This is a genomic window from Pedobacter sp. Leaf41 (genome assembly GCF_001422545.1).
Lineage (GTDB): Bacteria > Bacteroidota > Bacteroidia > Sphingobacteriales > Sphingobacteriaceae > Pedobacter.
In genome coordinates, this window is the sequence record NZ_LMLE01000003.1 from 1 (window position 1) to 49,941 (window position 49,941).

Genomic DNA, 49,941 nt, shown 5'->3' on the forward strand with positions numbered 1-49,941 from the left:
GGTCCATTACAAGGGTACAGCGGGGGTACACACGAAATTTCGATTTCCTATTCCTTCATCAGGCCAAATATCAGAATGGCGACACCAAGGGTTTTCTAATAAATTAACAGCGAGCAACATATAATGAATAAAATTTTACCAGCCCTTTCTTTTACTGTTTACTGCCTTTTGGCGGTAGGTTTTTCAGCAAGGGCACAGTACGTATTAAAAGATGCAGACAAGCAGTTCGAACTTTTCAATTATGCCAAAGCAGTAGATTTATACGAACAGGCTTATAAGAAGAAAGAAACATTACATGCGGCCGAGCGTCTGGCCAATGCTTATGCTTACATGAACGATTACAAGCAGGCGGAAAGCTGGTTCGCTATTGCCTCAAAATTGGATGGCAAAAAACCTGAAAACATTTTAGGTTATGCAAAGGCTTTGCAAAATAACTCCAAGTATAGCGAAGCCAAGATTCAGTATCAAAACTATATCGACCAGAAAAAAGATGTTACCGAGCGCCAAAAAGAGGTTTGGCTTTCCTCTTGTGATTCGGCCCTGCAATGGATGAGACATCCGAAGCAGGTGGAACTGATCAATCAAAAATCATTGAACAGCAGCCAGTCCGACTGGGGCGCTACCACTTACCAGGGCGGGGTAGTTTTCACCTCAGATAGAACCGAAACTGGTCTGGAATCAAAAGAAAATACACCGTTTTTGAAATTCGATGGAGCTAAAACTCCCGATAAAAATATTTATGGATGGACCGGGAATGGATATTTAAAACTCTACATCAAATGTAGTCCAACTGATAGTTTGAAATTGTTTCCCATTAAAACAGGTACCCGATACCATGTTGGATCGGCAACCTTTACCGCCGATGGGAACACAGTATATTTCACCATGACGCCCGTTACGGATGATCTGGAAAAAATAAAAAACAGGCCAAGCACGGTTAATGTAGAAATATACAGCAGTACAAAAGGCGATGATGGAAGCTGGGGCGAACCGGTCACTTTTCCGTACAACGATGTAAACCGGTATTCTGTTGGCGATCCGTTTATCTCTGCGGATGGAACAACCCTGTATTTTGCATCGAACATGCCGGGCGGAAAGGGCGGAACAGATATTTACGTTTCTTTAAAAACCGATGCAGGAAAGTGGGGAAAGCCGGTCGATCTGGAAGAAATCAATACCGCCGGAAACGAACGAAGTCCGGTCTTGGATGTCAGCAACAATCTGTTTTTCTCGAGTGATGGCTATGTTGGCATGGGCGGGCTTGATGTTTTCAAGGCGCTGAGAGATGGTTCAGGTATTGGCAGGATCGAGAATATGGGTTATCCCTTTAATTCATCGCAAGATGATTTTGGCTTTAGCCTGAATGAAAAGGGCGGCATCGCTTATCTGTCTTCAAACAGAAACAATGGTTTGGGCAGCGACGATATTTACAGCATCGATCAGAAAATGATTATCGCTTTCAAACTGGAGGGTACCGTATTCGATAAGAAGACCAGTCAACCTTTACCCAATGCGCTGGTTACGCTTGCCAGGGTAGGTGGTGGATCCATCAAAACTGAAGCAGATGCCGATGGGAATTATAAATTCAATCTTTCAGCAGAAAGCGAATACAATGTAAGCGCAGAAAAAACCAATTACCGGTTGGATACCGAAAATCTGGCCACAATCGGTTTGACAACTTCGGAGGTGATCAGACAAGATCTGCATCTCGAAGCGGTCGAAATAAACAAGGCAATACGATTGGAAAACATCTACTACGATTTTGATAAATGGAACATTCGTGCCGATGCCGCAAGCGAGCTGGATAAGCTGGTCAGGATTATGGCCGATAACCCTACGATATGGATTGAGCTTGGCTCTCATACCGATAGTCGCGGTAAAGACAGCTACAACCTGGCATTATCTCAAAGACGTGCTGAATCCGCGGTTCAATATATGATTTCTAAGGGCATTGATAGAAACCGAATTACAGCTAAAGGTTACGGCGAAACGCAGTTATTGAATAAATGTGCTAACGATATTGAATGCAACGACGCCGAGCACCAGTTGAACAGAAGAACCGAGTTTAAAATTGTAAAGCAATAATTTAAAGAGAATGTAGAATATTATGAAAACGTGTTTGCTCAAAATGCAGTTGTGAATAAATGCTTTTTAGCAGTTCAGTAAATTTTTAAAAAAAGTATTAATTAATCTTTACTCTAAAAGATGCCCTGGTAGCGATGTCAGGGCATCTTTTTTTTGGGTTAATTTTTTTGAATTGAGACATGGAAACTCTTTAAAACTAAAAATGTTAGTATTTTGTTGATAAAATTTTTCATATACTCAGCGTTAAAGCTAAATAAATTAGTATTTTTGTTCTTGAGTTTGAGGTAATTTGCAGAATTTGATAATGTTGGAATCATGACGGACAAGAACAAACATATCATCCATATGGATCAAGATGCATTTTTCGTATCAGTTGAACTGCGGAAGAATCCTAAACTAATTGGCAAACCAGTAATTGTTGGTGGCAGTGCAGATCGGGGCGTAGTGACTTCCTGCAGCTACGAAGCCCGCAAATTTGGCGTGCATGCAGCAATGCCGGGTCGAATGGCAAAACAGCTTTGTCCACAAGCTATTTTTGTGAGGGGAAATATGGATGACTATTCCAGGGCTTCGCATGAAATTACTGAAATTATAGCCGATCGTGTTCCTTTATTTGAGAAGGCAAGTATTGATGAACATTATATCGATATGACGGGTATGGACAAGTTTTTCGGCTGTATGAAATTTGCTTCCGAACTTCGGCAAACGATTATCAAAGAGATGGGATTGCCAATTTCTTTCGGCTTGTCGGTAAATAAAACCGTCTCTAAAATAGGCACTAATGAATGTAAGCCAAATGGCGAGTTGGAAATTCCCTTTCCACAGGTTCGATCGTTTTTAAACCCTTTGCCGGTACACAAAATTCCAGGTATTGGTGATGCAACTTATAAAAAACTGAGCGAAATGGGGGTTCGGAAAATCCAAACTTTAGCAGAAGTTCCTCAAGATTTAATGTTTAAAATCTTAGGTCAGCAGGGCTCGGCGATTTGGCAGAAAGCCAATGGTATCGACTTTTCACCAGTAGTTCCTTACCGCGAACGGAAATCGATCGGTACACAAACTACTTTTGAAAGCGACAGTATGGACATCGCAAAAATGAAGGCGATTTTAAGCGGCATGGTCACTAACCTCACTTACGAGCTTCGGAGTCAGCAGAAGTTAACCGCCTGTATTACCGTTACCATTCGTTATTCTAATTTTGAAACCGTAACGCAACAGGCCCGAATTCCTTATACCGCACTCGATTCTTTCTTGATTTCCAAAGCACATGAGTTATTCAAGAAGCTGTATAGCAAAAGAATGTTGTTACGCTTAATCGGCGTGAGGTTGTCTCATCTGGTAAGCGGTTTTGAACAGATTGGTTTATATCATACCTCAGAAGAAGAATATGATTTATACCAGGCAATGGATAAAGTGAGGAATAATTACGGTATCGAATCGGTTGTAAAAGCCTGTATTGTTAAAGGCCCGGAACGGGATGAAAATGGTAAAGTCATCAAATATAATCCCCGAAAGAAAAAGTTGCCTGGAGCTGAAAATGAAAACGGAGAAGAAAGAAAGCGATCGAGAATTAGAACTTTTATTAACGCTGATTTAGGAACAGCTACTAAGTTAGACGGATAGTTTTTTCATTACAACTGGTTAAATGTTTAATAATCTACCCTTAACCAGAAACCCGGAAACTGTCAACCAGCAACTATCCTAACAACTAGCAACTGGCAACTGTCAACCAACAGCTTGTAACTGGTAACCGGCAACTTGTAACTCACAACTGGCAACTGATTACTGTAAACTGAAATGTTTCTTAACGTACATTCATCCTATAGCTTAAAATACGGAACGATGGATATCCAAACAATCGTTGCCAAAGCCCGTGCTTTAAATATTGGTCAGCTTGTTTTAACAGATATCAACAATTCTACCGGAGGTGTCGAATTCATTAGGGAATGTTATCAACAAGGAATTGCTAAAGAAGCAGATGATGTTCAAAAAGGAAATATTCCCTATCCACTCAAACCCATTACTGGTATAGAATTTAGAAAAGACCAGCAGCTATTATATATCGGTATTGCAAGAAATAGAGAAGGGATGCGGGCACTCAACGAGTTTTTGAGCTTCCATAATATCGAAAATATTCCACTTCCGGATGCTGCACCGAATCTTAACGATGTTTTCTTTATCTATCCTTTTACTAAAATTTTTGATCGGACATTAAAATCGAATGAGTTTATTGGCATAAAAAGCGATCAGTTAAACCACCTTTACAAACACCCTTTGCTCGGGCAAAAGAAAAAGTTGGTAGTCTGGCATCCGGTTACTGTTGGGAGCCGGGTAGAACATCGCCTACATGAATATCTACGAGCGATTGAATTGAACACCTTATTAACGCTGGTGCCAGAAAATGCAAAATGCGGATGTAAGGAAGTTTTGATTCCCGAAGAAGAGTTAAAACTCAAGTTTGAAGCATTTCCGTTCATTGTTGAGAATACACATAAATTATTAAATGCATGCGATTTAAGTAGTTACTTTGAGCCCGGACCTCAGCCTGTATCTAAAAACCGTTTTTCCTATTGTAAGGAAGGTGAAGATTCGGACAAGGTTTTGCTCAGGCGAATTGCATACAAAGGTTTAGAAAATCGTTACGGCAAAAATAATCCAGTTGCCAGGGAACGAATGGAAAAAGAGCTGCGCATCATTGAACTGAAACACTACTGCGCCTACTTTCTAATTACGTTCGATATTGTTCGATACGCCATGGGAAAATGTAATTTTTACCACGTAGGTAGAGGGTCGGGTGCAAACAGCATCGTTGCTTATTGTTTGCGGATTACCGACGTAGATCCCATTGATCTTGATTTATACTTCGAAAGGTTTTTACATGAGAAACGTACCAGCCCCCCGGATTTTGATATAGACTTTGCCTGGGATGAGCGGGAAACCATTCAGAAATATATATTTAATAAATATCCGAAGTGGCATGTTGCTTTTTTAGGTACGATGAGTACTTTTAAAGACCGGGCCATTATTCGGGAAATCGGTAAAGTGCTGGGTTTGCCCAAAGAAGAAATTGATGGTTTCATCGACCCAACGAAGGAACGTGAAAATCAGCAAAATGGCACCTATCAAAAATTAGCTGCCGTTCACCATCACATGCAAAATATGCCAAATCAACGTTCCATTCATGCTGGCGGCATTCTCATCTCCGAAGAACCTATTACCTATTACACGGCTTTAGATTTACCTCCAAAAGGTTTCGTAACGGTACAATGGGATATGTACGAGGCGGAGGCAATAGGTTATGAAAAGTTTGATGTATTGAGCCAACGTGGCATCGGTCACATCCGTGAGGCGGTCCAACTGATCAAGAAGAATCGCGGTCGTGATATTGATATCCATGATTTTAAAACTTTTAAAAATGATCCAAATCTCAATGCTATTTTGCGTGAAGGCCAACCCATTGGTTGTTTTTATATCGAGTCGCCAGCCATGCGGCAATTACTGAAGAAATTGAAGTGCGAAGATTATTTAACCCTAATAGCGGCGAGTTCGATCATTCGTCCAGGCGTGGCGAGTTCTGGCATGATGAAATCTTTCATTGAGCGTTATCATGCGCCCGATAAAGTGGTTTATCTCTGCGAAGAGATGAAGGAACAGCTTAAAGAAACGTACGGGGTTATGGTTTACCAGGAAGATGTGATTAAAGTTTGCCATTATTTTGCCGGCCTTGATTTAGCTGATGCAGATGTGCTTCGTAAAGCGATGAGCGGTAAATACCGATCGAAACTCGCTTTTGATGAATTGGTAAATAAGTTTTTTGTTTCTGCCCGCAAACAGGGACACAGTGAAGAATTAATTACCGAAGTTTGGCGACAGATATCCTCCTTTGCCGGCTACAGTTTTTCTAAGGCACATTCTGCCTCTTTTGCTGTAGAAAGTTACCAAAGTTTATATCTGAAAACTTATTATCCAAAAGAGTTTATGGTGGCGGTTTTGAATAATTATGGCGGTTTTTACAACAGGTGGGTATATGTTCACGAGCTTCAAAAAACTGGGGCAAATGTACATTTGCCTTGTGTAAACCAAAGCGATGAAGTGGTGAATATAAAAGGAAATGATGCTTTTTTAGGCTTCACGGGAGTTCAGGGTTTGGAGCATAAGTTCATTGAAAGTATTCCTCAGGAACGCAGGTTAAATGGACCTTTCAAAGATTTAGAGAATTTCGTAAAACGAACTCAAATTACATTAGAGCAAGCAATATTATTGATTCGCTTGGGCGCCCTCAGGTTTACCGGAAAAGATAAGAAAACGTTACTCTGGGATATTTACAACTATTTAGGACACAAGAACAAAATTGTAAATGCGGCCGAATTATTTAGCCTCGAACGCAAAGAATATACGCTACCGGAACTGGCCAACTCGCCAATTGAAGACGCCTACGTAGAATGGGAACTATTGGGCTTTCCGCTAAACTACCAAATGTTCGATTTTTTGAAAACAAGTTACCGCGGAGAAATAATGGCTGCCGATATGAATAAGAACGTAGGAAAAACAGTCAGAATGGTAGGGAATTACGTTTGCGAAAAAACAGTTCGAACCGTAAAAAACACTAAAATGTGGTTTGGAACCTTTTTAGATAGTAATGGCGATTTTTTTGATACCACCCATTTTCCTAACTCAACTCCAATGTATCCTTTCAAAGGAAAGGGCTGTTATCTGATATTGGGTAAAATTGTCGAAGACTTTGGTTTTCAGAGTGTGGAAGTTTTAAAGTTTGCCAAGTTGGATATTAGGATGAATCCGGTAGCGGTTGATTAGGATGAGCCGATTAATTTCACTAATCGGCTCATGATTTGAATGGTTTTTGAGCCGAATAATATATTTATTACTTTTAACCCATGATCCACATCAAAGCCGAAATAGAAAAGTTTGAACAAATGGCCGATAAAACGGGTTGGAGCTATGTTTTTATTCCAGCGATAGTAGCCAATCAAATTAAAGCCGATTGTAAAGTTTCTTTTAGGGTAAGAGGAAAAATAGATGATGTGGAAATCGCAGGCGTTGCCACAGTTCCAATGGGTGAAGGCGATTTCATTATTGCACTTCGAGCCGAACTTCGTAAAAAATTAAAAAAAGAAGCTGGAGCAGAAGTAGAATTGTGGCTGGAAGAAGATAAACACTTTAAAATAGAAATTCCCGAAGATTTAGAGCTGTGCCTGGCCGATGGCGATGATTTATTAGAGCGATTTCTAAAACTTTCAAAATCACATCAAAACTATTTTATTAAATACATCAACGAAGCTAAAACCGCACAGACGAGAACGAAGCGCCTCACGATGACGGTTATGGCGATGGAGAAAGGGCAAGAATTTGGAGCAATGATCAGGGCAAGCCAAAGAAGAAGTCTTGAGTCCTAAGTACATAGTCTCGAACCATAAGTCGGTCGATACCTTCAGCTTTTAACTTTGAACAGTTAACTTTTCTCCCGATTGTAATTTCTAAACCAGCTGTTCACCTTCATTTGGATCACTCCTAAAAAAGCTTCTCGGAAAATACGGGTACTCATTTTTGATGTTCCCTCTGTTCTATCCGTAAAAATAATTGGAACTTCAACTACCTTAAATCCAAATTTAATGGCTGTAAATTTCATCTCAATTTGGAAAGCATAACCTACAAAGCGTATTTTTTCCAATGGGATAGTTTGTAACACAATTCTACGATAACATTTAAAGCCTGCTGTTGCATCCTGAATGTTAATTCGGGTAATAAAACGAACGTACATTGATGCAAAATACGACATGAGAACTCTTCCCATTGGCCAATTTACAACATTAACCCCTCTAACATACCGAGATCCAATAGCAAGATCAGCACCATTTACACAAGCTTCGCGAAGCCTGAATAAATCATCAGGGTTATGAGAAAAATCAGCATCCATTTCAAAAATGTACTCATATTTACGTTGCAAAGCCCAATTAAAACCATAAATATATGCTGTACCCAAGCCTTGTTTGCCAGCCCGTTCCTCTATGAATAGTTTCCCGCTATATTCAACTTGCAGCGATTTCACAATGTTTGCAGTGCCATCCGGAGATCCATCATCAACAATAAGCACATGAAAAGGTTGCGTTAACGAAAAAACCTTTCTAATGATCTTTTCAATGTTTTCCTTTTCATTATAGGTAGGGATGATTACTAAACTATCAGACACGTGTTGGTATAATTTTAAAATTACGATTGAGTAATTGTTGTATGGGGGCGAAATTAGTTATTAAAAACCAAAAGCCCGAAATTTTCTTCCAGGCTTTTGTCTGTGTTGTATTGATGTATTTATCTTACTTCTCCCATTAGCTTTTTAACCAGTTGTGAAAAAGCGATTAAGGCTACACCCGCAATAAGCGAATAAAGTGCTAATGCCTTATATCCATCTGTGTAAGCTACCAGTTTTGTCATTAACGAAGCATTATCAATGCTCGACATTTCTGCACCCAATTTGCCAGCAGCAAGCTGGCCAAATGCACTTGAGAGAAACCAAAGTCCCATCATCATACCAAACATCTTCTTTGGCGAAAGTTTCGTAATAATCGACATGCCAATTGGACCCAAGCATAACTCGCCCAAAGTAAGTAGGAGATAGGCCAGGGTGAAAATATTTAGGGAACTTATTCCTTGATCATTTGAAAAAAATCTCGTTGCGTAAAAAACATAAAAGCTCAGCGCCAACAAAAGAAAACCTATTCCAAATTTAACAACCGTATTGGGTTCAATTTTGCGTTTGTACATCCCAATCCATAATAAACCCACCAAAGGACTGAAAACAATTACGAAGAATGAGTTTACACTGTTGTTCACCACATTGGGGTCAATGTTAAAAAAAAGCAAACTATGATCTAAATTGTCTTTAGCAAAAAGAGATAGGGAACCTCCGCTTTGCTCGGATATTGCCATAAAAATGAAGTAGCAAAATATGAAAACAAACGCAGCAATGAGTTTATATTGTGCCTTAATGTCTTTAACCATTGCGGTTTCGTAGATGAAATAGATCAAAGCTACAATGCCGATAGTGTACATAAAATAATCAGTATAGGCAGTGTTTTTAACCATGATGAAGATCAAAGGAATACATAGCAAAGATCCTACGTAAACGGCTATTTCGTAAGCAGTTCTTTTAGATTTTTCTAAATTCAATAATGGAGAATTTCCAATAGGGCCTAAGAACTTTTTGGTAAAAATAAAGGTTCCCAATCCGAAAGCCATTACAACAGCTGCCGAAAGAAAACACAAATGCCAGGAAACATATTTACCCAAGTAAATGCACATAGCGCCCCCTAAAAGGCCTCCAACGTTTATACCAGCATAAAAAAGACCATAACCTGCATCTCTTCGGTTGTCTTTTTCATGGTAAAGCTCGCCAACCATCGATGAAATATTTGGCTTGAAAAAACCAGTTCCAATGATTGAAAGTGTAATGCCGACATAAAATAAATCCTGAGGAGAAAAAGCTAAAATTAGATTTCCGATAATCATTAACGATCCGCCCCAAAAGAGCGACTTCCTAAAACCTAAAATTTTATCGGCAAAGATGCCACCAATAAAGGTAAAAGCATAAACGAAAGCCTGAATTGCACCGTATTGGAGATTCGATTTTTGATCAGTTAATCCCAATTGATCAACCATGAAAAACGCAAGGACACCTCGCATGCCATAAAAACAGAAGCGTTCCCACATCTCTACTAGTGATAAATACCAAAGTTGCTTCGGATATTTACCATCAAAATTCTGAATCGCTTCTAATGTTTCAATAGAAGGCGTTTTTTCTGTAGCGATTTGCATGCTATTTAACCCCGTGCATTAATTTTTTGATGATAGGCGTTAACAGCATAATGAAAATACCTAATCCTACTGGGATCAGCGTGAAAATCAAAAAGAAAGTCGACATAGAATACTGCGCAGTAATTTTATCAATCATTCCACCCATGGTCCCTGCAATTTTGTTTCCAATCGCTATGGCTAAATACCATATTCCGAACATGATCCCGATCATTCTTCCCGGAACTAATTTGGAAACATAAGATAATCCAACAGGAGAAATAAAGAGCTCACCCATGGTATGGAAAAAGTAAGCTAGAATTAACCAGATCATACTTACCGAAGCAATTTTCGCACCCGGTGGAATTGAACTCGAACCATAAGCCAAAGCGGCGAAGCCGATACCCAATAAAATCATTCCGATACCGTTTTTTACAGTGGCCGTAGGGTTTAATTTGCTCTCCCAAAGTTTTGAAACAATAGGTGCACAGGAAATAATAAATAAGGAGTTTAATACCCCAAACCAGGTTGCAGGAACTTCAGCTTTAACATCGCTATACTGGTTTTTCAGCATGTAAATTACCAATCCCCAAATGATAGCAAAACCGGCTGCAAGAATAATATTCCCCAAAGCAAAGTTTGCAAATGTTTTTCTGAATAAACTAAAAAGAACATAGGTAATGATGACCAAAGGGACTACCGTAATCAATGTGTTGGCAACATTGAAGATAATTTTAGCATTTCCTTCTAATAACCTTGCAGTGTAGTCTTTTGCGAAAATTGTCATCGAACCTCCTGCTTGCTCAAACGAAGCCCAAAAGAAGATAGTGATAAAAGCAAGTACGATTACAACAATCATTTTATCTCTCAGCTTAGGTGAGTATTGTGCAATCCTTTTAATCAAGATAAAAATAAACAAGGCCAGTGCGATGATAATAGCGAAGTTATCTCCCGTTAAACTGCCTATTTTGAAATTAAATACCGTTGAACCAGTAATTTTTGATACCGGATCATTTATAATCCAAATTAGCCCAATGATTGATATTAACCCAATAAGTACGATATCGAATATGGAGAAAGGATTCTTTTTTGCCTCTGCAGGGTCTTCATCTTCATCAATAACTACATTGTTTTTTTCAGGTTTAAGCCCAATTGAGCCAAATATATTTTTAGTAAAATAAAATTGAAGCATACCTACAAACATGAAAATACCGGCCAAACCGAAACCATAGCTCCAACCCCAATTTGGATTCTCGCCAATGTAGCCGCATAATAACATACCTAAAAATGCTCCAGAGTTAACACCCATGTAAAAAATCGTATATGCACCATCTTTTTTCTCTGGGTGTTTTTTGTACATGTGTGATAAAATCGATGTCATGTTTGGTTTAAAAAAACCGTTTCCAACCACCAAAAGGCATAATCCAAGGTACATGAAAATTGGATTGAACTCGAACGCCATCGATAGGTGGCCCAGGGTCATTAAAAGCGCCCCCAAGATAACTGCCCAACGATAACCGATAAATCTATCGGCAATAAAGCCGCCCAAAATAGGAGTTAAATAAGCCAAAGAAGTATAAGAGCCATAAATTGCAAGCGCATGTTCTCTTGGCCAGCCCCATCCTGGGTTATCGCCAAATATAGAAGAAGTAAGAAATAGAACAAGTAAAGCACGCATACCGTAGTACGAAAATCTTTCCCACATTTCCGTGAAGAAAAGCACGAATAACCCTGCCGGATGACCCAATACTTTGCTGCTAAAGAAATCGTCTTTGGTTTCAATGGATGTTTGCATAAAACATTTGTTGGTTTTAGTTTATGAATTCAGAATTTGTGTGTTGTTTAAGCCTGTTTGCAAGGCGCAATATAGGTAGCGATTGGCAAACTCACAAATTTTTACCGTATAGGAATAGTAATGATGTTGTTAAGCAGCGTTAAATTTTAAAACTTTCGTTCTGGTTTAACATTTTTCTTTGGATCGGCGTATAGCTCATCCATCGCATTTGGATCATTATTTAATTCTAAACCTTCCATCAGTTTTAGTTTTCCACCAATTATTTTAAAGCCATCGAACGTTCCGTCTGATCCATAAAATTCATATTTACCGGTCATCTGAGAATCGAAAGGCGCTAAATGATCAAATAGAATCATACCTGCTTTCCGATCTGTTTTCAAAAGCATCGCATTTGATTTTGTGTATTCAAAAATGAATCTATTTTTATCTTTTATGTTTTTTCCATCGAAAACTGGTGCGCCAAATGTTAACTTATCCTTACTAAAGGAAAGAATTTCGATTACCTTCTTTGTGGTCGTTTGATTGTTGCCTTTCCATCCCAACAAGATGTAATAGGGCAGGCGGCTACCACTGGTAACAGGTATAATCTCGTAATAACGGGCCCCAAACCATTTTTGGTTGTCAGTTATAATATTTGGATCATTTAAGTTTTCGGTTTGATCGATCAAGGGGAAAAGTTTCAGCGAACCCTTGTTGCTATTCATTTGGATGGCTCCATAGTATCGGTAGGTGCCATTTTCCAATAAAAGATACCAACTGATTACTCTAAAAGCCTGATCTGGAGATTTAATGATGGAAACATTTTTTAATGAATCGAAAGAAAAACTAAATGAATAGGGTGTCTTCAATGCATCAACTAACGTTTTAACAAATTTTCCATTCAATTCTAGCTTCTTTACATCAAAAGTTTCTGCGGTGGTAGCCTTCGATATGTTAACTAGTGTATCCTGGAAATTTTCAAGTGCCTTTTTATTTTGCTGGGCATCAGAATGAAATCCAGCAAACAGAAAAATTAATAAAAGATATATTTTTTTGATTTTCATTTACATTAAGAATGCCGGGCATAAAGCCCGGCAAATTTTAAATTCTTTCGATAACGATGGCGCTTGCTCCACCACCGCCATTGCATATTCCGGAGACGCCAATTTTACCGTTATTCTGTTCCAATACAGAAAGTAACGTAACCACAATACGAGCACCAGAAGCACCAAGTGGATGCCCCAAAGATACTGCGCCACCATTAACATTTACTTTATCGTTTGACAGTCCTAACAGTTGATTATTAGCGATTGATACCACAGAAAACGCTTCATTGATTTCGAAATAATCGACATCTTTAATGTCAATATTGGCTTTTTGTAAGGCCAGAGGAATCGCTTTTGATGGCGAAGTAGTAAACCATTCTGGCGCTTGTTGTGCATCTGCATAAGCTAAAATTTTCGCCAATGGTTTAATCCCCATTTCTTTCGCTTTAACTGCACTCATTAACACCAATGCTGCTGCACCATCATTTAAGGTTGATGCATTAGCTGCAGTAACCGTTCCATCTTTCTTAAATACCGGTTTTAAACCGGGAATTTTTTCGAATTTTACGGCGGTTGGTTCATCATCAGTATTAATAACAGTTGTTTCACCCTTTCTGTCTTTCACTTCAATTGACGTAATTTCAACTGCAAATTTCCCTTCGGTTTGTGCGCTCTGAGCTCGTTTGTAAGATTCTATTGCGAAATTATCCTGTGCTTCACGACTGATGTTGCATTCTGAAGCGCAAAGTTCAGCAGCAGAACCCATGTGATAATCGTTGTAAACGTCCCACAATCCATCTTTAACCAAACCATCAGTAAGCTGCCCGTGGCCTAAGCGATAACCATTCCTTGCTTTATCCAAATAATATGGAACATTGCTCATGCTTTCCATACCGCCGGCAACCATAATCTCATGATCACCGTTGGCAATGCTTTGTGCGGCCAACATAATCGCCTTCGTTCCCGATGCGCAAACTTTATTAATGGTAGTGGCAGGTACATCTGGTAAACCCGCTAATTTTGCAGCCTGCGTCGCTGGGGCCTGTCCTAAATTTGCAGATAACACGTTGCCCATGTAAACTTCCTCTATATCTTCCGGTTTTAAACCAGCTTTCTCAACGGCAGCTTTGATTGCAAATCCACCTAATTGTGTAGCAGAAAATTGATTTAATGAACCGCCAAAGCTTCCAATGGGTGTTCTAGTAGCTGATACAATTACAACTTCTCTCATGAATAAATATTTTTATGAACTTTTGGTTAGTCCGCTAAGTTATACATTTTTTAATATTGCAATAACGGATACGCGGCCATTTTAGCATGAAGGAAATGTCAGCTTAGTCGCATTAAAATTAATAACGGTTGACACCAACTCAAATGATGATGGTTTGAGGTGCAAATTTGTTTACTGCTAGTCTTCCTTTGTTTTTCCCTTTTTTCGCAATTTAAGCGCCTGATTGAGCAAATATTCAATCTGTCCGTTTGTACTTCTAAACTCATCAGCTGCCCAGGTTTCTACTTCCTTTAACAGGGCAGGACTAATTCTCAAAACAAAAGCTTTTTTATCTTTCTCTGCCATCCTTAACTTATTGCTCGTATTTGATATCTTGTTTTCAAATTAATGAGGAATAATTCCATTTCTTCAATTTTATTAGAACTGAATAACAGCTTCTTCCCATTTTTAAATTCTATCTGTAGCCCCTTCGATTTATCATTTAAAAGGTAAGCTTTATCGTTTCGTTTAAACCAGAGTCTGTTTTTCACTCCATAACCGCCATAATCGCCGAAGGCATCGTACTTTGTGATGTAAACATTTTCTACACTAATCCACTCAATAGGTGTTAATTTGGTTTTGAAGGGAAAGTATTTATAAAAAATTCCCTCTTGATTTATTCTCAAGGTCAAAACGTTTTTTTGAATAATATAAACCACTAAAAAAGGAAGTAAAATAGCCCAGATGGGAGCGAAGTATGCATTTTTTAAATCCTGGAAGTTCATTCCGCCCTTATCGAACAGCACAATAGAACCTACCATTATGGCATCCACGCCAATTAAAATATAAAGCCACCACAGGTTTAATTGTTGTTTTTCTTCAAATTCCATGGCACTAATTGTATAGCGTGCCAGTGTTTACTACGGGCTGTACATGGCGATCTCCACATAAAACAACTAATAAATTACTCACCATTGCAGCTTTTCGCTCTTCATCTAAATCAACAATTCCTTTCTGTGATAATTTTGCCAAAGCCATTTCTACCATGCCCACGGCACCTTCAACAATTAGCTTCCGGGCAGCAATTACGGCAGTTGCTTGCTGACGTTGCAACATTGCACTGGCAATTTCTGGTGCATAAGCCAAATGTGATATCCTGGCCTCCAAAACTTCAATGCCAGCTCTCGATAGCCTATCATTTAGTTCGTTTTCGAGCAACTCACTAACTTTATCAGCACCGTCTTTTAAAGTGATGCTATCTTCTTCGCCCTCCGAATGATCATAAGGAAAAATATTGGCCAGGTGCCTTACAGCAGCTTCGCTTTGAATATTAACGTACTGCATGTAGTTTTCTACCGAAAAAACAGCTTTTGCAGTTTCATTTACCTTCCATACCACAACAGCAGCTATTTCTATGGGGTTTCCCAGCTTATCGTTTACCTTAAGCTGCTGACCGTTTAAGTTATTGGCTTTTAATGATAACCTTCTTTTAGCGGTTAATGGGTTAACCCAAAAAAATCCATCGGCCTTAACTGTGCCAATATATTTACCAAATAAGGTTAATACCATAGATTGATTCGGGTTGATAATTAAGAAACCTGGAAAGATTAAGAAAATATCCAGCGCCAGTAGTAAACCTCCCCATAGAAAGCTTTCAGTAACGAAACAAAAAATAGCAGCACCAATAAGCGCTAAAAATAATACAAAGGTTAAATAACCTGATGGAGGACTGATAATTTTTTCTTGATACATAATTGATATTAATTTGATATCATAAAGTAAATTATAAAAGATGGTAATTGCAAACAAATTCAGTAAAATGTATATTAGATAAAAATGTTAATTTTGAAAGCACAATAATCCTATCGTTTTGGCCAAAATCAAGAAAAATTCACACAAAATCCTTTACCGTAAATATTCATCTAACTTGAAGTATGTGATGATGATTTTTACAGTTTTCATTATTACGCTTTTTCTTCCTAAACAGCCACGTTTTAGATATGAATTCGAAAAGAATACAGTATGGAAAAACAAAGACCTGATTTCGCCATTTAGCTTCGCTATATTAAAAACCAACCCGCAGGTTAGTAATGATAAAAAAAATGCCTTAAAAAATATTCTACCTGTTTACCAATTTGATAAAGCGATTTCGGATAACGCTTTGGAAGAGTTTTCGAACGACTTTGATATTAAATGGAAATCAACGCAACTTGATGAAAAAGATCGTATTCAATTTAAAACCGAAGCCTATAACCTTTTAAAAAGCATCTATCAAAAAGGAGTTATCGGCTTAAATGTGAAACATCAAGCTGGCGCAAAAAATTATGATTTTTCTTTGATGGAAAATAATGTGTCTAAAACCCGAAACACACAAGATGTTTTTACTGCAGAAAGCGCACTGTTGTTTTTCAAGGCAAATTTTAAAGCCACAAATCAAGTAATGGTCGATCTGGTAGCAAACCTTGCAATGGATCATATAGCACCCAATATTGTTTTTGATGAAAGGTTAACTCAGGTTATTCAAGATAATACGATTAGCAATATATCTACTACTAAGGGGATGGTGCAAAAGGGCGAATTAATCGTATCTAAAAATGATGTGATTGATGAAGAAATTTATCAGAAACTCGAATCTTACAAAACTACTTACGATGCGCAAACAAAAACCATAGGTAGTAGCGTGCTCGTGTATTTTGGCCAGGTGGTTTTGGTAAGTTTCATTCTAGCCATTTTGATGTCCTTTCTTTTTCTTTTCAGGAAAGATATTTTTGCTGATAATCGCCAGTTATCCTTAATACTAATTGTAACTACGGGAATGCTCTTGGCACTTACCTGGGCTATCAAAATGGAGATTCCAAGTTTATATTATATTCCATTTTGTGTCGTCCCCATCATAATAAGGATTCTTTTTGATACACGTTTGGCACTTTACCTGCATATGCTGGTGATTCTGATTGCTGGTTTCTTTGTAGCCAACAGCTTTGAATTTGTTTTTTATCAGGTAACCGCTGGTATGGTTGCCATTTTCAGTATTAAAAACTTCGTAAAACGAGAGCGGTTTTTAGTTTCTGCCATGTTTATACTTTTCTCATACTTTGTTGCATTTGTTGGTATTGCATTATTAAGAGAAGGTAGTTTTAGGGAAATTGAATGGATCAATTTTATTCCGTTTGTTTTTAGTGTTTTACTTTCCCTTTTGGCTTACCCCTTAATTTACCTTTTCGAGCGTATTTTTGGTATTACTTCTGATGTTGCCCTAATAGAACTTACGAACACAAATAACAAATTACTTCGCGAGCTTGCTTTCAAAGCACCCGGAACGTTCCAACACTCATTACAAGTTGCAAATCTTGCTGAAGCGGCAATCTTCAAAATTGGAGGAAACTCTGTTTTGGTAAGGGCAGGAGCACTTTATCACGATATTGGTAAAGTTGATAATCCACAATATTTTATAGAAAACCAAAATACAGCTATAAGTCCACACGATAAGCTGCCTTACGAGCAAAGTGCGCAGATTATTATTCAACACGTTCATAAAGGAATTGAAATTTTAAGGAAAAATCAAATTCCCGAAGCTATTATAGATTTTATTAGAACACATCATGGAAATACCCGGGTGGATTATTTTTATCAGTCTTTCTTAAAAAATACACCAGAAAAATTCGTTGATGAGAATATTTTTAGATACCCTGGACCAATCCCTTTTAGCAAAGAACAAGGCGTTCTAATGTTAGCAGATTCGGTAGAAGCAGCGTCTCGAAGTCTAAAAAATCCCGATGCTCAGAACATAAATGACATTGTTGAAAGGATAATTAACTATAAATTGGAGCAAAATCAGTTAGATAATTGCGATTTAACATTAAAAGATATTGAAACTATCAAATTGATTTTCAAGACGATGCTAATGAGCATCTATCATGTGCGAATAGATTATCAACAAGTTTTGTAATTTTTTTTTGTAGAATAGGTTGTTTTACTATATTTGCAGACCTCAAAACAACGTCGGTAGGACAGAAATTAGAGGAAGTTGGAGAGGTGCCTGAGTGGCCGAAAGGAACAGTTTGCTAAACTGTCGTACTGGTAACGGTACCGCGGGTTCGAATCCCGCCCTCTCCGCAAAAAGAAAAAATAATTTGGCAAAAAAATTGATTTATCATTTAAAAATCGTTTCTTTGCCAACCCTTCGAAAAAGGGTATAACAAAAGAAGATACCAAGTTCGGGATGTAGCGTAGCCCGGTATCGCGCCTGCTTTGGGAGCAGGAGGTCGTAGGTTCGAATCCTGCCATCCCGACAAAAAGTTCAAACCTACTTTCAAAAAAGGGTTTAAAAAAAGGTGATACCTAAGTTCGGGATGTAGCGTAGCCCGGTATCGCGCCTGCTTTGGGAGCAGGAGGTCGTAGGTTCGAATCCTGCCATCCCGACAACTACAGATACAGTTTGTATCAAAAACCCTCTAAATGGTGAATTTAGGGGGTTTTGTTTTTTTATTGGTATCAGTTTGGGTAAAAAAATATCAATGTTTTTTTTACCAAATCCAATACCAGACTTTTCTCAGTATTATTGTCCTCTCAACAAAATCGAAATTTTTTTAGACATATTTTTTTTGAACAAAAGTACCAGGTCCACGTATCCGTTTTTTATCTGCTTTTGGTATTGGATTTGGTAAAAAAAATAGGAGGAAATTCGATGAAATCAAAGCACAGTTTTAGTGTTGATTTCTACGTTAGAAGTGACAGGAAGGCCTTTGGGACCGCTCCGTTGTATGTTAGAATTACTGTCGGTGGAAAGATGGTTTATTTCGCTACTAAAAAGTCCGTAGATCCATCACAATGGGACCAAAAAGCCCAGCGGTTAAAGGGGACTTCTATGGAAAACAATTCAATTCGAGACAGGATGCGACAATTGATAAATGAAATTGGAGCAGCTTATGATGAATTGAGATTTCAAAAGGAGCTAATTACTGCTGAGAAAATTAAAGCCAAGGTTGAAGGCGAGGATCAGGGTAAGACTTTGAAAGCCTTAATTAAATATCATTTTGATCAACCAGGAAAATTATTGGCTGCAGGAACTTTAAAAAACTACTACTCAACTGAGCGGTTTCTTACTGAATTTCTAAAGGAAAAAAAGTTATCGGACATCCAGTTAGCAAAAATCGACTTTAAGTTTCTTACAGATTTTGGGGTATACCTGCGAACAAAGACTCCGGATAAAGGACAAAGGGTTTGTACTAACAACACAGTAATGAAACATATGGAACGGTTTCAAAAATTAATGGGACTTGCAATGAAATTTGGATGGATTTTGCGAGGTCCATTTATTCACTTTAATCGAAAAATCGTAACAAAAGACAGGGAGGTTTTGGATGATCATGAATTAGCACTAATTCAAAGCGTTGATCTACCAGATGAGGTATAGGCTGCTGTAAGAGATATGTTTGTCTTTAGCTGCTATACCGGGCTTGCATACGGTGAGATCAATGCGCTTTCTCCATGCCATATCACAACAGATAACGAAGGTGGTGTTTGGCTGGTTATGAAGAGGAAAAAAACTCTTACTACAAATGAGCGAAGTTTTCATGTGATGGTCTTGCCTATTGCTTTGGCATTAATTCAAAAATATAGATTTTCGCCAGATGCAATTCATAGAGAAACATTTTTTCCATGTCCGTCAAATCAATACACGAACAGAGCTTTAAAAATCGTTGCAGAAAAGGCTGGTTTAAATAAAAAGCTGACTTTTCATGTAGCCAGACATACATTTGCTACAACTGTTACATTAGAAAAAGGAATTTCCATTGAAAGTGTATCTCATATGTTAGGGCATTCTAGTATCCGTACAACGCAGATTTATTCTAAAGTAAAGCAGAAAAAAGTTGCGGCAGAGATGAAATTTCTTTTCATGAGTCAGCAACTCATGATCAAGTAGAGTGGTGAATGACCTTATACATTTTTTTTGATGGCAAGCTAACAGTATTAGTTTAAACTAAACAAGTTGAAAAAGCAGAAGCATTTAGCTTTTTAGTTTAAATGCTTCTCATTATCCTACTTTATTTTACTTTTTTTGATAATCTCCAAACAGGCGGATCATTATATCAGGGCTATTGGTAATTATCCCGTCGACACCCATTTTGGCCAATGAAATCATATCTTCTTCCTTATCCACGGTCCATGGCAATATCAGCATTTTTTTCTGATGGGCTTTTTGAACCATTTGCTCATCCACGCCACTGAAATAAGGGCTGTAAATATCGGGAACGAAGCCCAGATTAGCGAGCTCTTCTTCCATCCCACCTTTTTTAGCGTTCATCTGTTTAAAATAGTCAGCAACTTCTTTTTCAGTAAGTCCATACTTTCTAAGCTGTTCTTCGGTTAGATTCATTTTTCCCTGGACCAATAGTGATAGCTTGACTTTGGGCGATGTCTGATGAAGGATCTTTAATGTCCTCACATCGAAAGACTGAATGGTCAAACGGTTTTGGATATTCTTTTGATTGACCACAGCCATCAGCTTTTCCACGAAAACGTCTGGAAAAGGATGATATTTTCCGTCTCCCATAGGGGATGATTTGGTTTCGATGTTATAAAACACAGGCTTAAGCTTGTTTTTTTTGACATAGTTTTCAACGCTGTCGATCAAGTCGCTAAGCAGGGGCTTGTGTGTTTTTAGTTTTTGCTGATTGGGAAACATCGGATGGGGCCTCAGTCCCGAGCTGTAGGATTTTACGGTATCATAGGGCATCTGGTAAATACTCAGATTTTTTTCTTCGCTTTTGATCACCTCAGTACCATCGGGTTTGCTCATAAAAGCTGCAGACATATAAGGATCATGTGATACCACCACCTTTCCGTCCTGGGAGGTGACTACATCAAGCTCCAAGGTTTTGCAGCCTAGTTTTACCGCATTGAGCATGGCAGGAATCGTGTTCTCTGGTAGCAGCGCCATACCTCCGCGATGTGCCTGTACGTCAAGCTTCTGTTGTGAAAAGGCGGCACCTGATAACAGCAGGCCAATGATTACTAAGTTTTGTTTCATGAATTTTAGAAGTTTTGATTTGCAAAATTAATTTCTAAAATACCCAATGGTGTTAGCGAATTATTAAATCTTGATGTAGGCCGCGATTTGCTGTCAAAGCCGCTGATTTCTGCAAATCGATATTGCCATTTGCTGTTAGTGAAGGGATCATCAAGAAAATATAGACAAATTCCTGGAGAGGGCTGACCTATAAATCTGCTTTCGGCAGCGGGATTCTATATTTTAAAGGTAACATCCATTGATTGTCCTTATTGCGGAAATTTTGGATGGGATTGATGCTTCGATAATTTTTACCTTCTGGAATGAGTTTTTAAGTGAGATTATTTCTGTTTTCCCAAGGTTATAGCTTCAACAATCCGTATTTGTAGGCAAACGAAATCAACGAAGCTGTGTTTTTGCTTCGGGTCTTTGATATTAGGTTTTTTCGGATATTGTCAATTCTACTGGTCTTAACTTTTAATTTCAATCCAATCTCAGCGCAAGTCAATCCTTCTGCGATATATTCTATTGTTTTGATTTCCTCAGAATCCATTCCCATAAAACTCGGAACTGCTTTATTATTTAAATCCATATGGCAACATACGATAATAATAAAATTATGGTTCTCATACCGACTAACTAAAACTACAAAACATTGATTTTATGGTAATGTAATCCTTTTTAAGTTAGAAGCTCAACTTAGAAATAGAACGTGGCACCAAATTCTAATTAATAATGGAATAGCTTTAACTATCCTCTCTATGCATCCTGCGCCAATCTTTAGTCGGTGGGTACTTTTGATGATAGGGTTGATGATTTATCAGCAAGGCTGATCAAACTCAGTAAGATTAATCTGCATTTTAAGTCTGTCACAAGTGAATCGCTTAAATGAAAAAAACTCCCATCAACGATTATATTAAATTGAATCCAGCACTAAAGCTTGAACATCAATTCGCTTTGATTAGAAACTTATAAGAAAACTTATGCATATTCGAAGATTTTCTGTGCAAGAGAACCCCAGGGTACGTTGATGGAAGAACTAGAGAAAAACTTCCAAGAAGTGGTACTAGCGTGTTTTACAAGTTTTATTGGTCAGGATTTAAGAGTCGCTCATTATTATTCATCCTATTGCCGCTAACCAATAGGAGAAAGATTGGAATCAAGCATTAAAAAGCAATACCCTACTGTCAATAAATGGATACTGATGTTTTTAAGAGCTGATTTTTTTATGCAAAAACTATTTTGGTTCATTTTCAGCTGGTTACTTTTGCAGGTTTGCAGATTTAAAAAAGGAATTTATTTTTGCGCCATGACTGTAACTGTACTGGCCATATTGGAGACTGATTTCAAGCCGGAGAAGAACCTGGCGAAGGTAATGAATGAACGTTTGGTTAGGGTGGCAAGGGATCTGCAGGAGGTTCATTTTAAACCACTCTCGGGTAGGGGATTTTCTTCAGATGATTTGGTAGTATATATCAGTTATAATCCTAAGTATAAAATTCGCTTCCGTATCGTGAATGATGTGCCCGCTGATATTGAGTATTTTGTGGCTGAATGCTGCGGAAGGTTGGGCTTTATTCTTTGGAAGGCTAATGCGGTAGCGGGGAGCAGAGAGGCGGTTTAGCAAATCTTCATTTTTATCGACAGGTTTAGTTGATTAAGTTTTTTTGTTGCTGTCCTCAGTTTTGGACTGGCTATCCCTATATTTTTGGACTAAAAGGATGCCACAGTTTTCCCTGAAAGAAGATTGATATCTGGCAGGTTCTACAATCCTTAATCAAGGTAATTTTCATCTACCAATTTCCTTTTCTGCTGATCAATACAGAATTGAAGAGGATTAATTGATTGTTTTGATAAGTTTAGAACTGAGAGATATATTTTTATTTACTTAGCCTGCAGACGCCATTTGGAAGTTTCGAAGTTTCGCTCGAAACATCAATTGGTGGCTGGGTCATCAGTCACTATGGTATACCATTTATGCGATGGGTGGAGATTATTTTTGTATGCTGGCGATAGTAATGTTTATGAAGTGCATGGCTGGGTAGGAATTAAGGAGTTGCTCTACCCAATTCATTAGTTGATCAGTTAAAGGGTAGGCTAGTTTTGTGGAGCAGATAAAATTTGTTGGTATGAGTTCTGCGGATATCATATTTGTTAATGCTACGGATAATATACCTTAAAAGTAACACTACATCTAAATAAGCTGAAATAATTCTTTCTGGTCGATTGATTCTGATGTTCATATTTCAATCGCGGAGTTAGAAAATGAGTTCAGTAACCTTGAAGTTTTCAACTCTCCATGATAAAAAAACATTTTATAATGTAAACTTTATATATTTGATTTTACACTTTAAAACTTTCGATGATACAAGTAATTAACAGGGCTTTTGATATATTGGAATTTATTGCCCGAGAGCCGGATAAACCCAAGGTTCTTGGAGAAATTTCACAAGCCTTGAATCTTAATCCCGGAACCTGTTCGAACATTATCAAAACGATGATGAACAGGAAGTACATTGAAAAGGCCGAATTCAAAAAGGGATATATTCTCGGATCTGCTGCATATAATCTTACTGGAAATGAGGGATACCGTAAGGGACTCATAGATGTTTCCAGATCCGATATGGAGCTTTTGACATCAGAGATAAATGAGAATTCGGAGTTATCGGTATTGCAGAATGACCTCCGGTTGGTACTTCTCAGGGTGAAAAGTGATCATGATGTTCAGGCTCGGACAGCCTCAGAAAAAAGAGCATATGATACTGCGGCAGGGAGGATTATGCTAGCCTATCTGGGCGATTCTGAACTGGAAGCATTTGTACAAAAATTTGGACTGCCAAAGGCGGATGAATGGAGTGAAGCAAAATCACTTTCTTCTTTTTTTGTAGAGCTCTCAAAAATAAGGGAGATTGGATATGCTATTCAAATCAGCGTAAACCAAATTGTCGGATTGGCGGTGCCATTGTTTAAGGATGAGAAAATTATAGCCTGCTTGGGTATGTATATGCCAACTTACAGATATGATATGTTGGGGCACGAACGGATTTTGCAATCCATTATTAAAACTGGTAAATCAATAAATGAAAAGCTAAATCTAATTTAGGCTACATCATTTCAGCTTGATCACCCATCCTAAACCGATGGGTTTTTTTTTGCCGATTGGATTAGATTAATTCACTTTTGGGTTTCAAAAAAATAGAAAAAAATTTGCTTATTTAAAAAATATCTATAATTTTATGTAATAATGTAAAATCATATTTTATATTATAAAATTTAACCGATATAAACCGTTACTGTAAGTCTGGATTCTGGTTGTTTCGACACTTTACTCCTTCTTATCATAGCATTGAAAAATGGCCATCTATGTTGGTCCTTAAATTATAACCAAATCATAATCCTGAACGCGTATGAGAAAATTTCTATTATTGTTAATATTTCCGCTATTGATCATTCATTATGCTGATGCTCAAACAAGACAAATTAAGGGAAAAATAACAGACGAAAAAACCGGAGAATCGTTACCTGGTGTTAACGTCAAAGCTGGCGACAACGCCAGGACGGTTAGTGACCAAAATGGTAATTTCTCCCTTAATATTCCAAATTCAAATGCTGGTCCACTATCAGTGTCGTATGTAGGCTATATACCGCAAACCATCCAGATCGGATCCCGTACCGAGATCAATGTCCGGTTAATCAGTTTATCTCAGGGGCTCGATGATGTTGTAGTTGTTGGTTACGGGGCAGTAAAAAAACAAGATTTGACAGGCTCAGTGGCTCAGGTAAATATCACGGATATGCAAAAGGCACCGGTAAAATCTTTTGATGATGCTTTAGCGGGTCGTGTGGCTGGGGTAGAAGTATCGTCCAATGAAGGACAGCCGGGTATATCCAATAACATCGTCATTAGGGGGAACAACTCTGTTACACAAGATAATACGCCATTGTATGTAATTGACGGATTTCCAATTGATAATCCCAACAACAACGTTATCAATCCTGAAGAGATTGAAACCATCACAGTATTAAAAGATGCTTCGTCCACTGCTATTTACGGATCAAGGGGAGCAAATGGCGTAATCGTGATTACCACTAAACGAGGTGCGATCGGCGAACCTGTTGTAAAATATAATGGTTACGTAGCTGTACAGCGGGTGTCTGAAAGGGAGGAAATGATGGGCCCATATGAATTTGTCCGCCTGCAGAACGACCTTGATCCAATTACCACGGCCGCGGTATATTTCAGTAACGGCCGAAATTTAGAATCTTATCGGAATGTTCAGGGTGTCGATTTTCAAAATGAGCTCTATAGGGATGCATTAATGCATAGCAATAATATATCAATCAGCGGTGGAACTGCCAAAACCCGTTATAGTGTTTCAGCTTCAGCGCTGGGTCAGGGAGGGGTCATCATCAATTCAGGATTTTCCCGTTACCAGGGTCGCGTTACGCTGGATCAGGAACTAAATTCAAAAGTCAAGATTGGAATCAATGCCAACTACAGCAGTATCAACATTACTGGAACCACACCATCATCTTCTACCTCACAAATCAATGCCAGTACCAATTTAATGTACAGTGTCTGGGGCTACAGACCAGTTAGTGGAAGCAATGCCGATCTTTTAAATGAACTGTTCGATCCAGAGATAGACGAAACTGTAAATTACCGTTTCAATCCAATATCATCGGTAAATAACGAATACCGCAAAAACGTAAACAACAGTATTATTGCCAACGCCTACGTTGACTACGCAATTACCTCAAAGTTGAAACTGAGGGTGACTGGAGGTTTGAATAACAACCAGAATAGAAGCGAAAGTTTCAACAATACGCTCACACGTTCCGGAAGTCCGTTTGGTCCATTAGGCGCATCAGGCGTGAACGGAGGCATTGCTTATCGTCAGGTGAATAACTGGGTAAATGAAAACACGTTGACATACAACAATAGTTTTAATAAAAACCATAGCCTGAACGTACTTTTGGGCGCTACCTTACAGGGAATCAATGCTACGGGTTATGGCTATACCGCTGTAGCAGTTCCAAATGAGAGTTTAGGAATTAATGGATTGGATGAAGGAACACCAAGAACAATTACTTCAACCGCTACAGGATCAACACTGGCTTCAGGTTTGGCACGTGTAAACTATAATTACAAATCCAGATATCTGTTCACCGCCACGGTCAGGGCAGACGGATCATCAAAATTTAGGGATGACAATAAATGGAGCGTATTTACTTCGGGAGCGTTTGCCTGGAGAATGAGCGATGAGCCATTTATGAAAAATATTAAATTTATTAACGATGCAAAATTAAGGATCAGTTATGGTGAGACAGGAAACAACCGAATAGGTGATTTTTCAACCTACTCCACCTTCATCATCGAGCCGATGGCAGCTTATGCATTCAACAACAGTATCGTAAAAGGAATTATTCCCATGGCCATTGGCAATCCAGGTTTAAAATGGGAAACTACTGCAACCACAAATATTGGTTATGATCTATCTTTATTTCAAGATAGGATTCAGTTTACTTTTGATGCTTACAGGAAAACAACTTTTGATTTGTTACTGAATGCAAGCTTACCAACCACAACAGGGTATGCCAATGCTTTTAAAAATATTGGCAAAGTGCGCAACCAAGGTTTGGAGTTTACATTGAACACGGTAAACATTAAAACGAAAGATTTCACCTGGTCATCCAATTTCAACATTAGTTTCAATGAGAACAAATTGCTCGGACTGGCCGATAATCAGGAGTCTCTGCAAACGCCGATCGTTTGGGAAAGAAGATATACCGGCGTTCCATTGTATGTGGCTAAACTGAACAATCCTATTGCGGCCATGTATGGTTTTGTTTTCGACGGGATTTATCAGTTCAGTGATTTTGATCAGTTACCGGATGGAAGATATTCTTTAAGGGCAGATGTGGTTAATAATGGAAGCGCCCGGACAGCGGTTCAGCCAGGAGATATCAAATACAAGGATCTGAACGGTGATGGTGTGGTGAATACATTGGATCAAACACAGATCGGTAGGGCTTATCCCATTCATGTTGGTGGTTTCTCAAATAATTTCAACTATAAAAACTTCGATTTAAACGTGTTTTTACAATGGTCTTCTGGAAACGATATCGTAAATGCAAACAGATTGGTTTTTGAAGGGAATGCAACAGGAGCAGTGGGATTGAATCAGTATGCAAGCTATGCCGACCGTTGGACGCCAGACAATCCAAGCAATACACTCAATCGGGTAGGCGGACAAGGACCTGCTTATTATTCTTCAAGAGTGATTGAAGATGGTTCTTATTTGAGGTTGAAAACAGTTTCGCTGGGATATAGTTTAGGATCAGCGGTTTTAAAGAACATTAAAATCAGATCACTAAGAGCCTATTTATCGGCACAGAACATCTTTACCATTACCGGCTACAGCGGCCCTGATCCAGAAGTATCTGTCAAAAATTCTACCCTAACGCCTGGATTTGATTATTCAGCATATCCCAGAGCCAGAACTTTAACTTTTGGTATCAATGCAACTTTTTAGTTTAAAATATAAAGTCAGAACGATGAAAACAAAACTGTCACTGCTTTTACTTGTATTGCTCTTCAGTATAAGTTCTTGCAAAAAATATTTAGAGGTGCTTCCAAAGGATTTCGTATCCCCTGAAAATTACTTCAACAACGAAACAGAACTCAATACCGCTTTGGTTGGGGTTTATGATATTATGGGCAGCGCGGCCCTATACGGAGAGATTTTATGGTCGCAATTTGAAGTGGCTACCGATGAGAGTTTTTACAGGCAATCCACCACAACCTTGGGTGTGCAGGTTTACAACTACGATTCCAACAATAGTTCTGTTGCGGGAATCTGGAAAGCACTTTATGCCGGTATTGAGCGGGCGAACATTCTATTGGCAAATATAGATAAACCTTCTATGCCGGAAGCAAACAGAAGCGTGGTAAGAGGGGAAGCACTTTTTTTAAGGGCATATTATTATTATCTGCTGACTTCCAATTTTGGTGATGTACCATTGATCCTGGAACCCACAAAATCCGTTAACAATCCTGAAATAGCACGTACGCCCCTGAAAGAAGTCTATGCCCAAATATTATCTGACATGACTACCGCTGAAGGGCTGGTAAAACCCATTACCGCCTACAATTTTGCAGGTAGAGTAAGTAAAAGCGCAGTTCAAGGTATACTGGCCCGCGTTTGTTTAAAAATGGCAGGAAACCCGTTAAATGATAAAACCAAATATGCCGATGCCGCGAAGTGGGCTAAAATGGTAATCAACTCTGGACTTCATAGCCTAAATCCTTCCTATGAACAGATTTTTATCAACCATATGCAAGATAAATATGATATTAAGGAAGGCATTTGGGAAGTTGAATTTACAGGTAACTTATTGCAATCGGGCGTGAATGAAACAGGCAGGCTGGGCGTTTTGGGCGGATTGGCTGGAACAAACGATGAAATTGGAAATAGTTATGGCCAGTGGAACGGAACCCGTGTATTGTATGATATCTATAAACCACAGGATTTACGCCGGGACTGGAACATCGGATCTTATTATTATAGTGGAGCAACCAAAAACAAAGTTTTTCAAACCGTTGCAGAAGCAAAAAGTGTTGGAAAATGGCGCAGGGAATATGAGTTATTGACACCGAAAAACAGAAATTACAACGGTGCCAATTTCCCACTGTTGCGTTATTCGGATGTATTGCTGATGTACGCGGAGGCACAAAATGAAATCTCGGGACCGGATGCAGAGAGTATAAACTATGTGAATCTGGTAAGGCAACGTGGCGCAGGTAAAGTTTTAAATGGAACCAATGTGTTCACTGTGAATGTAGTGAACGGTGGTTCGGGCTATACCACAGTTCCAAATGTTACGATTAACGGAGGTGGTTTTACCACACAGGCAACAGCTACTGCAGCAATAGCCAACGGTAGAGTAAGTGCCATAACCGTGGTTACACCAGGATCTTTTTACGCTTCAGTACCAACAGTTACCATAGCTGGAACTACCGGCACGGGTGCCACAGCGACCGTAACACTATCAACTGCTACAGATGCGGATTTGATTCCTGCCGAAACAGCAAATCAAGCTGCATTCAAATCAACTATTATTGATGAAAGGTCGCGTGAGTTGTGCTATGAAGGCCTTCGGAGGGGCGACCTGATCAGATGGGGTATATTTGTAGAGCGTATGAAAAATTCGGCTTCAGTTGCAACTTTGCGTTATATTGCCGCATTCAAATACGCATCACGCCCGGGAGATAATATTTCTGAAAAGCACAATCTCTTGCCAATTCCATTGTCAGAAATCTCATTGAACAGATTGCTAACCCAAAACCCAGGTTGGTTATAAGCCGAGGTGAACCTTTAAACGACGAAAAAATGAAACAAAACATATATATTGGTCTTATCGCTTTGATTGCCCTTGTTAGCTGCAAGAAGTTAACGGTTGAGACGCCTGAATTCGATGTGGTTACAGACAAAACAACTTACAAAGTGGGTGAGGAAGTGAATTTCAGATTTACCGGAAATCCTGATTTGATTTCGGTTTACCGAGGCATTGCCGGCGAAAATTATGATTTCAGGAGTAGAACCACAGCAGAGGGATTGCCTCAGCTTAATTTCACTACGCTCTTACAAAATGCAGGTGAAACCAATACATTAAGGCTTATGGCATCAACCAACTTTACAGGTAAATATGATGCTGCAGGCGTTGCAGCTGCATCATGGACAGATATTACCTCAAGAGCTACATTATCTACGGGAACGGATAATACGGCCTCCGGAACAATCGATCTCTCTGATTTTAAATCTGCCAATCAACCATTGTATCTGGCCTTTAAATACCAGGGTTATTTTCATCCTACACTTAAACAGCCATCTTGGTTCTTACGTACTTTCAACGTAAACAATGTTTTGCCAGAGGGAAGAACTTCCGTTATTGCAGCTATTGGTCAGGTAGGATGGGTTGGTGTAGACATTAAAAACCCAACAGTAGTTTGGGGCGTACCGACCACAGGTCAGATAACCATTAACGGTACGGGAACAGATGCTATCAATGAAGACAACGAGGATTGGGTAATCAGCAGGCCTTTTAATTTAGCCGCTGTTTCCACAGACATCGGCCTTGGTTTAAAAACCGCAACCACTTATTTAAGTAATTACACTTATGCGTACACGGTTCCTGGAACTTATACTGTTACTTTTATCGCCGCTAATGCAAGTCGCGATGAGAGTAGCCAGATCATCAAACAGATTAAGTTAACCATTGAACCCTAATTGAAAAACATGTTAAAGAAAATCGGCATTCCAGTATTATTGATTGCAGTGATATTAATTTCAGCTTGTGCTTCCCTTAAGAAAAATACCTCGGAGCTTGATCATAAATCTATTGAGACGACCATGCAAAAGGTATTCAATTGGCAAATTGCCAATCCGGTTGTAGGCAATGCAAAAAATCACGACGATTGGGCAAGAGGCGTATTTTATGCAGGAATTATTCGTGCCTACGAAACCACAAAAGATAAAAATTATTTCAACGAGGCTGTTCGCTGGTCGGAAAGTTTGAATTATAAATTAGCAGAACGGTATCGCCATGCCGATGATCATACCCGTGGGCAAACCTACCTGGGGATTTATGCCGTCACTAAAAATCCAAAAGCAATTTTGGATACCAAAAGTGTTTATGATTCCCTAATCAGCAACCCCAAGCCAGGCAGAGAAGAATGGTGGTGGTGCGATGCCCTTTTTATGTCTCCACCAGTTTTAGTACGATTGGCCGAAGCCACCGGAAACCAGAAATACAACGAGTTTATGAGCAAAATGTGGTGGGATACCACCGACTTCCTTTTTGATCAGGATGAAAACCTGTTCTACAGGGATAAAAGCTTTTTTCAGCGCCGATCACCTAATGGAAAGAAAATATTCTGGTCCAGAGGCAATGGATGGGTATTAGGAGGCTTGGTTCAGGTATTGGAGCATTTGCCAAAAGAGGATCCCAACTATAAAAGATTCGAGGATTTGTATTTGAAGATGGCAAAAAAAATAGCAGGTATTCAACAGGAAGATGGCCTTTGGCGACCAAACCTTGCTGATCCTGCAGAATATACCAATAAGGAAACCAGTGGATCAGCATTTTATGTTTTCGCCCTCACCTGGGGAATCAATCATGGATATTTGAGTAAAAAGGAATACTTACCCATCATTTTGAAGGGATGGAGGGGACTGAACGCTCAGGTAACGCCTGAGGGAAAACTTACCTGGGTACAGAAAATTGGATCGAAACCTGAAGCAGTAAAAAGTGAGGACAATCAGGAGTACGGTTCCGGGGCGTTTTTGATGGCTGGTGCCGAGCTTTTAAAACTTAAATAATGAAAAAATTTAAACTTGGTTGGTTATTGGTAGTATTGACTTTGGGCTTTCAAGTAGCTCAGAGTCAGCTGCCATATCATCAGGTAATCAATAGGTACAAAGCTTTTTTAATTGACTTAGATACAACTTCGACTCAGAGCGTAAAAAACTGGTTAGCCACTGTAGATGAGAGTGGAAAATGGGGGGATGTGGATTATAGAGATCAAAATTCATCCTCATGGAAAACCACTGAACACCTCGATCGGTTGGTAAAAATATCTGTAGCCTATCAAAAAAGAGGAAGTCCGTTCTATCAGAATGATTCAGCAAGAAAGGTCATTTCCAAGGCCCTGGATCATTGGATGACCGCAGTTTACAGAAATCCAAACTGGTGGTATAACGAAATTGGTGTGCCGCAGTTTTGGCGGGATATTATCACATTGGACGGGGATTTCCTGAAAGGCCAGCAGCGTACCAAAGCATTAAATGTTTTGCGACAGTTTAAACTAAAGCCGAATTTTACCGGTGCCAATTTAACCTGGAGCGCCGATCTTAGTCTGCATTATGGTTTGTTTACCCAGAATGACTCATTGATAATCCAGGCGAGCAAATTACTGGCCAAGGAAATCAAGGTCAGCAATGGCGAGGGCATAAGGCCTGACTTTAGTTATCACCAACATGGTAGCAGGTTGCAAACCCACCACTATGGCGCTGCTTTTCTAAAAGAGAATATTAGGTTGGCCTATGAACTGAATGGAACTCCCTGGGCATTCCCAGTGGAAAAAATAGTCGTGCTGAAGGATTTTTTACTAGAAGGGTGGCAATGGATGGAGCGTGGCATTTACCTTACCCCAGGCAGTATTGATCGGGCAGTAAGCCGTAAAGGTTTTTTAAAGCAGGATATTTCCAGGTTGATCCCTTATTTATCTCAACTCGATAGGGGATACAGAAGCTTGGATTTGGATGCAATGCTTAAATTTCAAAAAGGCGGTATGCAACATTTAAAAGGCTTTAAATATTTCCCTTTTTCGTATTTTGCTGCCTATCAGCAACCTGAATTTAGTTTTTTCCTCAAAACCATTTCCAATAAAACGGAAGTAACCGAACGAATCAACGGTGAGAACCAAAAGGGTACTTTCCTGAATTTAGGAAATACTTATTTTATTAAAAACGGAAAGGAATATACTGATTTGATGCCGTTTTGGGACTGGAATAAATTGCCGGGTGTAACAAATTTTGAATCTGCTACAAGTATTTCCCGATCACATTTTGCGGGAGGGGTGCAGGCGGATGGCAGTGGTGTTGTGGTGATGGACGTTGAGACGATAGGATCAGATTCGAAGCTTTCTGCAAGCAAATTTTGGTCGATGCATAAGGGTAGGGTGTTCTGTTTAATTGCAGACATCGCTTTAAGAGGATCTGCTGATAGCATCTTTACCACATTAGAGCAAAGCCGAATACAGGGATTAATGTTCTTAAATTCTGTCGATAATATTCTTATCACTAACGCTGTAATGGAGCCGGTAAAATGGATACACCACCATGGTCTAACTTACATTCCATTAACTCAAGGGTTAATGGATCTGAGCGTTGGGCGGGTAAAAGGAAGCTGGTCAGACCTATCGAAATCAGGATCAAAGGATATAGGAGAAGAAAAAGTTTTTAAATTAGTGCTCCATCATCAAAACAATACATCTGCAGCCTATATGGTTGATGGCATAACGCCCTTAGATCAGGTTCAAAAAAAACTAGCCAGACCAGACTGGAAGATACTGCAAAATACCAGTACTTGTCAGGCCATCAGTTTCAGTGATGGCATTACGATGGCTTCATTCCATCAGAAAAATACTTTAAAGCTTCCAAAAAGCATCATCAGTGTAGACAGAGCCTGTCTAATTTTAATCGATTCGGATAAGATATATGCAAGTGACCCACTTAAAATTGGCGGAAAACTGGAAATCCAGATAAGTGGAAAAAAATTAAGGTTTGATCTTCCTGCAGATGGAACAACCGTAAATCAAAATTTATGAAAAAAAGAATTGCTATAACATCATTGCTGTGTTTGGTCATGGTATTTATGGCTTGGTCACAGGAAACGATTCTATTATATAACGCTACTATCCCCGGGTCAAAAACGGATGCCAGTTATGTGGAAAAGGAGCACAGAGGCGATGACGGAAAACGCTATATTTCGTTTGTTAGCAAACCAAGCCTGACTGTTTTTGTGCCAGACAAAGGAACTGCGAACGGTGCTGCCGTAATCATCTTGCCGGGTGGGGGTTACCAGGTATTGGCTATTGAACATGAAGGAGAGGAATTAGCCAAAAGGTTTAATGAATTTGGGATAACGGCGTTTGTGGTGAAATATCGCTTGCCTAATGATGCCATTATGAGCGATAAAAGTATGGCGCCATTGCAGGATGCGCAACAGGCAATGATTTTGGTGAGAAGCCAGTCTGCCAAATGGAACTTGGATAAGAATAGGGTAGGGGTGGTAGGCGCATCTGCCGGAGGACATTTAGCTGCGTCCCTGGCTACTCATTTCGATCAGTCTTATGTGCCCAATCCGCTAAAGGTTAACCTTAGACCTGACTTTATGGTGCTGCTCTATCCGCGAATTTCGTTTGAAGTTGGTGTAGAGTCAAGTTCAGCTAAAAACCTGCTGGGTCCTGAATTTAAAAAAGATAAAATGGCTTTTTTTTCTGTCGACAAGCAGGTTACTGCTAACACCCCAATAACATTCCTCCTTCATGCCTCTGATGATCCGGTGGTCAAAGCTGAGCATAGTATTTTATTTTATCAGGCTTTGATTAATAGAAAGGTGCCTGCGGAAATGCACCTTTATCAGGCAGGCGGCCATGGATTTGGCTTAAATAATAAAACAAATAACGACGACTGGTTTTTAAGGCTTATCAGCTGGTTGAACTCAAACCAAATCATTTCAAAGAAAAATTAATCCAATAAAAAATCCTTATACCGATACATGGGCAACATCATTCTCACTTCAGACGATTTTGGGTTAAGCAAAATATACAACAGAGAAATTCTACGGGCTTTACAGTCTGATCTGCTCACATCAGTATCCATTATGGTTGATGGACATCTATTTAGGCAACAGCAACAGGTGCTTATGTTAAAATTACTTGCGAAAGAGAAAAATATCAGTCTAGGTTTACATCTGGAGATTGGCATCAATCAGATAGATATCAGGGAGTTGTGCCTCAATCAATGGAATAGATTTATAAATATACTCGGTCTCGAACCAGATTATATCGATATTCATAAAGATCATCTTTTTAGAAATCATTATGATGATATTGCTGGTTTTTGCATAGAAAAAAAGGTGGCCTTTAGAAAATACAAAGAAACAACGGTTAAACTTAAAGCGCCAGACGACATGTTCATTGCCTCCTCAGAGAGTCTGAACAGTATTGAGGAGCGGCTGAATGTGATGAAATCGAATGAAACACTCGAAATGGTATTCCATCTTGGTATGTACGATGAAGATGTGGTTTCATCCTTAAATAAAGAACGGGCAGAAGACCGTAAGAGATTGGAATGGGCACACGAGGTAATCAATAAGCTGGGGCTCAAATTAATGAGTTATAATCAACTGAAATAGTTTCGTTTATGAAAAAGATCATCTGGCTGTTTATTGCTGTGTTTTGCTTAAACCAATGTTTCGCTGCTAAATACTATTGCAGCCCAAAAAATGGCAGCATGGCAAACGCAGGGACATTTGACTCCCCCTGGAGTACGCTGGATTCGGTATTCCTAGCCAACAAGAAGTTCCTGCCAGGAGATAGCATCATCTTGCTGTCTGGCAATCATGGCAATCCGGTTATTTCTGGCAACTTAAAGGGTAATCAAGCCATTACGATTCTGCCAGGAGAAAGACAATTTCCCCGGGTTAATAGTCTGCAGGTTACAAATGGGAAATATTGGAAAATCTACGGCTTAAAGGTTTGCCCTGATGAAACCGGACGGCTTGAAAAACGGGATTTTGTAGCCATTAAAGCGAATTCCAGTTTTATTTTGATTGAAAATTTTGATATCAGCTCAACAGATAGCTGCGTGAATAACTGGTCGGTATCAAAAATGTTGACCAGGGCAGGTTTGGGAATAAGGGTAGAGGGTACAGATTGTTCGCTTATCAATAATACCCTGAAGCAGGTGAGTTTTGGCATTGTGGTTGCAAAAACGGCAATAAGAACCCAGATCAGTGGGAATATCATTTACGGGTTTCTTCATGATGGCATTAGAGGTTTATCAGATGATTCAGTATTTGAGTTCAATCTGGTTGCAGGTTCTTACGGAATTGACAACAATCATGATGATGGCTTTCAAAGCTGGAGCACCGATGAACAGGGAAAGGTTGGAATGGGAAAAGTGTCAAATGTAATTTTAAGGAACAATATTTTCATCAGTCAGCTTGATCCTGATCAGCCTTTTCCGCAGGAAACTGGAATGCAGGGCATTGGTTGCTTTGATGGTTTTTTTGAAAACTGGACTGTAGAAAACAATGTTGTTTTAACCAATATGTGGCATGGCATCTCCTTCTATGGTGCCAAAAATGTTAAAATCGCCAACAATACCGTAGCGAGTAACCCATTTTCTGGAAAACCATTTATTCCATGGATCGGAATCTATAACCATAAAAAGTTGGGGCTAAGCCTGGGAAACATTGTCGTTAATAATTTCACAACCGGATTCAGCGAAATGAAGGGCGTAATTGCTGAATCAGGGAACATAAAAGTCGATGGTAAAAAATTAAACGAGTATTTTGAGCACTGGAAATCCTTTGATCTCCAACTGAGATCAAAAGTGAAAAACAGCAGTAAAGTTGGCGCAAAAATCGAAAAATTGCCCAAGATTAAGTCCCAGTTATACCTGTGCGATTACCAATAAACAATATTTAACATGGTCTCTTTCAAAAAACTGCTTTTCTTACTTTCGTTTGTTTGCTTTGGCATTTTATCCAAAGCGCAAGAGGTTCAGATCAATCCTGAGCTATTAAAGAACCAGTGGACAGCCTATTGGATTACCTGTCCAAACGTCTCTCAACGCGATTATGGCGTTTATCATTTTCGCAAAGATTTTACCTTGAATAAACCTGTCGAAAAATTTATTGTTCATGTTTCAGCCGACAACAGATACCGCCTATTTGTAAATGGAAGGGATATATGTAGCGGTCCTGCACGTGGCGACTTGTACAATTGGTATTTCGAAAGCATTGATATTGCTCCATATTTAAAAGCAGGTCATAATGTTATTGCTGCACAGGTTTGGAACATGGGTACGCTTGCGCCTGTAGCTCAAATCTCAAATCAGACTGCATTTGTGCTTCAGGGTGATACAAAGAAGGAATCCATAATCAATACTAATTCGAGTTGGAAAGTAATTCAAAATAATGCTTATAGGCCTTGCTCTGTTGATAACGGAGAACGGCTAAAAACTTACATGGTGATTGGCCCGGGTGATGAGGTGATTGGCGGGAAATACCCCTGGGGGTGGGAAATGCCCGGATACAATGCGGCAAACTGGTTAAAACCCCTACAAGTTGCAAACCCGGTTACGGTAGGATACGGTACAGATAACCAATGGACTTTGGCTCCGCGAAATATTCCGTTAATCACCGAGAAACAACAGCGTTTTGGAAAGATTGCCCGATTATCAGGGCTAAAAAATTCAAATAATTTCCTGCAAGGTAAAGCCTTATTAACTATACCTGCAAATAGCAAAGTCAGTATTTTGATCGATCAGAATTTCAACACTGTTGCTTACCCTGAACTGATATTAAGCAAGGGAAAAGGTTCTTCTGTGAAGGTTACCTATGCAGAGGCGCTTTTTAAAAACGGCATTAAGGGCAATCGAAATGATATTGTAGGTAAAGAAATTGTTGGCAACTTTGATATTTTCCATCCCGATGGTGAAAACAAAAGATTATTCAGGCCGCTATGGCTACGAACCTATCGCTTTGTTCAACTCGATATCATAACCAAAGCACAGCCGCTAGTGATTAATGATTTCTATGGTATGCAAAGCGGCTATCCTTTTAAAGCAGTGGCGAGCTTTACCAGTAATGATGAATCTTTGCAGGATATTTGGAATGTAGGGTGGCGAACCGCTGAACTGTGTGCTGGAGAAACCTACTACGACTGCCCGTACTATGAACAGTTGCAATACGAAGGAGATACCCGCATTCAAGCACTTATATCGTTGTATGTAACTGGTGATGACCGGTTGATGCGTAAGGCGTTGCTGGATTTTTACCATTCCAGAGTTCCTGAAGGACTTACTCAGGGCAGGTATCCAAGTAACAGGCTACAGGTGATTCCACCATTCTCGCTTTACTGGGTTTCGATGATTCATGATTACTGGCTGCATCGTGATGACGAAGCTTTTTTAGAACAGTTTCTGTTGCCCATGGAAGAGGTTTTAAAATGGTATGAAAATCAGATCGATCAGAAAAAACAAATGCTTGGGCCAATGAAATGGTGGAATTTTACCGATTGGAACACTGCATTCAACTTTGGCGTACCTGATGGCGCAAACGATGGAAACTCCTCCATTATAACTTTTCAATATGTTTATACCCTAAGGCAGGCAGCTAAGGTATTTCAGCACTACGGTAAAAATGAGCAGGCCAGGCATTACATAGAAATTGCCGAACGTCTGGGAGCAGCATCATACAAATTGTGTTTCGATTCAAAAAAAGGCGTAGTAGCCAATACTCCGCTAAAAGATAGCTTTAGTCAGCATGCCAGCATCATGGCTGTGTTGGCTGGCGCCGTTCCCGCGGAAGAAGAAAAGGGTTTACTAAACAAGGTTTTGATGGATACAACGCTAAGTCAGGCTACCTTTTACTATAGGTTTTACTTAAACCAGGCTTTAAAGAAAGCTGGAATGGCAAACTTATATTATGCTCAGCTGAAACCATGGAGGGAGATGTTGCAAAACGGATTAACCACATTTGCGGAAAATCCGGATCCTACACGGTCAGATTGCCATGCCTGGAGTGCCAGCCCGACCTATGATTTTCTCTCCACCATTTGCGGGATTATGCCGGCTGATGCCGGATTTAAACGAATATTGATTCAGCCGGCTTTAGGTGAATTAAAGCAAGTCATTGCTCATATGCCTCACCCCGCTGGAATCATTAACCTTTCCCTAAAAAGAAGTGGCGAAGGAATAGAGGGCGACGTAGACTTGCCAGCAAATCTTTCAGGTGTATTTAAATGGAATGGTAAGGAAGTTCAATTAGTTGGCGGAGCTCAGAAAATAAAATTTTAAAATCCGGAAAGTGCTTACTACGAGAAAATTGATGGTATGTTTAAATTCAACAAGTGAATTAGCACATTGAATTACTTGCTTCAAAGAAGTAAATATGGTGATTTCTTATATTTTGAATACCGATAAGGATATTTGATGGCGGTTTCCTGTATTTGAACTATGCTAACTTAAATAATTATGGATCAATATACCTAGCTGCTCAGTCAACTGTTCCGATGGCTTTCGTTCCAAAGTATATTGTGCTGAATTGAATTTTTCAATGAATGTAGCCTGTTGACAATTAAACTTTAAATATCCCTGCTCAAAAAATTGCTCTTCCACAACAGGTGAAGAGTCGCTCGACTTTAGCCATAACTTGATCAATGCTTCTGATTTATTTTCAAAATATAGCCACTGACAATCCGCACTGGCGTCCTCACGTCGCACATATGTGATTCTAATCTCCAAGATGATGTGAGTTGAATTCTCGAAAAGGCGCTTTACGGCAAATTTTTGACAACATGTGACAAACATAATCATTGCTTGATTTTCTTTAATATCTGATGGCTAATTTATAATTCGTCCAAAGAACCGATTAATTTGGTGTGCTGATGTTAGCAATCCATTATTCTTTTTTTATAGTAAACCTGTAAAATATCTTCGATTTTTTGTAGCTAACCCGATGAAAAATACCTGTTGAAATAAAGTGGATTTAGACCTTTTTACCCATCTCAGTTTTCTCTGCTGACCTCAACGGTTCGTTACCATGTGCTAACAACTTTTCTTCTGAAGGCGTCACCCCCCCCTCAAATAATGTATCGCCATACACTGTGCCTCATCGATTATTTACAAAGGCGTTTGCCTGGAGTCGCCCACCAGGTTCCGAAGCAGGCAACTCTTACAAACCAGTTGATGATATCTTGACGTTTTTGTTATTGACAGACGATTACTGCATTGTTATTGACTGCGGAGGATAACTTTTTAAGGAAGCAATTCTCCTAAATGTTCGAGGCGATATAGGCCGCAACTTCGGTGAGCCTATTACTAAACCCCATTCATTATCATACCAGGAAGCGACAGAAAGTAATTCGCCCTGCTTGGCAGTTAGAGGCAAATCTATCAAAGCTGAATGCATATCAGCAAAGATGCGAGCGGAAATCCATTGCTCGTCCAGCACATCCATTACCCCAACAAGTTCACCCTGAAGGCTTGCAGTGCGAAAGGCTTCATTTACCTCTTGTACGCTACATTGCTTAGTTGTGATCAGGTTCAATTCTGCTATGCTACCTGTTCTGGTAGGGATTCTGTAAGCCTTTCCACTGACATTGAGATCTGGCCAAATGAACTGGAGTGCCTTTGCCGCTCCGGAAGAGGATGGGATCATATTTTCTGCAGCCGCCCAGCAATCTCTCAGATCTGACATTGGCTGGTCGGTCAATGATTGGGAATTAGTATAGGAATGAACAGTAGAAAATAAACCATACTCAATCCCGAACGCCTCCCTGATTACTTTAATGGGAGCAGCAAGCGCATTGGTAGTACAGCTGCCCATGCTAATGATATGGTCTTTCCCGGGATTGAAGCTTTCCAGATTTATTCCCTCACAATCTGCCAACGATTTACTCGGTGCACTTACAAGGACATATTTCGCACCTGTATCAAGGTGTGTCTGCGCACCTTCCCGACGGGTCGCATTGCCCGAACAATCCACCACAAGTGCAACACCAAGCGCTTGCCAATCGGGAACTCCGGTAGAAGAGTCGAGATAAATGATGTGATGTCCATCAAAAATAGAAGCTGAATCTTCTGTATGGTCTTTTCCAGTATCCATAATTTGTATCAACACTAAATAAGGCCTCAAGCGTCTTAATGTTTTTAATATCGGCAAATGCCACGGGGGAAAAAAGCGATCGCTCCAGGGCAATCCGCATAAATTGACGGCCAATCCGCCCAAATCCATAAATTCCGATTTTCTTCATAAATAATTGATGAGTAATTTTTTCACTTTACTAAGTTAGGTTTCAGTTTTCTAACCATATTTGACTGTTATCAAGAGTTTAAAAAAAACATCTTTAACTCACGCTATGGCGCTATATATTGGTTAATACAGACATACAACCCTTAGTTGTGGGCTAAAAATTGATATAAATCAACAAAGTTTGAAATACATCTACTAAAAAATCAACGAAATATTCTAGATAGATAAGATATTATTTGATATAGATCAATTAATCGCAATTATGTAATATTAATACTACATGATTGCGATTAATTACATTGTTTTGACGTAGAATTCTAATATCTTCGCGGCTTATATACCTGTGATTGAGAACGTATAAGTTAATTTTTAGAAATCCATCGGACTTCAATTCACATATGTGTACCGACTAAACAGACAACTAAATTATTACATCATTCTTTTTATTGTAAATCTTATCGTCCCATATGATTAAAAATTTACCTTCGTTAAGCGTCGTTACGCATCATTATTTTTGTCCTGCCTGTAGCATAAAGAACAAATTTCCCGATTGTTTTGATTTGTCGATAATACCGATGTTTTTTGTTTTATCTAGTATACCTCTTCTACACGCTCAAGTCTTATTCTTCCTCATTAGGCTTCAATACAATGCTACAAATTTATTATTAAACCTAAAGTAAATAGTTATCTCTATTATTTTCTTAAGGAGACTGCCGCTTGATCCTAACTTTTGATCTGGGCGAAGCGCTACAATTTGAGAACCAACCTACATCAAAATCCCGATCAATAAATTTAATTCCACTCAGGAAAATGAATAATACTTTACGCTTTTTTGCTCAAATCCTTTTTTTTACTTTCTTACTTAATATTTCAAATTGTTTTTCGCAGACTGGTGCAACCCATATTTATACTGATTACGGAGGTTTTTGGTCTTCGGGCTTTGGGGCGGTAAATTCAATACTGCCAGATAACGATCATAATTTATTAGCTTTTAGATATAAAAATGTAACATATTCTACAGGGGTTAATAATGGAATTTTAGGTGCAAATGGTATAACTTATCAAAACACAAGGTTTCAGGCTTTTCCGGTAAAAGACGTTCCGCTTTCAAACGGTAATAGCGTGTTTGCAGCTTATGGGAGCTTGAGAGATAATTTACCAGGTGTCGTTGGTCTGCCAGCTCCCTTTAATCCTCCTCCTAATCTACAAATCTCAGCTGTACTGGCCGATGGTATTAATGGTTTAAATATTGGAACTGGTGTTACTAATATTCCTTCTAATTCAGAGGCTTTAACCTTTAGCTTTGGAGCAATAACAAATGCTACTCAAATTGGAGATGGTATTCCTGATATTCTGATAAGTCAAATAGCAGATGCAGGTAATGGAGATAAAGCTGACCAGTTATATTTTGAAGATGGTAGTGGGAATCGAGTAGGTAACATTGTATCAATTACATTGAGTTCTTCATCAGTTCCTGTCCTTGGTAACTGGTCTATTGACTTTTATAATCCGAGTGGGTCGGCGGGCTTAACGCCACCGCAATCGAGACCTATAAGGTTATGGGCTGCCGATGCAGCTGATTTTGGAATTACGCAGGCGAATTATAGTAATGCTTTGGTTCTAAGGTATAAATTAAATGGTTCTAGTGATCCCGCATTTTTAGCTTTTAGCACTTCCTTTATTCAAATCGTTTCGGTAAACGATGATATAGCATCAACAAACCAAAATACGCCGGTAAATATTAACGTTTTAGCTAATGATGAACCTATAAGTGCTTTAAATCCTAATTCTATGGCTATTACTCAGCAGCCAGCCAATGGAATAGTTAGTATCAATACAATAAATGGAGTCAGGTTGGTCACATATACCCCTAATCCAGGTTTTACAGGAGTAGATAATTTTAAATATCAGGTATGTAATGGAGCAGGTACCCCGCAATGTGATGATGCCATTGTAACGGTAAATGTTGGATCGGCAGATGTTCAGGTGATTAAAACAGCAAATATGCTCGCTCCTGCGATAGGAAGCACTTTAGTATTTACCTTAACTGCTAAAAATAATGGGCCTAATACCGCAAATAATGTTGTGGTTAGAGATGTTTTACCAGTAGGATATACGTTTGTATCAGCAAATGCTACTTCTGGCAATTATGATGCTACAACAGGTAACTGGGCTGTAGGTGCTATGGCAAACGGCGCAACAGCCAGTGTTAGTATAACAGTAAGGGTAAACCCTGCTGGTCCGTATGGAAATATTGCTACGGTAACTGCTAGTACGATAGATCCGCTAGAAAATAACAATACTTCTTCTATAACCCCAGCACCTGTATTATCCTCTAATTTAGAGGTAACCAAAGCTGTTGATGTGCAAACACCAACTGTTGGAAGCAATGTGGTTTTTACTTTAACAGCAAGAAATATTGGTCCGAGTAACGCTACGGGTGTTGCTGTAAATGACCTACTGCCTAATGGTTATACATTTGTTTCGGCTGTGCCAGCTGCCACAACTACCTATAATGCGGCTTCTGGAGTTTGGAACATTGGTTCTTTAACAAGTGGAAATGCTCCTATAACGCTCACTATTACTGCGAAGGTAAATGCTACAGGGAATTATGCAAACACCGCTACCATTAGTGGTGCGCAGCCAGATCCCGTTGCTGGAAACAATACCTCAATATCAACGCCTAATCCTGTTGCACAGGCAGATTTAGCCATTAAAAAATCAGTTTTACCTTTAAATCCAGATGTTTATCAGAATGTTGTATTTACCATAGGATTAACCAATAATGGCCCAAGTGCGGCTGCTGGTGTGATTGTGACAGACGTCTTGCCTAGCGGTTATACTTTTGTTTCTTCATCGGCAACTGCCGGAACTTATAATAATGCCGATGGTAAGTGGATTTTAGGTACTGTAAACAACGCGGCAAATGCAACGCTAACCATTACGGCAAAAGTGAATGCAACAGGCGCTTATACAAATACAGCAACTGCCAGTACTACAACAGCAGATCCAACGGCTGCAAATAATACAGCATCGGCAATGCCAACACCAGTGCCAATTACCGATTTAAAAGTTACCAAAACAGCTGCAAAAGATATCATTAACAATGCGGCAAGTGTTAACCCAGGTGATACCGAAACTTTTACAATTACAGTAACCAATACAGGTCCATCTGCTGCAACAAATGTAGTGGCTACAGATATCGTTCCAAATGGATACACTTTCAGTAATAGTACGCCAAGTGTGGGTGTTTATAATCAAGCAACGGGCAAATGGACCATCGGGAATTTAGCAAATGGAGCATCAGCTACGCTTACTATAAATGCGGTTATTAATGCTTCTGGAAATTATTCGAACTATGTATCCTTAACAGGGACGGAGAAAGATTTAGATTTATCTAATAATGAAGCTTATGCACCGTTGGCCAATACAAATGCGGATGTAAGCATTATTAAAACGGTAAATAATGCAGCCCCGAATGTAGGTGCAAATGTAACTTTTACCTTAACAGCTACTAATGCAGCAAACAGTACGAGCGATGCTACACAAGTTACGGTAACCGATATATTGCCCTCAGGCTATACTTATGTTTCATCATCGGCAACTGTAGGAACATATAACATTGCAAATGGTGTTTGGTACATTGGCAACTTGTTGAAAGGAAATACACAAGTATTAACTTTGGTTGCTAAGGTTAATCCCTCAGGAGATTATTTAAATACCACACATGTTGTGGCTACACAGTCTGATCCGGTTCCTGCAAATAATGCTTCGCAAGCTTTAGTAACTCCAATAGCTAACGCAGATTTATCGGTTGTTAAAGCGATGAATAATGCGGAGTTGAATAATAATAAGGGCGTGTTTACTATCGTTGTAACTAACAACGGGCCAAGTACAGCTACCAATGTTATTGTGAATGATGCGTTACCTAGTGGATATGCATTCAACTCTTTCAGTGCAACAACGGGTAGTTATGCCGCAGGAGTTTGGACAGTCGGAAACCTAACAAGTGGTGCCTCTGCAACCTTAACAATTAATTCAACTTTAAATTCTTCTGGTAATTATGTAAATACAGCTACTGCAAGCAGTGCAACCAATGATTTGGTACCAGCCAACAATTCATCAAGTGCCCAACCTGCACCCTTAACACCAACTGGTAACGCAGCACAAACTTTTTGTGAAATTGCTGATGCCAGGGTTTCTAACTTATTGGCTACCGGAAACAATATAAAATGGTATGCCGCCGCATCTGCCGGAACAGCTTTGCCTGGGACAACAGCATTAACAAACGGTGCTAAATATTATGCTTCGCAAACTATTGCTGGAACTGAAAGTGTAAACAGATTTGAAGTAACGGTTAATATTACAGTAACTCCTGCGCCAACCACTAATTCCGCCACGCAAACTTTTTGTGAAATTTCTGCAGCGACCATTAATAGTTTGCAGCTAACAGGTACTGCTGTAAAATGGTATGACGCTGCAACCGGAGGAACGCTATTAACTGGTACAACTCCTTTAGTAAATAATGCAATTTATTATGCCTCTCAAACATTAAATGGTTGTGAGAGTAAGTCTAGAACTGCTATAAGGGCTATGCTTACTATTACTCCACCACCAACTGGTGCTGCAAATCAATCCTTTTGTGAAATATCTTCACCTACTATCAGCGAGCTCGTGGCTACTGCTACAGGTCTGGTAAAATGGTATGAAACGCCAACAAGTACAGTTGTTTTGTCTGCAACCCGCCCATTAATAAATGGAGAAACGTATTATGCTACTCAAACCCTAAGCGGTTGTGAAAGTTTGACGCGTTTCGCTGTTACAGTTCAAATTTCCGTTGTACCAGCTGCAACCGCGGCAACTCCTCAAAATTTTTGCGCAAGTGAAAATGCTACAGTTGCAAACTTATTAGCTTCTGGAAGCAATATTCAATGGTATGCAAATGCAATAGGTGGAAGTCCGTTAGCAGCAGCAATTGCTTTAGTAAATGGAACTACTTATTACGCTAGCCAGACGGTAAACGGTTGCGAGAGTAAAAATCGTACTCCAGTTAATGTAACTATAAATGTAAATCCAACTGCTACCGTAAGTGGCGGCGGAACGGTTTGCGATGGGGCAACTTTGCCAAATGTAAGCATCGCTTTAACGGGCAATGCTCCATGGAATATCATTTATAATAATGGAACTTCAAATATAGCAGTTACAGGAATTACAACTAATCCTTACATGATTACAAATGCTCCTGCAGGAACTTATACCGTAACCTCTATTAGTAATGCATCATGTGTAGGTACAATATCAGGGAGTGCTCAGGTAATTGTTAACCCTCTGCCTACAGCTACGGTAAGTGGTGGTGGTGCAACTTGCTTGGGTTCGCCAAAATCGAATGTAAGTTTTGCTTTTACAGGTACTGCACCATTTACATTTACCTATACAGATGGTACAACTCTGCATACCATAACAAATACATCAACAAATCCTTATATTTTAACTAATGCAGCAGTTGGAAATTATAGTGTAACTGCAGTTACTGATGCAAGTGGTTGTAATGGAACATTTTCTGGCTCAGCTCAGGTAATTGAAAATCCTGTGCCAACGGCTACAATTAGTGGAGGAGGCACATTTTGTTATACGGATACAAGGCCAAATGTTGTAATTAGTTTAACGGGTACATCTCCATGGTCTTTTAGTTATACTATAAATTCGGTTAAAACAACAATTACTAACCACAATTCGAATATTTATACTATACCAAATGCGCCAGATGGGATCTATACAATAACAAATTTACATGATGCAAATTGTACAGGAGCTCCTTCTGCAGCAACTGTAAAGGTTTTGGAAATTAACGTGCCTCAAGTTCAGGTGACGCATCCTGTTTGTAATGACGCTGGAAATACAGGTAGTATTACTATTTTATCTCCTGTCGATCCTTCTCTGGAATATTCTATAAATGGTGTTGATTTTTTTCCTTCTCCTTATTTTCCAAATTTAAATGCGGCAAATTATAGCGTTTCAGCCCGAAAGTTGGGCTGCGTAGGGCCTGCGCTAGCGGTGACAATTTTACCCGCTGTACCAGCACCTAATGTTGTGTCAGTTTTACAACCAAATTGCACTATTTCAACTGGTACAATCACTTTAGGACAGAATGTTGGCTTAAGTTATTCAATAGATGGAGGAGCAAGTTATGTGAATAATAATGTATTTGCAGGTTTAACTCCGGGTTCATATAATACAAGAGTTAAATCTGCAACGGGCTGTGAAAGCACCATATTGATTGCAACCATTAATCCACAACCACCAACACCAAATGCCCCAATATCTACTTCTCCAATAAATTATTGTGTTGGCGAAACCGCAAGTATTTTATCAGCCACTGCTGATTCTGGAAATACTTTATTATGGTATAATGATGCAATAGGTGGGGTAGGAAATACTACTGCACCAACACCATCTACCGCCACTGCAGGTTTGCAAAAATTTTATGTAAGTCAGCGGACTGCTGCTGGCTGTGAAAGCGCAAGGACTAAAATCGAAATCAACATAAATGCATTGCCACCTGCACCTATTACAGATGGCGATAAAGAAACATGTGAGGCTTCGGTAATGCCAACTTTAACTGCAACAGCACCAGCAGTAGCAGGATTTGATATCGTTTGGTACGATGCCGCATCTGGCGGAAATGTTATTCCTAACCCAACTTTAAATACTGTTGGTACAAAAACCTACTATGCCGCTTTACAAAATGCAACAACTAGTTGTTTAAGTAGTACTAGGACAGCTGTAGTTTTAACCATCAACCCAACATCGGTTGCGCCAATAAGTGGAGGCCCTCAAACAGTTTGTGCAACTTCGCCAATACAAACATTAACAGCTACGGCAACAGTTGCAAATGGATATTCAATTATTTGGTATGATGCGCCAACTGGCGGAAATATTACTACACCAACACACAATGCCATTGGAACAGTTACCTATTATGCGGCATCAAAAAATGATGTCACTAATTGCGAAAGTTTAACCAGAACGGCTGTAGTTTTAACTATTAATGAAACTCCTTCGGCACCAATTGCTCAAGACAAAACTGAATGTGCAAATACACCATTACAAACCTTAACAGCAACGGCAACCGTTCAAGCTGGCCAATCGGTTATTTGGTATGATGCCGCAACTGTTGGAAACATCGTTATCAATCCAATATTGGCTACGAGCGGAACAGTAACTTATTATGCAGCAACCAAAGTAGATGCAACTGGTTGTGAAAGTTTAACCAGGACACCTGTTGTATTAACTTTACGTTCGCCATTATCAGCAGGAATAATTGGTAGCAATCAAGATTTCTGTCGTACAGGTTTAGGAGCTGTTCAACCTGCGGCTTTAACCTTTGCAACTTTGCCATCTGGCGGAGCCACAACATATACTTATGTTTGGCAAAGCTCGCTAGACAATTTCACTACGGTTTTAGGGAACAATTTAGCAACAACTGCTAATTATACACCAACTCCAATTAATGTAACTACTTATTACAGTGTATTAATTACTTCGGGCGATTGTGGTACAGTGACCAGCAATATCATAACAGTTTCAGTTAAAGATGCGCCAACATTAACATTAGCAAGTAATGCCAACCAAAGTTTGTGTAGCGCTACTTCAATTGTGAATATCGTTTACACATGGGGTGGTAGTGCAACTGGAGCTATAGCAACTAATCTTCCAAATGGATTAATCGCTACACAAGATCTTGTTGCCAAAACATTAACTATATCTGGTACGCCAACTGCAACTGGTACATATACGGTTACCACTACCGGCACAATAGCTCCTTGCACAACGCAAGCTACACGTACCGGAACGGTAACCGTTAATCCATTGCCAGCAGCGCCAACAAATACCACTGCAAATGCTGTCCAATGTGGAACATCGCCAACACAAAGCATTACTGCTACTGCAAATGCTCCAGGTGGCTCTTCTGTGGTTTGGTATGATGCGTCAATTGGAGGGAATGTTGTTACGCCCACTTTAAATACTGTAGGCAGTAAAACTTATTATGGCGCATCAAAAAATAATGTTACGGGTTGTGAAAGCGCATCTCGTACTCCGGTAACTTTAACTATTAATGAGCTGCCATCTGTTCCTTCAAGTGGAGGTAATCAAATTCAATGTTCTAATGCGGTTGTACAAACTTTAACAGCTACGGCAGTTGCTCCGTCAGGAACTTCTATTGTTTGGTATAATGCCGCCTCTGGCGGAAACATAGTGAATAATCCAACTCTTAATACAGTTGGTACAATTACTTATTATGCGGCTTCGCAGGATAATGTGACTGGATGTTTTAGTTTATTGCGAACTCCAGTAACACTTACAATAAATCCTCGAAATACGGCAGCAAATATCACTGTTGCTCCTAAAGCGATATGTGCTGGTAACTATACTATATTAGAGGCAAGTACATCTTTAGCTAGTCCAGTTTTTAGATGGTATGCAACAGCTGATTTAAGTGGAGCACCTTTGTTTACGGGCGATGACTTCAGTACGCCTATTTTAACAGCAACCACCACATATTATGTAACGGTACAAGGTGATGATGTTTGTGAAAATTTACCTAATACTGCATTTGCTGTAACTGTAACAGTGAATACACCACCAGTATCACCATCTGTTTATGCTGTTTCTACTAATGAAGATGTTACGCTTTCTGGGAATGTGGTTGCTGCCGATCCTGACGGAGATAGCTTGACTTATACAAAGGCTTCAGATCCGGCACATGGAACGGTTACTGTATCCAATAATGGTGCTTATACTTACATTCCAGGCTCAAATTTTAATGGTTCTGATAGCTTCAACATCACAGCGAGTGATAATTGTGGAACAACCACGGTAACCATCAACGTAACGGTAACTCCGATAAACGATGCACCGGTGGCAACTGCACCAGCAATTACCACCGCTGAAGATGTTCCGGTGAACGGAACGATCACGGCAAGCGATGTAGATGGCGATCCATTGACGTTCACCACGACTACACCTCCAACAAACGGAACGGTAACAGTAAACAATGACGGCACCTACACTTATACACCAAACGCGAACTTCGACGGATTGTAACAGTAAGCGATGGTAAAGGAGGAACCACAACAGTAACCATCAATGTAACAGTAACTSCGGTAAACGATGCACCAATAGCCACTGCTCCTGCAATCACCACAGTTGAAGATGTTCCGGTTAACGGAGCGATCACGGCAAGCGATGTGGATGGCGATCCGTTAACGTTCACCACAACAACAGCTCCAACAAATGGAACGGTAGTGGTAAGAGCAGATGGAACCTACACTTATACGCCAAACGCGAACTTCRACGGAACSGACAGTTTTGTTGTAACAGTAAGCGATGGCAAGGG

Annotated in this window: 31 protein-coding genes and 3 tRNA genes; 23 read left to right on the top strand and 11 right to left on the bottom strand. The window is 39.4% G+C overall.

Annotated features, from left to right (window positions below; translation table 11 throughout):
* Positions 1 to 123: 123 nt before the first annotated feature.
* The 4 genes from ASE92_RS06740 to ASE92_RS06755 all read left to right on the top strand — a co-directional run bounded on the left by ASE92_RS06740 (position 124) and on the right by ASE92_RS06755 (position 7,499).
* Positions 124 to 2,085, top strand: a complete 1,962-nt coding sequence (locus tag ASE92_RS06740; protein WP_056849361.1) for an OmpA family protein — start codon at positions 124 to 126, stop codon at positions 2,083 to 2,085.
* Positions 2,086 to 2,400: 315 nt separating this feature from the next.
* Complete coding sequence (gene dinB, locus ASE92_RS06745; protein ID WP_056849362.1) at positions 2,401 to 3,708, top strand: DNA polymerase IV; 1,308 nt, start codon at positions 2,401 to 2,403, stop codon at positions 3,706 to 3,708.
* A 174-nt stretch (positions 3,709 to 3,882) separates the two neighbouring features.
* Complete coding sequence (dnaE, locus tag ASE92_RS06750) at positions 3,883 to 6,900, top strand: DNA polymerase III subunit alpha (protein WP_056849363.1); 3,018 nt, start codon at positions 3,883 to 3,885, stop codon at positions 6,898 to 6,900.
* A gap of 80 nt (positions 6,901 to 6,980) precedes the next feature.
* Positions 6,981 to 7,499, top strand: coding sequence for a YdeI/OmpD-associated family protein (locus ASE92_RS06755; protein WP_056849364.1), 519 nt, complete (start codon positions 6,981 to 6,983; stop codon positions 7,497 to 7,499).
* A 56-nt stretch (positions 7,500 to 7,555) separates the two neighbouring features.
* Here the strand turns inward: ASE92_RS06755 and ASE92_RS06760 are convergent, their stop codons facing one another.
* The 8 genes from ASE92_RS06760 to ASE92_RS06790 all read right to left on the bottom strand — a co-directional run bounded on the left by ASE92_RS06760 (position 7,556) and on the right by ASE92_RS06790 (position 15,673).
* Positions 7,556 to 8,293 carry a polyprenol monophosphomannose synthase gene (locus ASE92_RS06760; protein ID WP_056849365.1) on the bottom strand — a complete coding sequence of 246 codons (738 nt, stop codon included), beginning with the start codon at positions 8,291 to 8,293 and terminating at the stop codon, positions 7,556 to 7,558.
* Positions 8,294 to 8,412: 119 nt separating this feature from the next.
* On the bottom strand, positions 8,413 to 9,915 hold the full coding sequence (locus ASE92_RS06765) for a peptide MFS transporter (RefSeq protein WP_056849366.1): 1,503 nt from the start codon (positions 9,913 to 9,915) through the stop codon (positions 8,413 to 8,415).
* Position 9,916: 1 nt separating this feature from the next.
* On the bottom strand, positions 9,917 to 11,686 hold the full coding sequence (locus ASE92_RS06770; protein WP_056849367.1) for a peptide MFS transporter: 1,770 nt from the start codon (positions 11,684 to 11,686) through the stop codon (positions 9,917 to 9,919).
* Positions 11,687 to 11,832: 146 nt separating this feature from the next.
* Entirely contained in the window at positions 11,833 to 12,729 is an 897-nt protein-coding gene (locus tag ASE92_RS06775; protein WP_056849368.1) for a hypothetical protein, read from the bottom strand.
* A 37-nt stretch (positions 12,730 to 12,766) separates the two neighbouring features.
* Positions 12,767 to 13,942: an acetyl-CoA C-acyltransferase gene (locus ASE92_RS06780; protein ID WP_056849369.1), complete on the bottom strand. Its 1,176-nt coding sequence runs from the start codon at positions 13,940 to 13,942 to the stop codon at positions 12,767 to 12,769.
* Between the two features lie 177 nt (positions 13,943 to 14,119).
* Positions 14,120 to 14,287, bottom strand: coding sequence for an Arc family DNA binding domain-containing protein (locus ASE92_RS20725; protein WP_082454967.1), 168 nt, complete (start codon positions 14,285 to 14,287; stop codon positions 14,120 to 14,122).
* 2 nt (positions 14,288 to 14,289) lie between these two features.
* The gene (locus tag ASE92_RS06785) at positions 14,290 to 14,811 is read right to left on the bottom strand and encodes a hypothetical protein (RefSeq protein WP_056849370.1); all 522 of its coding nucleotides are present in this window, start codon (positions 14,809 to 14,811) and stop codon (positions 14,290 to 14,292) included.
* Positions 14,812 to 14,815: 4 nt separating this feature from the next.
* Positions 14,816 to 15,673, bottom strand: coding sequence for an SPFH domain-containing protein (locus tag ASE92_RS06790; protein ID WP_056849385.1), 858 nt, complete (start codon positions 15,671 to 15,673; stop codon positions 14,816 to 14,818).
* A gap of 190 nt (positions 15,674 to 15,863) precedes the next feature.
* Between ASE92_RS06790 and ASE92_RS06795 the strand changes: the two genes are divergently transcribed.
* From ASE92_RS06795 to ASE92_RS21465, 6 genes are all read left to right on the top strand, one after another.
* Positions 15,864 to 17,870: an HD family phosphohydrolase gene (locus ASE92_RS06795; RefSeq protein WP_157255667.1), complete on the top strand. Its 2,007-nt coding sequence runs from the start codon at positions 15,864 to 15,866 to the stop codon at positions 17,868 to 17,870.
* Between the two features lie 80 nt (positions 17,871 to 17,950).
* Positions 17,951 to 18,037, top strand: a tRNA-Ser gene (locus ASE92_RS06800).
* A 102-nt stretch (positions 18,038 to 18,139) separates the two neighbouring features.
* Positions 18,140 to 18,213, top strand: a tRNA-Pro gene (locus ASE92_RS06805).
* Between the two features lie 56 nt (positions 18,214 to 18,269).
* Positions 18,270 to 18,343 (top strand) — tRNA-Pro (locus ASE92_RS06810).
* Between the two features lie 232 nt (positions 18,344 to 18,575).
* On the top strand, positions 18,576 to 19,337 hold the full coding sequence (locus ASE92_RS21460) for a phage integrase SAM-like domain and Arm DNA-binding domain-containing protein (protein WP_235527308.1): 762 nt from the start codon (positions 18,576 to 18,578) through the stop codon (positions 19,335 to 19,337).
* 15 nt (positions 19,338 to 19,352) lie between these two features.
* Positions 19,353 to 19,847: a site-specific integrase gene (locus ASE92_RS21465; RefSeq protein WP_235527309.1), complete on the top strand. Its 495-nt coding sequence runs from the start codon at positions 19,353 to 19,355 to the stop codon at positions 19,845 to 19,847.
* A gap of 126 nt (positions 19,848 to 19,973) precedes the next feature.
* On the opposite strand, the gene ASE92_RS06820 is transcribed toward ASE92_RS21465, so the two are convergent.
* Positions 19,974 to 20,954, bottom strand: coding sequence for a glycerophosphodiester phosphodiesterase family protein (locus ASE92_RS06820; RefSeq protein ID WP_056849372.1), 981 nt, complete (start codon positions 20,952 to 20,954; stop codon positions 19,974 to 19,976).
* Positions 20,955 to 22,161: 1,207 nt separating this feature from the next.
* On the opposite strand from ASE92_RS06820, the gene ASE92_RS06830 reads away from it, so the two are divergent.
* The 11 genes from ASE92_RS06830 to ASE92_RS06880 all read left to right on the top strand — a co-directional run bounded on the left by ASE92_RS06830 (position 22,162) and on the right by ASE92_RS06880 (position 38,587).
* Complete coding sequence (locus tag ASE92_RS06830; protein WP_235527310.1) at positions 22,162 to 22,557, top strand: hypothetical protein; 396 nt, start codon at positions 22,162 to 22,164, stop codon at positions 22,555 to 22,557.
* 738 nt (positions 22,558 to 23,295) lie between these two features.
* Positions 23,296 to 24,036 (top strand): IclR family transcriptional regulator, encoded by a 741-nt coding sequence (locus ASE92_RS06835; protein ID WP_056849374.1) that lies wholly within the window; start codon positions 23,296 to 23,298, stop codon positions 24,034 to 24,036.
* 304 nt (positions 24,037 to 24,340) lie between these two features.
* Positions 24,341 to 27,469 carry a TonB-dependent receptor gene (locus ASE92_RS06840; protein WP_056849375.1) on the top strand — a complete coding sequence of 1,043 codons (3,129 nt, stop codon included), beginning with the start codon at positions 24,341 to 24,343 and terminating at the stop codon, positions 27,467 to 27,469.
* Positions 27,470 to 27,491: 22 nt separating this feature from the next.
* The gene (locus tag ASE92_RS06845) at positions 27,492 to 29,297 is read left to right on the top strand and encodes a RagB/SusD family nutrient uptake outer membrane protein (RefSeq protein WP_056849387.1); all 1,806 of its coding nucleotides are present in this window, start codon (positions 27,492 to 27,494) and stop codon (positions 29,295 to 29,297) included.
* Between the two features lie 29 nt (positions 29,298 to 29,326).
* Entirely contained in the window at positions 29,327 to 30,223 is an 897-nt protein-coding gene (locus tag ASE92_RS06850; protein ID WP_157255663.1) for a DUF5017 domain-containing protein, read from the top strand.
* Positions 30,224 to 30,232: 9 nt separating this feature from the next.
* Positions 30,233 to 31,315, top strand: a complete 1,083-nt coding sequence (locus ASE92_RS06855; protein ID WP_056849377.1) for a glycoside hydrolase family 105 protein — start codon at positions 30,233 to 30,235, stop codon at positions 31,313 to 31,315.
* The gene (locus ASE92_RS06860; protein ID WP_056849378.1) at positions 31,315 to 33,324 is read left to right on the top strand and encodes a polysaccharide lyase family 8 super-sandwich domain-containing protein; all 2,010 of its coding nucleotides are present in this window, start codon (positions 31,315 to 31,317) and stop codon (positions 33,322 to 33,324) included. The genes ASE92_RS06855 and ASE92_RS06860 overlap by 1 nt, the downstream gene beginning before the upstream one ends.
* A complete protein-coding gene (locus tag ASE92_RS06865) occupies positions 33,321 to 34,250 on the top strand; it encodes an alpha/beta hydrolase (protein WP_157255664.1) in 930 nt (309 codons plus the stop codon). Before ASE92_RS06860 ends, ASE92_RS06865 begins: the two co-directional genes overlap by 4 nt.
* A 27-nt stretch (positions 34,251 to 34,277) precedes the next feature.
* Positions 34,278 to 34,916: a ChbG/HpnK family deacetylase gene (locus tag ASE92_RS06870; RefSeq protein ID WP_157255665.1), complete on the top strand. Its 639-nt coding sequence runs from the start codon at positions 34,278 to 34,280 to the stop codon at positions 34,914 to 34,916.
* Positions 34,917 to 34,924: 8 nt separating this feature from the next.
* Positions 34,925 to 36,202 carry a right-handed parallel beta-helix repeat-containing protein gene (locus ASE92_RS06875; protein ID WP_056849381.1) on the top strand — a complete coding sequence of 426 codons (1,278 nt, stop codon included), beginning with the start codon at positions 34,925 to 34,927 and terminating at the stop codon, positions 36,200 to 36,202.
* Between the two features lie 12 nt (positions 36,203 to 36,214).
* The gene (locus tag ASE92_RS06880; protein ID WP_056849382.1) at positions 36,215 to 38,587 is read left to right on the top strand and encodes an alpha-L-rhamnosidase C-terminal domain-containing protein; all 2,373 of its coding nucleotides are present in this window, start codon (positions 36,215 to 36,217) and stop codon (positions 38,585 to 38,587) included.
* A gap of 925 nt (positions 38,588 to 39,512) precedes the next feature.
* Here the strand turns inward: ASE92_RS06880 and ASE92_RS06890 are convergent.
* Together ASE92_RS06890 and ASE92_RS21685 are read right to left on the bottom strand one after the other, a co-directional pair.
* Positions 39,513 to 40,397 (bottom strand): type I glyceraldehyde-3-phosphate dehydrogenase, encoded by an 885-nt coding sequence (locus tag ASE92_RS06890; protein WP_200926363.1) that lies wholly within the window; start codon positions 40,395 to 40,397, stop codon positions 39,513 to 39,515.
* Positions 40,351 to 40,545: a glyceraldehyde 3-phosphate dehydrogenase NAD-binding domain-containing protein gene (locus ASE92_RS21685; RefSeq protein WP_200926364.1), complete on the bottom strand. Its 195-nt coding sequence runs from the start codon at positions 40,543 to 40,545 to the stop codon at positions 40,351 to 40,353. The genes ASE92_RS06890 and ASE92_RS21685 overlap by 47 nt, the downstream gene beginning before the upstream one ends.
* Positions 40,546 to 41,354: 809 nt before the next feature.
* Between ASE92_RS21685 and ASE92_RS06895 the strand changes: the two genes are divergently transcribed.
* Together ASE92_RS06895 and ASE92_RS21690 are read left to right on the top strand one after the other, a co-directional pair.
* Positions 41,355 to 49,649 (top strand): Ig-like domain-containing protein, encoded by an 8,295-nt coding sequence (locus ASE92_RS06895; protein WP_056849384.1) that lies wholly within the window; start codon positions 41,355 to 41,357, stop codon positions 49,647 to 49,649.
* 38 nt (positions 49,650 to 49,687) lie between these two features.
* A partial coding sequence (locus ASE92_RS21690; protein WP_369817395.1) for an Ig-like domain-containing protein occupies positions 49,688 to 49,941 on the top strand: 254 nt, incomplete at its 3' end.

Bases quoted from the DNA above. Each gene is read 5' to 3' on its own strand.
- ASE92_RS06740 (WP_056849361.1), top strand. From the start codon at position 124: ATGAATAAAATTTTACCAGCCCTTTCTTTTACTGTTTACTGCCTTTTG.
- dinB (WP_056849362.1), top strand. From the start codon at position 2,401: ATGACGGACAAGAACAAACATATCATCCATATGGATCAAGATGCATTT.
- dnaE (WP_056849363.1), top strand. From the start codon at position 3,883: ATGTTTCTTAACGTACATTCATCCTATAGCTTAAAATACGGAACGATG.
- ASE92_RS06755 (WP_056849364.1), top strand. From the start codon at position 6,981: ATGATCCACATCAAAGCCGAAATAGAAAAGTTTGAACAAATGGCCGAT.
- ASE92_RS06765 (WP_056849366.1), bottom strand. From the start codon at position 9,915: ATGCAAATCGCTACAGAAAAAACGCCTTCTATTGAAACATTAGAAGCG.
- ASE92_RS06770 (WP_056849367.1), bottom strand. From the start codon at position 11,686: ATGCAAACATCCATTGAAACCAAAGACGATTTCTTTAGCAGCAAAGTA.
- ASE92_RS06775 (WP_056849368.1), bottom strand. From the start codon at position 12,729: ATGAAAATCAAAAAAATATATCTTTTATTAATTTTTCTGTTTGCTGGA.
- ASE92_RS06780 (WP_056849369.1), bottom strand. From the start codon at position 13,942: ATGAGAGAAGTTGTAATTGTATCAGCTACTAGAACACCCATTGGAAGC.
- ASE92_RS20725 (WP_082454967.1), bottom strand. From the start codon at position 14,287: ATGGCAGAGAAAGATAAAAAAGCTTTTGTTTTGAGAATTAGTCCTGCC.
- ASE92_RS06785 (WP_056849370.1), bottom strand. From the start codon at position 14,811: ATGGAATTTGAAGAAAAACAACAATTAAACCTGTGGTGGCTTTATATT.
- ASE92_RS06790 (WP_056849385.1), bottom strand. From the start codon at position 15,673: ATGTATCAAGAAAAAATTATCAGTCCTCCATCAGGTTATTTAACCTTT.
- ASE92_RS06795 (WP_157255667.1), top strand. From the start codon at position 15,864: ATGATTTTTACAGTTTTCATTATTACGCTTTTTCTTCCTAAACAGCCA.
- ASE92_RS21465 (WP_235527309.1), top strand. From the start codon at position 19,353: ATGTTTGTCTTTAGCTGCTATACCGGGCTTGCATACGGTGAGATCAAT.
- ASE92_RS06820 (WP_056849372.1), bottom strand. From the start codon at position 20,954: ATGAAACAAAACTTAGTAATCATTGGCCTGCTGTTATCAGGTGCCGCC.
- ASE92_RS06830 (WP_235527310.1), top strand. From the start codon at position 22,162: ATGCAAAAACTATTTTGGTTCATTTTCAGCTGGTTACTTTTGCAGGTT.
- ASE92_RS06835 (WP_056849374.1), top strand. From the start codon at position 23,296: ATGATACAAGTAATTAACAGGGCTTTTGATATATTGGAATTTATTGCC.
- ASE92_RS06840 (WP_056849375.1), top strand. From the start codon at position 24,341: ATGAGAAAATTTCTATTATTGTTAATATTTCCGCTATTGATCATTCAT.
- ASE92_RS06845 (WP_056849387.1), top strand. From the start codon at position 27,492: ATGAAAACAAAACTGTCACTGCTTTTACTTGTATTGCTCTTCAGTATA.
- ASE92_RS06850 (WP_157255663.1), top strand. From the start codon at position 29,327: ATGAAACAAAACATATATATTGGTCTTATCGCTTTGATTGCCCTTGTT.
- ASE92_RS06855 (WP_056849377.1), top strand. From the start codon at position 30,233: ATGTTAAAGAAAATCGGCATTCCAGTATTATTGATTGCAGTGATATTA.
- ASE92_RS06860 (WP_056849378.1), top strand. From the start codon at position 31,315: ATGAAAAAATTTAAACTTGGTTGGTTATTGGTAGTATTGACTTTGGGC.
- ASE92_RS06865 (WP_157255664.1), top strand. From the start codon at position 33,321: ATGAAAAAAAGAATTGCTATAACATCATTGCTGTGTTTGGTCATGGTA.
- ASE92_RS06870 (WP_157255665.1), top strand. From the start codon at position 34,278: ATGGGCAACATCATTCTCACTTCAGACGATTTTGGGTTAAGCAAAATA.
- ASE92_RS06875 (WP_056849381.1), top strand. From the start codon at position 34,925: ATGAAAAAGATCATCTGGCTGTTTATTGCTGTGTTTTGCTTAAACCAA.
- ASE92_RS06880 (WP_056849382.1), top strand. From the start codon at position 36,215: ATGGTCTCTTTCAAAAAACTGCTTTTCTTACTTTCGTTTGTTTGCTTT.
- ASE92_RS06890 (WP_200926363.1), bottom strand. From the start codon at position 40,397: ATGGATACTGGAAAAGACCATACAGAAGATTCAGCTTCTATTTTTGAT.
- ASE92_RS21685 (WP_200926364.1), bottom strand. From the start codon at position 40,545: ATGAAGAAAATCGGAATTTATGGATTTGGGCGGATTGGCCGTCAATTT.
- ASE92_RS06895 (WP_056849384.1), top strand. From the start codon at position 41,355: ATGAATAATACTTTACGCTTTTTTGCTCAAATCCTTTTTTTTACTTTC.